Source organism: Methylorubrum rhodinum, assembly GCF_014199935.1.
Taxonomy (GTDB): domain Bacteria; phylum Pseudomonadota; class Alphaproteobacteria; order Rhizobiales; family Beijerinckiaceae; genus Methylobacterium; species Methylobacterium rhodinum.
Genome location: NZ_JACHOP010000024.1, coordinates 1 through 55690, shown reverse-complemented (window position 1 = coordinate 55690; position 55690 = coordinate 1). Strand labels below are relative to the sequence as shown.

The window sequence follows — 55690 nt, the reverse complement described above, 5'->3', positions numbered from 1 at the left end:
CCTCTCGCTGATCCAGGACTACTTTTTGGCCCGCGAGAGCGCGCTGAAGACCCCGCAATCCGGGGTCGCGCCCTACAAGCCGCTGCCGCCGCGCGCGCTCTACCTCACGCCGAACGAGTGGAAGGCCAAGGTCGAGGCCGCCGCGGTCGCGCGCCTGACCCCGTTCGCCCAGCCCGACTCGGATGAGCGCGCGGTGATCGATTGCGGCGCCAAGCCCGGCCGCAACTTCGCCCCCGAGCGGGCGGATGAAGCCGCCAGCGTGTTCGACGCCGCGGTCGCCCACATCCGCGATCTGCAAGGATCCGGGCATCACGTGATCCTGGGCTCCTGGTCCGACGGCTCGCGCGACCGGCTCTGCGGCGTGCTCTCCGACCACGGCCTCAAGAAGCCGATGGAGATCAACACGCTCACCGCCGTCAACGCGCTCAAGCGCGGCACCGACGTGGCGATGGCGGTCTGGGGCCTGGAATCCGGCTTCACCATCGACCGGCTCGCCGTCATCGCCGAGGGCGACATCCTCGGCGACCGGCTGGTGCGTCAGAAGCGCAAGTCGAAGCGGCCCCAGGACATCATCCTCGAAGTCCAGGCGCTCCAGCCCGGCGACCTCGTGGTGCATTCCGATCACGGCATCGGCCGCTTCGTCGGCCTCAAAACCGTGACGGCGGCCGGCGCCCCGCACGATTGCCTGGAGCTGCAATATACCGGCGGCCTGCTGCTGCTGCCGGTGGAGAACATCGAACTCCTGACCCGCTACGGCTCGGAGGATTCGGAGGTGGCGCTCGACCGCCTCGGCGGCGGGGCGTGGCAGGCCCGCAAGGCCAAGATGAAGCGCCGCATCCTCGAGATGGCGGCCGAACTCATCAAGGTCGCCGCCGCCCGCTTCGTGAAGCCCGCCCCCTCGCTCAAGGCGCCGGAGGGGATGTACGAGGAATTCGCCGCCCGCTTCGCCTTCCAGGAGACCGAGGACCAGGCCAACGCCATCGACGCGGTGCTGGACGACCTCAATGCCGGCCGGCCGATGGATCGCCTCGTCTGCGGCGATGTCGGCTTCGGCAAGACCGAGGTGGCGCTGCGCGCGGCCTTCGCCGCCGCCATCTCCGGCAAGCAGGTCGCCGTGGTGGTGCCGACCACGCTTCTGGCGCGCCAGCATTACCGGACCTTCGTGGAGCGCTTCAAAGGGCTGCCGATCCACATCGCTCAGCTCTCGCGCTTCGTCTCGGCCGGCGATCAGCGCCAGAACCGGGCGGGGCTCGCCGAGGGCACGGTCGACATCGTGGTGGGCACCCACGCGCTGCTCGCCAAGAACGTCGCGTTCAAGGATCTCGGCCTGATCATCGTCGACGAGGAGCAGCATTTCGGCGTCGCCCACAAGGAGCGGCTCAAGGCGCTCCAGGCCGACGTCCACGTGCTGACGCTTTCGGCCACCCCGATCCCGCGCACGCTGCAGCTCGCCATGACGGGGGTGCGCGAACTCTCGATCATCGCCACGCCGCCGATGGACCGCTTGGCGGTGCGCACCTTCGTCACCCCGTTCGATCCGCTGCTGATCCGCGAGGCGCTGCTGCGCGAGCGCTACCGCGGCGGCCAGTCGTTCTACGTCGTTCCCCGGATCGAAGACCTCGCAGAAGTCAAAAAATTCCTCGATCAGGAGATGCCCGAGACCACGGTGGCGGTCGCCCACGGCCAGATGGCGGCGGGGCAGTTGGAGGACGTCATGACGGCGTTCTACGAGGGCAAGTACGACGTGCTGCTCTCGACCACAATCGTCGAATCCGGCCTCGACATCCCGACCGCCAACACGCTGATCGTCCACCGCGCCGACATGTTCGGGCTCGCCGCGCTCTACCAGCTCCGGGGCCGCGTCGGCCGCTCCAAGGCGCGGGCCTACGCCCTGTTCACGACGCCTCCCAACCGCCAGCTCACCGCCCAGGCCGAGCAGCGCCTCAAGGTGCTCCAGAGCCTCGACACGCTCGGCGCCGGCTTCCAGCTGGCCTCGCACGACCTCGACATCCGCGGCGCCGGCAATCTGCTCGGCGACGCCCAGTCCGGCCACATCAAGGAGGTGGGCTACGAACTCTACCAGCAGATGCTGGAGGACGCCGTCACCGCGCTCAAAGCCGGCATCACCGAGCCGGAAGCGGAGGCGTGGTCGCCCACCATCGCGCTGGGCGCCCCCGTCACCATCCCCGAGGACTACGTCGAGGATCTCACCGTGCGGCTCGGCCTCTACCGCCGCCTCTCGACCCTCGAGAACGACGCCGAAATGGAGAGCTTCGGCGCCGAGCTGATCGACCGCTTCGGCCCGCTGCCGCCGGAGGTGGAACAGCTCCTCAAGATCGTGACGATCAAGATCCTGTGCCGCGACGCCAACGTCGAGAAGGTGGAAGCCGGCCCGAAGGGCGTCGTCGTCCACTTCCGCGAAAAGTCCTTCGCCAACCCGCAGGGGCTGGCCGCCATGGTGGTGGAACAGGGCTCCTTCGCAAAAGTCCGCCCCGACATGAGCGTGGTCTTCATCCGCGAACTCGACACCATCCCCGAGCGCCTGAAGGTGACGACGCAGATCCTGCGCGGGCTGGTGACGATCGCCGGGCGGGGGAAGAAGAAGGCGGCGTGAGGCGGCTTCGTCCGGCATCCCGGCGCCTCGTCAGCGCCGGGCCGCACGGTACGTTGAGGCCTTTGCCGCCGGGAGGAGGACTCGCATGACGCGCGAAGCATTCTACCATTTCCGTCAGGCCGCGCCGCTCGACACGTTCCGCGAACTCGACCGCGTGATGCTGACGGCCGATATCGCGACCGATGACGGCGCGACGATGCCGGCGGGCAGCGAGGGCGTCGTGCTCAGCGTCTACCGGGACGGCGTGGCCTGCGTGGTCGAGTTCGCCGAGCCGGTCAGTGCGCTGGCGACCGTCCCGAGTGCCGCCCTCCGCCTCGTCGCGCGTGCCGCCGCTTGAGCGCACGGCCTCGGTCGAGCCTGTGAAAGGTCGCGCGCCGCGCGTGCGCACCGTGTGCAAAGTCGCACCCGACGATACAGCCCGCTTCCTCACGGCCTCCCCATGCCGCTGACGATGATCATCCTCAAAAATCGCCCAATAAAAATCCTGCCTTGCTAAATTTTCATTTGGGGCGCATGGTCCGCGTCATCGATACGAGGCCGGATTCTCTGGGCCGTGACGCCTCCGCAGGGCGGTTCTCTTTTTCCTTCGTCATCGATGATCTGTATGGGCTCGGCGCCAAGTGGCGCGGAGGCTCTCGACACGTACCCTGCGGAGAACAAGGAACTTACATGCAGACCGGCACCGTCAAGTGGTTCAACGATCAGAAGGGCTTCGGCTTCATCCAGCCCGAGGACGGCTCGAAGGACGTGTTCGTCCACATCTCCGCCGTCGAGCGCGCCGGCCTGCGCGGCCTCGCCGAGGGCCAGAAGGTCTCCTACGTGATGGAGACGGATCGCCGCTCCGGCAAGCAGTCGGCGGGCCAGCTTCAGGTCGCGTGATCCGCGCGCCGAACGCTTGACATTCGAAGCCGCTCCGACCGGGGCGGCTTCTCGCATTTGTGCCGCGGCCCACCCCGAGCCCGGCCCGACCAAGGATCTTACGTGAGCTTCACCAAGCAGAACTCGTTCGACGACCGTCGCCAGACTTCGGCCTCCGCCCGCGAGGCGATGCTGGCCCGCTTCCGCGCCCGCCCCACCGGTGACGATCCGGCCGTGCTGGCCCGCCAGGAGGAGCGCCGCGCCATCGCCGCCGCCCGCGAGGAGCGTGCCCTGGAGCGCGAGACCCAGCGGCGCCTGGAAGCCGAGCGCGTCGAAGCGCTGGCCGCCGCCGAACGCGCCGCCGAGGCCGAGCGCAAGGCCGCCGAGATCGAGGCCGCGGCCGAGCGCGCCCGCCTCGCCCAGGCCAAGCAGAAGGAAGAGCGCGACGCCCGCTACGCCGCCCGCAAGGCCAAGATCAAGCTGCGGCGCTGAGCGGCTCTCGTCCCGCGGGTCGCAAGCCGGCCCGCGGACGCTCGTCCCCACGACCCCTTTCGGAGGATCCGATGTCCCACAAGTTCAAGATCGGCCAGCGCGTCCGCCGCACGCCCACCCACCAGACCGATACGCGCCTCGGCTTCGGCGAGGTCGGCGAGATCGTCCGCCTGATGCCCGACGACACCACCGGCGAGCCGTCCTACCGCATGCGCTCCGGCATGGCCGAGCGGGCGGTGCGCGAGAGCGAGATCAGTCTCGCGCCCTGACGGGCAAGCCGGCACGAAAAAGGCGGACCTTTCGGCCCGCCCGTCACCGTCCCGCAATGAAACGCCGTTAAAGCTCCGGCTCGTTGAGCACGTAGGGGCCGATCCGGCTCTTGAGATCGACCGGCGCGCCGGGGCGGGGCCCCGCATCGTCCATGTCGATCACCGGGATGCCGCCGGCGCGCATCCGTTCGCGCAGGCGCGCGGCCAGCGCGGCGATCTCCGGGCTGGCGCGGCCGGAGAGCTGGAGCAGGATGGCGGCGGGGCGGGCGATCACGGCCAGCACGTCGTCGGCGGCCTCGATCGAGGCGGTGACGCTCGCGTAGCCGAGCCCCGCGAGGTCGGCGGCGAGAGAGCGGTCGACGGCGCGGCGGCCATCGTCGACGACAAGCACTTGTTGCAGCGCACCCATAAGCTTCAGCGTTATCCCATGTGGCACCCCGTGTGAAGGGGCACCGACGATAACCCACACGGTCACGATTGGTTCGCCGACCATGGAGACGGGGGAAGCATGGGCGCCGCGGGATGAAACGGCGATGAACTGCGCCGCACCATCGGCCGGCGCGGTCGAGGGGCCGCCAGGATAACCCGGCAAATGCCTGCATGCGAACGGGTTTTCCGGCCGCCGTGCCGACGCCCCGCATCGGGCCGTGCCGCCCGGCCGGCGGCCTTCACGCGGGCGCGAAAAAAACCGATTCCGGTGGATCGGCCTCCACCCGGAGCGCCGCCACGTCGATTCCGGTGGCCAGCCCCGCGAACAGGATCGTGGCGTAGGGGGACGCGCGCCACGCCCCCGGATCTGCGGTGCGGGGCGCGCCCCGCTGCAGTGCCGCGGAGGCGCAGGCCTGACCGCGGAAGGCGAGTCGCCCGTCCGCCTCGTGGCGGATCTCCATCAGGCCCGCGGGCAGGGCGAGCCGCTCGGGCCGGCCGAGCACGACCGAGACGTCGCCGGGACCGCCGCGCCGGCCCGAGACCAGCGCGGTCTCGTCGAAGGCGACCGCGTCGATCACCGTTTCGAGGCGCAGGGCCTGGTGACCGCCCGGCGCCCGGTTGCGGGCGGGCAGGCGCGCGGGTGCCCGGTGCACGAAGGTGGCCGAGCGCAGGTCCGGCGGCAGCTCGCGGCCGGCGAGGTTCTTTTCCAGGAAGGCCGGGGCGACGAGGTGGGTCGGGCCGGCGCGGCGTAGAGCCGCCGCGAAGGCGGCCCCGTCGAACAGCGGCAGCACTTCGAGGGTGGCGCCGGCGACGATCGCCGCGGCGAGCCCGGTGGCGAGGCCGCGCAGGTCGTGCGGGCCGATCAGGCTGAGGATGCGCTCGCCCGGCGCCACGCGGGCGGCGACGAGATGAGCGGCGGCCGCCGCGACCAGCGCCTCGCCCCCGCGGAAGACCGGCCGGTCGGGATCGCCGCCCGCGAAGCTGACGACGCCCGCCGGCGCGGGCGGATGGTTCGGGGCGGGCCCGGCCGGACCGTCGAGCACGAAGCGGTCGAGGTTGATCACGCCGTCCGGCACGTCGGGGCCGAAGGCCGCGAGGTAGCGCAGGCCGAAATAGCGCATCGCCACCGTGCAGAGCCGCTCGGCCGGGGCCGCGGCCCCGAGGCGCGCCTGGGTGAGCACGGCGGCGAGCCCCACGTTCTGCGCGGCGGCGAGAAGGCGCTCCTCGTCCCAGGAGACCGGCAGCATCACGGCGACGTGGCCCGCCGCCTCCACCGCCAGGATCGCCAGCACGCTCTCGGCCGAGCCCGGCAGGCACAGGCCGATGCGGCTGCCCGCGGGCAGGCGCCAGCCGCGCAGGCCACGGGCGAGGCGCTCGACAATCTCGGCGGCGGCCGCGTAGGTCCAAGTGATGGCGGGCCGTCCGCTCCAGGCCGGCTTGTCGGCGGGATCGATCACCGCGATCCGGTCGGGATGGTGCCGGGCGGTGGCCGCGAGCAGGGTGCCGAGGCCGAGGCGGCGGAGCGGCGTGTGAGCCGGCGTGCCTGCGGGCGCCGGCTGGACGGCGTCCCCGGTTGGTGGCTCCTGCGTGATCGCCCGATGCGCCGACACCGCGCTTGACCCTCGATTCCCGTCCGGTGTGGGGCCGGTATGGTTAAGCAACCCTTAATCGCGGACGGAAAGGCGCGTCCCGCCCGGATCCTCGCGCCGTTCGGGGCGACGGCCTCCGGCGGCCGCACGGCCCCAAAAAAGTCGGGACGATCGCGTCAAGCCGGCGCCCTGAGGGGGGACGGGCCCGGACCGTCGTGGGATCTCTGCGGGATTGCCAAGGGCTCCCGGGCGCGGCACCAATGGTCTGCGCGGTTCCGGCCGGGGGAGGGGGATCGATGCTCGACGGTCTGCGGCGTCTGTGGGAGGTCGAGAACCTCTCGCCCCACGGCATCTGCCTCTTGTGGCGGCCGGAGCTGATCTGGACCCACATCGTCACCGACACGCTGATCGCCCTCGCCTATTTCTCGATCCCGATCGCGCTGGCCACCTTCGTCTCCCGCCGCCGCGACGTGGTGTTCGGCTGGGTGTTCTGGTCCTTCGCGGTGTTCATCACCGCCTGCGGCGCCACCCACCTGATGGCGATCTGGACGCTCTACGTGCCGGATTACGGGCTGGAGGCGATGGTCAAGATCGTCACCGCCGCGGCCTCCATCGGCACGGCGCTCGCCCTGTGGCACCTGATGCCGCGCGCGCTCAGCCTGCCCTCGCCGACGCAGCTGCGCCGGGCCAACGAGGCGCTGCGCGCCCGCATCAGGGAGCGCGACCAAGCGCTGGCGGCGCTCAAGCAGGCCAACGACGAGCGCCAGCGCGCCGAGGCGCTGCTGCGCCAGTCGCAGAAGATGGAGGCGGTCGGCCAGCTCACGGGGGGCGTCGCCCACGACTTCAACAACCTGCTCAGCGTGGTGCTGGTCAATCTCGACCGGGTCGAGCGCGGCCTGCCCGGCGACAGCCGGCTGCTCGCCCCCCTGCGCGACGCCATGCAGGGCGCGGAGCGGGCGGCCTCCGTGACGCACAAGCTGCTGGCGTTCGCGCGCAAGCACCCGCTCTCGCCGGTGAGCACCGACGTGAACGCCCGGATCGGCTCGTTCGCCGAACTCCTGCGCGGCACCATCGGCGCCAAGATCCGGCTGGTGACCGACTTCGCGCCGGGACTGGCCCCGCTCGACATCGATCCGAACCAACTCGAGAACGCGATCCTCAACCTCGCGGTGAACGCCCGCGACGCGATGATGCCGGAGGGCGGCACGCTCACCATCCGCACCCGCCCGCTGGACGGGGGGGCGGGGGCAGGAGAGGGCGCGGGAGAGGGTGTCTGCGTCGAGGTGTCGGATACCGGCGCCGGCATGCCGCCGGAGGTGGCGGCGCGGGCCTTCGAGCCGTTCTTCACGACCAAGCCGCTCGGCCAGGGCACCGGGCTCGGCCTGTCCCAGGTGCTCGGCTTCGCCGAGCAATCGGGCGGGTCCGCCGCCATCCTGGCGGGGCGCGCGTCGGGGCGGGAGCGGGGCACGACGGTGCGCCTGTCCTTCCCCGCCGCGCCCCGGTCCGCGCCGGCCGCCGCCGTCGCCGAGCCCGCCGCGCCCTCGGGCCTCGATTTCGGACCGGGCTTCGCGGTCGCGGGGTAGAGCATCGGCCCGAAAGCCGGGAACCGGCTTTCGGAAAAATGCCGATGCGGCACAAAAGCTTAGAGGGCCGTCCTGGCTACCCTATCCAGGACGGCCCTCTAGGAAATCGCCCCGGACACGGAATCAGGAGCGATTCTCCGGGCTCCCGGGCCGCATCGGCTTTTCCCGAAAGCCGGTATCCACCTTTCGGGCCGATGCTCTAGACCTGTCCGGCGGCGGGGTGCACGAAGACGAGAGGCCAGGGAGCGAAAGAAGGATGTCCGACAAGCGGACCGTGCTCGTCGTCGAGGACGAGGAGATGCTGCTCAGCGCCGTGTCGATGGAGTTCGAGGACGCCGGGTTCGACGTGCTGCGCGCCGGCACCGCGGAGGAGGCCTACGACCTCCTGCAGGGCAAGGCTCAGGTCGACCTCCTGTTCACCGACATCCGCCTGCCGGGCCAGCTCGACGGCTGGGACCTGGCCGAGCGCGCCCGCGCGATGCAGCCCGACCTGCCGGTGATCTACGTGACCGGCTACAGCACCGAGGAGCCGCGCCAGGTCGCCGAGAGCGTGCTGATGATGAAGCCCTACCGCATGACCGCGATCATCGGCGCGGCCCGCCGCCTCGGGGTCGGCTGAGGCCGCTCCGCGCTCGGGCCCCTGGCATCCGGGCTCCGCTCGACCGGATCCGCGCGCGAATTCCTGCACGCTTGCCTGCGACGCGTCGGGATCCGCGCCGCAGGGAGGCCCGTCACGCCGTCACGCGGCCCAGGCCACTGCGCTGCAACGCCTTCTCGATGACCTCCTCGTCGCAGACGACGTCGTTCGGTTCGTTGGAAAACGATACGAGCGAGGGGGCGTCGTCGCGCCGCTCGTCGGGCCGTATCGCGTCGGACTGTATGAAGTGATGCTCGAAGACGCGCATCACGTGATCGACGCCGATCCTGTTGACCTGCCTCAAGTCGTCATCGTAGTAGCGCCCGCAAGAGGCCGCGGACGTGATGATCTCGAAGCTCGGGAAATAGATCACGTCCTCGAATGTCTGCTGCGCCTCCTCGGCGGCGACGCGCAGTATCGATTTACTCAACACCGTCGAGGTGAGCACGTGGCGACGCTCGAACGTCGCGGCGAGGGCGACGGGTGATACGGTCAGGAGGATCTTGACCGTCGGATTGATGTTTCTGAGCTTCTCGATCAACGCGTGCAGGTCCCGGCGCACGTCATCGATCCCGAAATTCACGAATTCGTGCCGCGCCTCATCGAAGCGTCCGCCGGCAACGCCGGGGGCGGTCGGATAGACGCTGCCGTCGAGCGTCGACCGCCATGCCTCGGTCAAACCGAGCGTGAAGACGAGCCAGTTGCTGCCGGTGAACATGTCGCGCACCGCCCGCAGATGGCGGGCCCGGTCCTCGCGCAGATCCTCGACGGTCGCGAAGGGGGACGGGCTGATCTGAGGCCGGAAGGGATCGACATACCCGCCATCGGGATGCTCCCACGCATCCTCCGTCGGCGTGAAGGCATCGAAGGCCCGGTCGAACAGCTGAAGGCACTGCCTGACGGTGTAGACGTTGCCGTATCGAGCCGAGAACACGCCGTAATTCTCTTTGAGGCGATCGGCAGGACTCGCATCGGCCGGCCCGGGCTCGACGACGTAGTAGTTCAGGCCGAGTTCGGAGATCTTTCGGCTGATGTGCTGCGCGAAGCAGCTGCCGATGGTCGCGACCTTGTCGGACGCGGTGATGAAATCCGATCTCGTGACCGGATCGATGCGACCGGGATGCAGGCTCGGCATCGATCGGGACCAGAAGCAATAGTCGGGGAGGTCGCGATAGGGATGCATCGGATCGCTCTTACTTGCCGCGCAGGGCGTCGATGGTGATGGCCGGGCCTTGCAGGGAGCCGTTTTCCTTCGTGAGTCCCTGCTCCTCGTATGTCTGGTAATGAAAATCGATGAATTCTTCTAGATTATTGAATCTGACTTTGTTTTTTTCAATCCAAACGTAGCTCGAAGGAACCGCATAGTAATCACCGATGGCAGGATAGATCGGCCACAAGGTGCCGGACAACGTGTCGATCGTGTTCAGCTCGGCCTGCAGGAACGACTTTTGGCCCGTCAGCTTGACGGCCACGATCCTGGCGATCTGGTCGAGGACGAACCCTTTCGGATGGTTGATCGTATACATGAAGACGCCCTGCCTCTGAATCTTGGGGAAGAACGAGGCATAGTCGAGTTCGCTCTTCATGAAGGCGCGCTCGATCGCCGATTTCTGCGACCGATAATAATCGAAATAATTCAATCGCGAAAAGACATCCCGATTGAAGAACGACGCCGTCTCGTCCCGTGAAATGCCGTGCATGTAGCAGAGGGCAACGATCCGAGAGTGGTAGGCCGGCTCGAATCTCTTGCCGTTGAGTGGGCCGCCGCCGCGTCGAATGAGATAGGTCGAGTCCGGATGAAAGCCGCGAAAGGACATCGATGCGAAGGAGATGAGCTGCGGCCGCCATCCGCCCTCGTTCAACGCATCGATGTTCGGAAAGCCCTCGCTCGAAATCCAGACATCGGCCTCGGCGACGGTCGGGTTGTTCCTGTTGAAGAAGGCCGGGTTGCGCGCCTGCGTCGTATGGACGGGTGAGATCTTATGCTCCGGGAAAAGCTGAGTCAGTGCACCTGCAATACCGCCCGTCTGGCAATTGCTCGTCACTATGATGTTTTTCTTCATTCGAAGCCTCGTAACTTTATCCCGATACCCTCAATCCGGCACCGTTGCCATCGATGTTGCGACGAGGCAAGCGCGGGCGGGTCATGCTGCGAATGACCGGTCAGATCGCCGGAGTCGTGACAGATCACGTCGGGTCACGCAACGCGGCCGTCGGCAACCGTCCCTCGTCGAAGGGCGGCCCGTGGGGGATCAGGTCTTGCGGGCCGGTGCCGCCGATCCTGCCGGACGCAGGGACGCGGCCCGCCGCCTCGGCGTGGGGTGAGGCCGCCGCCCGGCGTCAGTCGAGGCAGAGGGAGAAGAAGAGCTGGCGGATCCGCTCCTTCTCGGCGAACCCCTCCGCCCGCGGGTTGAGCAGTTCCGGCCCGTCGGGCACCCGGCCGAAGAAGCGGCGGCCCACATCGACCACGAAGCCGCGCTCGCCGAGATACAGCCCGTCCTGGTTCTTCACGTTGACCGCGCCGCAGATCCACGCCTCTGTTCCTTGCCCTGTCCCTTGCGCCCGCCGCAGGGTCGTGACCTTCGGATCGAGCGCGGCGAAGCGCTCGGCGATCAGCGCGAGGACGATCGCCGCGTTCTCCTGGCCGATGGCGGCCTCCGACCCGTCCTCCACGGTCTGGGCCCGCGCCGGCAGGGCGAGGACGAGGCTGAGCGCGGCCGAGAGGGCGAGGAGGGTGCGGGGCATGCGGCGGTCGGCGGGATCGGAAGGGCAGCGGCGGCGGCTATCCTACGGGCTGGAAGCGGGGCCGCCGAGGGCCGGAGGCCGACCTTCGATAAAACTAAGCAAGTGGACGGATCGAGGACTTCGAGAGCGATGCCGAAGAAAGCCCACTGCCATCGTTTGATGCGGATTTGAGCCTGCGCTTGCGACAACCTTGGCGAGCGGTATCATCGAGCCGTTCGTAGGCGGCGGCGATGGACTGGCTCGGAAAGCTCCTCGATATGGTGACCGGCGGCCTGCCCTCGGCCGCCGCCGGCCTGTGCCCGGATCATCTGAAGCGGCGATGGCTCGCGCGGCTCGGCGACGCCAATCCCTTCGCGTCGATCTCGGCCAACCACGACCTCGTGCGGGCGACGCGGCTCGCGTGGATCGAGGCCGCGCTGGAGGTTCTCGACGAGGCGCGCCAGCGGGCCTGGGATCCGGAATGGCGCGGAGCCGCCGCCGACATCGAGCGTTTCGAGACCGAGGCCCGCGAGCGGCTGCTCGATGCCCGCGACCTCGCGCTCGACCGGCGCCGGGAACCCGTCGCCTCGCCCATCGACGCGCACGTGGACGCGATCGTCAACGGCGTGCCGGAATTCGTCGCGCCGGGCCGCGACCCCGGCCTCGGCGACGCGGTCACGGCGGCCTTCCCCGGCGTGCTGGCGGCGCTGGCCGGTTGGCCGCCGGAGAGCGTGCCGGCCGTGTTCGGTCGGATTGCGGCGGCGGGGCTGCCGATGCCGGGGCAGGGCCCGAACCGGGCGTTCGGCGAACTCGTCTTCGCCGCCTTCGCGGAAATCCTCAAGGATCCCAAGAGCTACCCGCAGGCGCGGGAGGCCTTCTACATCGCCATGGACAAGTTGGCCCGCGACCTCGGCGAGGCCACGCTCGCTTCCGTCCGGGGGCTCGACGCGCGCTTCGAGGCGACCCTTACGCGTCTCGACGCGCTGTCGCTGATGCGCGAGGGCGCGGCGCGCCACCTCGCCCTGCTGCCGGGCATCGACGCCAAGCTCGACGAGGTCCTCCGCCGCGTCGCCCACTTGGAGAGCGTGCCGCTCGACGCGCTGCGCGGGATCCTCGCCGAGATGGGCGAGGGAGGGCAGGGCGCCGACGCGGCGGAGATCGAGCGGCGCCTGCGCGCCAAGGCCGCGGAGTTCAAGGCGCTCACCGACCGGCTGAACCGCCTCTCGAACGACGACCCGGAGGTGGCGCGCCTGCGCACGCGCGCCGCCGCCGCGCTGCAGGCCGGCCGCTTCGTGGAGGCCGACGGGCATCTCGCCTCGGCCGAAGCGCGCGACCTCGCCGGGCTCGACGACCTCGAAGAACTGGCGCGGCGCAAGCGCCTCTCGGCGGCCGAGAGCCGGGCGGAGCGCGCCGCGGCGGCGATGCTGCGCCCCAATCCGGACGCCTACCGCGAGGCCGCCGCGCATTACGCGGAAGCCAGCCGCATCGCCGCTCCGGCGGACGCGGCGATCGCCCGGGGTTATGCGCACCGGCAGGGTCTGGCGCTTCGGATGCTCGGCGAGGAGTTCGGCCGCAATACGGCCCTCCGTGAAGCCATCGAGCAGTTTCGATCGCTTGTCGGATCGTCCGACAGGGCCACAGATTCTCTCGACTGGGCCGCGATTCAGAACAACCTCGGCAACGCGCTCCAGACGCTCGGCCAGCGCGAGAGCGGCACCGAACGCCTGCAGCAGGCCGTGGACGCCTACCGGGCCGCCCTGGAGGAGCGAACCCGCGAGCGCGTGCCCCTCAGCTGGGCCGCGACCCAGAACAACCTCGCCACCGCGCTCCAGACGCTCGGTCAGCGCGAGAGCGGCACCGAACGCCTGCAGCAGGCCGTGGACGCCTACCGGGCCGCCCTGGAGGAATACACCCGCGAGCGCGTGCCCCTCGACTGGGCCGCGACCCAGAACAACCTCGGCAACGCGCTCTCGACGCTCGGTCAGCGCGAGAGCGGCACCGAACGCCTGCAGCAGGCCGCGGACGCCTACCGGGCCGCCCTGGAGGAATACACCCGCGAGCGCGTGCCCCTCGGCTGGGCCGCGACCCAGAACAACCTCGGCAACGCGCTCTGGAAGCTCGGCCAGCGCGAGAGCGGCACCGAACGCCTGCAGCAGGCCGTGGACGCCTACCGGGCCGCCCTGCAGGAGCGAACCCGCGAGCGCGTGCCCCTCGACTGGGCGATGAGTCTCGGCAACCAGGGAGGCGCGCTTGCCACTTTGGCGGAAGGTCGCGGCGATCCCGCCCTCGCGCAGTCCGCGCTCGATCAGATCCGAACGGCCTGGGAGACGTTCGAGGCGGCCGGTCACGAGCCGTATGCCGCATTCTACGCGGCGGAGGTCGAACGGGTGAGCGCGATCCTGCAACGTCTGCAACCGGCGTGACGCGCCGTCTCACCCCTCCCGCGCCTTCTCCCTGAGCACGAACTTCTGCACCTTCCCCGTCGAGGTCTTCGGCAACTCCCCGAACACCACGTGGCGCGGCAGCTTGTAGGGGGCCAGCCGCTCGCGGCACCACGCGATCAGGTCCTCGGCCGAGACCTCCTGCCCCTCCTTCAGCTCGACGAAGGCGCACGGCGTCTCGCCCCATTTGTCGTCGGGCTTGGCCACCACGGCGGCGGCCGCGACCGCCGGGTGCTTGAACAGGGCGTCCTCGACCTCGATCGAGGAGATGTTCTCGCCGCCCGAGATGATGATGTCCTTCGAGCGGTCCTTGAGCTGGATGTAGCCGTCGGGGTGTTTCACCCCGAGATCGCCGGAGCGGAACCAGCCGCCCTCGAACGCCTCGCGGGTCGATTTCGGGTTCTTCAGGTAGCCGCGCATCACCACGTTGCCGCGGAACATCACCTCGCCGATGGTCTGCCCGTCGGCGGGCAGGGAGTCCATGCTCTCGGGGTCGCGCACGTCGAGGCCCTCCAGCACGGGGTAGCGCACGCCCTGGCGGGCCTTCTTCCGCGCGCGCTCGTCGGAGGGCAGGTCGCTCCATTCCTCGTGCCACGCGTTGACCACCGCCGGGCCGTAGGTCTCAGTCAGCCCGTAGAGATGGGTCACGTCGAAGCCGGCCTCTCCCATGGCGGCGAGCACCGCCTCGGGCGGGGGCGCGGCCGCCGTGAGGAAGTGGACCCGTTGGGGCAGCGGGCGCTTCTGGTCGTCGGGGGCGTTGAGCAGCGTCGACATCACGATCGGCGCGCCCGAGAGATGCGTCACGCCGTGCTCGGCCAGAGCAGCGTACATCGCCGGCGCCCGGACCTGTCGCAGGCAGACATGGGTGCCGGCCACCACGGAGAGCGACCACGGAAAACACCAGCCATTGCAGTGGAACATCGGCAGGGTCCAGAGATAGACCGCGTGCTGGCCCATCCCCGCCGTGATGACGTTGCCGAGCGCGAGAAGCGCCGCGCCGCGGTGGTGGTAGACCACGCCCTTCGGATCGCCCGTGGTGCCCGAGGTGTAGTTGAGCGAGATCGCGTCCCACTCGTCGTCGGGCATCGCCCAGTCGTGGTCGGGATCGCCGGAGGCCAGGAATGTTTCGTAATCCGTCTCGCCGAGGGCGGAGCCTTCGCCCGTGAACTCGGGGTCGTCGTAGTCGATGACGAACGGCGTCACGCCCGCCTTCTCCAGGGCGCCGCGGGCGAGCTTCGAGAACTCGCGGTCGACGATGAAGACCTTGGCCTCGCCGTGATCGAGGCAGAAGCCGATGGCCTCCGCATCGAGGCGGGTGTTGAGGGTGTTGAGCACCGCCCCCGTCATCGGCACGCCGTAGTGGCACTCGATCATCGCGGGCGTGTTGGCGAGGAGCACCGCCACCGTGTCGCCCCGGCCGATGCCGCGGGCGGCCAGCGCCGAGGCCAGCCGCCGGGTGCGCGCGTAGAGTTCGCCATAGGGGCGCCGCAGGCTGCCGTGGACGACGGCGATGCTGTCCGGAAAGGTCCGGGCGGCGCGGTCGAGATAGGTCAGCGGCGTCAGCGGCTGGTAATTGGCCGGGTTCTTGTCGAGGTCCCGGTCATAGATCGTCTCTCGGATCGTCTCGCGCGCCACGGCGTCGCCTCCCATTTTTCATGAGATTAGACGAGCCTGAGAGGCGATCAACGACGGAAAAGGCCCCACGGGGGTCGGACCCGGGAGCCTTTTCGCGGTTCGTCATGGATTTTAGGTGGAGCGCGGTGGGCCGCTCGTCGCGGCCGACCGGATCAGCGCTCGCGGCCGCTCAGGAGCTTCTCCAGGGCGGCCAGTCCGCTGCGCTCGGCCGCCTCTTCCGTGGTCTGGACCCGGTCGGCGCGCTGGAACAGCTTGCCGTTTCGGCGGATCGCCCAGGTGAAGTGTCCCGCCGGGCGCTCGCAGGCTTCGATTTCGAGGGTGTAGGGGTTTGCGCTGTTGTTTGCCATGCGCGGGATATAGGGGCCTCCTCCCGATCCGGCTACCCGCCCGGCGCATGTTTGCCTTGCCCTGGGTTCGACCCTCGTGTGCGCGAGCGCACGAGCGGCAGGGGCCCGCGAGGCATTTGACAATCCCGGCGGGATCACCGACACGGCGCCCGGCCGGGCCGGGGCCATCCGTCGGCCGCGACGAAGGTCCGCCCCCGAGCCCGCCGATGCCCGTCCCCTCCCGCCCGCCCCGGACGCCGCCCCATCCCGGCGCGGGCGCCGCCCGTTCATGACGGCGGCCTTCGCCTCCGGCCCGCTCGCGCGCCTGCTGCGGACGGCGGACGGCCTGCTCGCCGCGGGTGCTGCGAGCGACAGACGCGCCTGCGCGCTGCTTCTCGTCCTCGGCCTCGTCTGCTTCCTGCCCGGGATCGGTTCGCTCCAGCCGATGGACCGGGACGAGCCGCGCTTCGCGCAAGCGTCCAAGCAGATGCTGGAGACGGGCGATCTCGTCGACATCCGCTTCCAGGCGGAGGCGCGCCACAAGAAGCCGGTCGGCCTCTACTGGGCCCAGGCCGCCACCGTCGCGGCGGCCGAGGCGCTCGGCGTGCCGGACGCCCGCACCGCCATCGGCCTCTACCGCATCCCCTCGCTGATCGGGGCGCTGGCGGCGATCCTGCTGACCTACTGGGCCGCGCTCGCCTTCCTACCGCGGCGCGGAGCGCTGCTCGCCGCCGCGCTGTTTTCCGCCTGCCTGATGCTCTCGGCCGAGGCGCGGCTCGCCAAGACCGACGCGCTGCTCGCGGCCTGCGCCACCGCGAGCTTCGGCGCGCTCGCCCGCGCGTGGCTCGGCCGCGCGACGCTGGAGCGGCGGCGCGGGCCGCCGGGCCTCGGGACCGTTGCGATCTTCTGGCTCGCCGTCGCCCTCGGCATCCTGATCAAGGGGCCGATGGTGCCGTTCTTCGCCGGCCTCGCGGCGCTCGTGCTGTCGCTGCGCGAGGGCTCGGCCCGCTGGCTCACCGACCTGCGCCCGCGGCTCGGCCTCGCGCTGGTGCTCCTCGTCGTGGCGCCGTGGTTCGCGGCCATCGCCTGGAAGAGCGGCGGCGCCTTCTTCGGCGAGGCGGTGGGACGTGACATGCTCGGCAAGGTCGGCGGCGCGGCCGAGAAGCATTGGGGCCCGCCCGGCGCCTACGCGCTCGCCTTCTTCGCCACCTTCTGGCCCGGCGCCGCCTTCGCCTTCCTCGCCGTCCCCTTCGCGTGGCGGCAGCGCGGCGAGGACGCGGTCGCACTGCTGCTGGCCTGGATCGTGCCGGCATGGCTGATCTTCGAGGCCTTGCCGACGAAGCTCCCGCACTACGTCCTGCCCTTGATGCCGGCGGTGGCGATCCTGACCGTGCTCGCTTTGTATCGCGGCGCCCTCGATCCGCGCCGGCCGGGGGCCGCGTGGGTCGCCGGCCTCGTCGTGCTGATCCCGGTGGGGCTGACCGTGGGCCTGAGCCTCGCCGCGTGGCGCCTCGACGGCGTGCTGCCGCTGGCCGCCCTGCCGTTCCTCCTCGCCGCCTGCGCACTCGCAGCAGCGGCGCTCGCCGCCTTCCGCCGCGGCGCGGGGGAGGGGGCGCTGGTGCTGGCGATCCTCGCCTCGCTGATCGTCTCGCCCGCGGTGTTTGGCCTGACCCAGCCGGTGCTGCAGAGCCTCAAGCTCGCCCCGCGGCTCGCCGCGCTCCGCGATGCCCTGCCCTGCGCGGGCGCCCGCACGGCGTCCTTGGGCCTGCGCGAGCCGAGCCTCGTCTTCACGCTGGGCACCGATCTCGCCATGCTGAACTCCGGCGCCGAGGCGCGCGATTTCCTTCGGGCCGGCGGCTGCCGCCTCGTCCTGGTCGAGGACCGCTTCGCCGACGACTTCGCCGCGACCGGCGATGTCCGAAAAAATCCGGTCGGGCGCGTCACCGGCTTCAACATCAACGGCGGCAAGCCGGTCGGGGTCTCGGCCTGGGCCGTGCTGCCGGGCGCGACCCCATGAGCGACACCCAGACCCCCTTGCGCCTCTCGGTCGTCGTGCCGGTCAAGAACGAGGCCGGCAACATCGCCGCGCTGGTCGCCGAGATCGGCCGCGCCTGCGAGCCCTTGAGCCCGTTCGAGGTTCTCTACGTCGACGACGGCTCGACCGACGGGACGCAGGCCGCCCTGGTGCTGGCGCGGCAGACCCACCCGTGGCTGCGGATCGTCCGGCACGATCGCAGCGGCGGCCAGAGCGCGGCGGTGCGCAGCGGCGTGCTGCGCGCCCGCGCGCCCGTGATCGCGACGCTGGACGGCGACGGCCAGAACGATCCGGCCTTCATCCCGGCGCTGTACGGCGCCCTCGTCGAGGGCGGCGCGCGCGTCGGCCTCGCCCAGGGCCAGCGCGTCGGGCGGAAAGGGCGCTGGAAGCGGTTCCAGTCCAAGGTCGCCAACGGCGTGCGCGGAAAAATCCTGAAGGACGCCACCCGCGACACCGGCTGCGGCCTCAAGGTGTTTCGCCGCGAGGTCTATCTCGGCCTGCCGTATTTCGATGCGCTGCACCGCTTCATGCCCGCGCTGGTCACCCGCGAGGGGTTTGCCGTCGTCCACCGCGACGTGATCGACCGGCCGCGCTTCACCGGCCGCTCGAAGTACGGGATGTTCGACCGGCTCTGGGTCGGGCTCCTCGACATGGCCGGCGTGTGGTGGCTGATCCGGCGGCGGCGCCCGGCGCCGCCGGCCTCAGAGGAAGAGCGCGAAGGCTCGAGTCCATGCTGATCCAGCTCGCCGAGGATCTCCCGGCCTATTTCTACGACGTGTTCGTCACCCGCTTCGATTTCTGGCTGGTGTTCGGCGTCGGCGCGCAGCTCGTGTTCGGCTCGCGCTTCATCCTGCAATGGTGGGCGAGCGAGCGGGCGGGCAAGAGTGTGATGCCGCTCTCGTTCTGGTTCCTGTCGATCGTCGGCGGGATCATGACCCTGGTCTACGGCTTCGTCCGGCGCGAGCCCGTCATCATCATCGGCCAGGGCCTCTCGACGGTGATCTACGTGCGCAACCTCGTCCTGATCTTTCGCGAACGACGCCGTGCCAAAGCCGCCAAGATGGGCGTGAAGGCCTGAGGGCCGTGTTCCCGCTCCCGCCCGAGGCGGGCAACCCCGACACCATCGCCCACATCATCCAGGTGGCGCTCGCCCCCGCCTTCCTGCTCTCGGCGCTGGCGACCCTCCTCAACGTGTTCTCGACCCGCCTCGGCCGCGTGGCCGACAAGGTGGACAAGCTCCGCGCCGACCTGATCGGCGCCGGCCCCGACGAGGCCGCCGCCCTCACCCGCCGCCTCGCCCATCTCCGCCGCCGCTCGCTCCTCCTCGACCTCGCCGTGATCCTGGCGAGCCTCGGCGGCGTGCTGACCGGCATCGCGGTGCTGACCCTGTTCGTGGGGGCGCTGCGCGAGGGCTCGGCGGCGTCGGTGCTGTTCGTGTGTTTTGGGTTGGCGCTGGGGTGTACGATCGGGGCGATTCTGGCGTTCTTGGGGGAGATTTTGTTGGCGGGGCGGGGGGTGCGGATGGCAGCGGGGTCGAGTGGGCGGGTACAATAGCGTCGGAGATTCGCCCCAGCTACTTTAGGCTTAACTTCGCGATCTTCGAAATTTCCCTTGGGTGTTTAGTTTCAGTCGATAAGGCGCACCAAACCGTCGCAACGCATTGCACCCGACTACCATCGGGCAAGGCTGGCATGTTATTCTACGAAAATGTTTCTTCGTCGCCTCTTTCGATCGCCAACCGTTGGCAACATCGCCGACTGGACATCGCTAGTTACGGTTGCTGTTCCTCTCATTGGGGGAGGCGCTTTCCTCACATGGGCAGCCTCATCAATCGATTTAGTGATGCAGCATGGTTGGGGGGCGGTCGTCTTTGTAAGCATCGGAACTATATGCCTCGTCGCACTAGCTTCCAGCGCTGCTGCATTCGCTTACAGGGCTATTAGACCTTTTAAATATACCAATCCTATATTAATAAATTCTTCTACTAATCACCAAAATAGCGACACATACATTCAAGCGGCAGAGAATTTCAAAAATCTACAACATAACATTGACTACTTAGCACTAGAAAAGATGAATCAGCTTGACCACGACATAAGTCGTATAGAAACTCACATGCTACTAATAGCAAAATCTCTTGGATACAACACGTCGGATTTGATATCTGCGGCGACGACATCAGAAAGCTTGAATCATAACATCACTGAAAAAATTACTATGTTAAGCAATAAAATAAAGGCAACTCATGATGATTTAATCAAAACTCACAAGGAATTAAATGTCAACATATCAGTGCTTCGCTCCGATGTGGTGACCCTAAATGAAGATCATGTAAAACTCAAGAAAGATATAATGTATATTTTGAGAGCAAAAGATGATCTGAAATATTTTGATGCGGGCGTAGAAGAAATTGATAGAATTGCAGAGCGCCTTACAGACCCTTTAAGCAAGTCAGAAATTTATGGTCAATGGCAAGATTGGGCTTCTGAGTTTGATAGATTGAAATCACGCATCAATCTAAACTGTCGCCACGCTGGATATTATGGTGGCGCCAAAAGCCAGATATTTGGCATAAATCCAGACTTATACAAAAGTCAAAACTGGAAATTTAATTTTGATGGAATGAGCGACGATCAAAAGCACGATTATAAAACATTTCGTATAATCATGAGCAACTTCGAGCGCGAAAAATCAGCAATGCGTTCCGTGATTTACGAAGCGGCACACGGCTCAGTGTGAGAAAAATTATACTTTAAGTTAAACAAAATTTACGAAGTGTTGAGCCAAATTTACTACATACAAAGCAACGCTACTACAAAGCTTGAAACAGACAGCCAAATCTTCAAACGGCAAAACTGCGCATTGCCAAGTTACTGGTCATTCGGTGTGCTGCTTCGAAATCATAATCTTGCGAAAGATTCTTGACAAAATTCCTATAATGTGCCAACTCTCCCAGCACCCACCACCCGCACGGGGGAGCGCTCCGGTGACCGACCGGGGCGTTCAAGTCGGGGGGTGGGGGCGGTGCCTGCGGTGGGGATTCGGTCTCCTCGCTCCGGGCGTCGGGCTCGGCGACACGCCGGACTCGGAGCGGGGCGCGCAAGACGTGCCAGGGTGCGCGGTTCGGGAGGAAATGCCCGCTTCGTGACCTCGGTCTGGGTTCGGAGGCGTGATCTGCGGCGGCGTCCACTACGAGGCGGTCCGTCCATGACAAGGGGGAGTGGGCAACCCGGGGGTCACCACCGACCCGGAAACGCCCCTCCGCAGGGTCGAGCCCCGTCGTACCACCGCGACGAAAAATCGGCTCGGGACGCGAAAGCGACACCCGTCCGCGGGATGCCGGGAAACCGGATCTTTTGAAGACACAAGCGCTTGGTCTGCCGGGGTTTCCCGGCATCCCGCGTCACCCCTTCCGGGCCATGGGCGGCCCCACCCGACGCGCGCCGCGCCGGGGTTTCGGCGCGGGCGCAGCGGCGGAGCGGCGAGGGGAGGGGGGCTCCCTGCGCCTGCGGCATCCTTGCAGGATGTGCGGATTGGCCGGTCCCGGCGCATCATCCCGGTTGAGCGCCGCCGCGATCCCGCTACACTGGACCTCGGCGGTGCGGTCGCCCGCGCCGCCGGCCCCGAGGGCGAGCCTTTCCAGCGTGACCAGCCACCCCCGCGACACCCCGCAATTCTACCTCACGGCCCCGTCCCCCTGCCCCTACCTGCCGGGCCAGGAGGAGCGGAAGGTGTTCACCCACCTCGTCGGGCGCCGCGCCCGCGACCTCAACGAGATCCTGACCCAGGGCGGCTTCCGCCGCTCGCAGACAATCGCCTACCGCCCGGCCTGCGAGACCTGCCGGGCCTGCGTCTCGGTGCGGGTGGTGGTGGCGGATTTCGCCATCACCGGCAGCCAGCGCCGGGTGATGCAGCGCAACGCCGGGCTGATCGGCACGCCCGAGCCCAACCGCCCGGCCTCGGAGCAATACGCCCTGTTCCGCCGCTACCTCGACGCCCGCCACGGCGACGGCGGCATGGTCGACATGACCGTGCTCGACTACGCCATGATGATCGAGGACAGCCACGTCGACACCCATCTCGTGGTCTACCGCGAGCGCGGCCCCGACAGCGCGATCCACGGCCGCGGCATCGGCGCGCCGGTCGCCGTCTGCCTCACCGACGTGCTCGCCGACGGCCTGTCGATGGTCTACTCGTTCTACGATCCCCAGGCCGCCGACCGGTCGCTGGGCACCTACATGATCCTCGACCACATCCGCCGCGCCCGCGCGCTCGGCCTGCCGTATCTCTATCTCGGCTACTGGGTCGATGGCTCCCGCAAGATGGACTACAAGGCCAAGTTCCGGCCGCAGGAACGGCTGATGCCGCAGGGGTGGATGCGGGTGGAGTAGGGCTGTTCGCGGGACATCGCCGAACCAGCGCGGGTGAGATGACCCTGACCCGCAGCCCCAAGGAGACCGTGACGGCGCGGGCGCAGCGCGACCCCGCATTCTGCGACGCGCTGCTCGCCGAGGCGGTCGATCGGTTCCTGGCGGGCGAGATCGAGACCGGCAAGGCGGTCCTGCACGATTCCATCGACGCCACGATCGGCTTCGAACGGCGTGATGCGCAGGCTCGGCCCCGACGGCGATCCGAGCGCGACCCACCTGTTCGGCATCCTGCGCACGGCGCAGAAGGCCTCAGGCGTTCGATCGGGAGCGGTCGTGACCCGATGCCCTTCCTATCGGTCAATCACGCACTTCGAACCTGACGCGGATCGAACCACTCTCGTCCTGCTTGCGGAGCTTGACGGTGCTGGCGCGCATGACCGTCGTCTGGATGGAAAAGCTGATCAGGAGCCCGTCTGACGACATCCACTCGACCCTCGGTGACGCCTCCACCCGGGCACCGGATGGCGAGAAGTTGTCGCAAGGACCCTCGAAGACGACGGCATCACCCGATCGATCTTGCTCCGGTGAGACGTCGGCTGCGAGAACGACGACACTTCTGTAGCAATACCGTGAGAGCCAACCGTCTCCCTCGTGCGAGATCACGATCGCCTTGTGCGTTCCCGCAGGTGAAACGATGGGCGGCCCGAAATGGCTTTCATCCGGTATGACGGGCCAGCCACGCGACAGGACGAAGAAGACGCCGACGAGCGACAACCCGCAGAGCCCGACGATGGCGAGCGCCCGTACCAGCCACGGCAGGACAGCTTTCATGCCCAGGGACCCATGGGTGGAATGTGGGCATCCGTCAGTCTTGCCAACGTCGCGGCCGGCCGTCGATCTTCGGAGCGCATCTCGCCCACTTCACCGTCATCGCGGTATACCCCGAGCCTGGGCGTCGAGCTGCGCTCCGGCCCAAGCTCTGTTCACGGAGTCCCGTGGCTTGCCGCAGGAGGCCGATGCTCAGGGGTATCCCTCCTCCGAGAATCCGAAAAAACTCAGTTCCGCGCCGCCCGGAACGTGTCGCAGGACTTGGTCTGTCCGCTCTTGTAGCCGGTCATGAACCAGCGCATCCGCTGCTCGGAGGAGCCGTGGGTGAAGCTGTCGGGCACGGCGTAGCCCTGCGCCTTCTCCTGCAGCTTGTCGTCGCCGATGGCGCTCGCCGCGTTCAGGGCCTCCTGGATGTCGCCCTGGTCGAGGGAGTTCCAGCGGTCGTTGGAGTTCTTGGCCCAGACGCCCGCGAGGCAATCGGCCATCAGCTCGACGCGCACGGAGAGTTGGTTGGCCTCGCGCTCGCTGCCCGCCGACTGCTTGCGGCTGTCGACCTTGCCGAGGATGCCGAGCACGTCCTGCACGTGGTGGCCGACCTCATGGGCGATGACGTAGGCGTAGGCGAAGTCGCCCTTCACGCCGAACTTCTGCTGCATCTCCTTGAAGAAGCTCGTGTCGAGATAGACCTTCTTGTCGAGCGGGCAGTAGAACGGCCCCATCGCGGCCTGGGCCTGGCCGCAGCCAGAACGGGTGCCGCCCTGGTAGAGCACCATCGTGGTGGGCGTGTATTGCCGCCCGGTCTGGTTCGGCAAAATCTCCTTCCAGACGTCCTCGGTGTTGCCGAGGATCTTGGCCGCGAACTGGCCGGTCTGGTCGGTCGGCGCCTGACGGCGCTTGGCCTGCGTCTCGGGATCGACGCGCTCCTCGCGCTGGCGCCCGCCGCCGGTGATCTGCTCGGCGCCGCCCATCAGGATCGCCGGGTTGATGCCGGTGACCCAGGAGATCAGCAGCACGATGACGATGGCGCCGATGCCGAGCCCCCCCGCGCCGCCGCCGGGGAAGCCGAAGCCGCCGCCTCCGCCGCCCTCGCCGCGCCGGTCCTCGACGTTGTCGGAGGCGCGAAAGTCATCCCAGCGCATGGCGCTCCCCTAACCCTCTTCGCCCGCGGGCGCGGCTGCCCTGTAGAATGAATCCGCGGACGGGACGGTTCCGCTTAACCGGCTCTACCGGCCCGCGTCGAGGGCTGCCTTGAGCATGCGGAAGTCGCGCCACGCGAGGCGCTTCTGCACCGGCTGGCGCAGCAGGTAGGCCGGGTGGAGGGTGGCGAGCGCCCGGATCTCGCGCCCGTCGCGCAAGGTGTAGGGGTAGAACCGCCCGCGTGCCTTGAGGATGCCGTCCTTGGTGCCGGTGAGCGTCTGCGTCGCCGGGGCGCCGAGGCAGACGAGGAGTTCGGGGTTGGCGAGTTCGATCTGCCGCTCGATGAACGGCCGGCAGATCGAGATCTCCTGCGGGGTCGGATTGCGGTTGCCCGGCGGGCGCCAGGGCACGACGTTGGTGATGTAGGCCCTCGTCCGGTCGAGGCCGATCGCCGCCATCATCCGGTCGAGGAGCTGGCCCGAGCGGCCCATGAACGGCTTGCCGATCCGGTCCTCGTCGGCGCCGGGCGCCTCGCCGACGAACATCACCCGCGCCCCCGGATTGCCGTCGGCGAAGACGAGGTTCTTGGCGGTGAAGCGCAGGCCGCAGCCCTCGAAGCCGCGCAGCAGCGCCTCCAACTCGTCCAGGCTCTGCATCTGCGCGGCCCGCGCCCGCGCGTCGTCGGCGGCCTCATTGGGCTTGGCGGAGGCGGCGTTGCCGTAGGTGCGCGGCGGTTCCTTGGGCGGGGCCTCACGGCTCGGCAGCTCGCGCCGGAAGCGGTCGTCCCCCGGCGCCTCGTCCCGTGCGGGCGCGGGCGCCGCGGCGCGGCGCGGGGCCGGCTCCCGCTGCGGAGTGGCCTCGGCCTCGCCGAAGCGGTCGTGCGGCGCCTCGTCCAGGGCCGCGTCGACGCCCGCCTCGACGTGGAAGTCGAGATAGGAGATCAGGTCGGCCCTGGAATCGGGCTCCGGGTGGCTCGGATTCATCCGTCCCATGTGGCGCGCCGCCGCCCCAGGGGCAACGGCAGCGGGGCTCGCGGAACGCCGCAGGAGCGCTCCATGTATATCGTATTCAGGAAGATGCGCGCGACCTTTGGTCTTGGCTCTCCGCGAGCGCCGTCGGGCCTGCTTTATGGCGATGCTTCATCATCGCGCAGAGCTGCCGCTACCCGGACGGCCTTGCCTTCCTACCTTGGAATCGATTGAGAGAAATCTAGACCGTTGGAGCGGGCCGTAAGAGCGCGTCGGCGCCCCGGCACACCGCAGGAGGAGACAGGATGGCGCTGCCCGAACGCGAAGGCATGGATTTCGACGTGGTGATCGTGGGCGCCGGGCCCGCGGGGCTCGCCGCCGCGATCCGCCTCAAGCAGCTCTCGGCGGAGAAGGGCGAGGAGGTCTCCGTCGTCGTCGTCGAGAAGGGCGGCGAGGTCGGCGCGCACATCCTCTCCGGCGCGGTGGTCGATCCCATCGGCCTCGACACGCTGCTGCCCGAATGGCGCGACGATCCCGACCGCCCGCTCAAGACCGCGGTGGAACGCGACGAGTTCCTGTTCCTCACCAAGAACAGCGGCCTGACGCTGCCGAACGTGTTCTTTCCCAAGCTGCTGTCGAACCACGGCAACTTCGTCGGCTCGCTGTCGAACACCGTGAAGTGGCTCGGCGCCAAGGCGGAAGAACTCGGCGTCGAGATCTATCCGGGCTTCCCGGCGTCCGAGGTGCTCACTGACGACCGCGGCACGGTCCAGGGCGTGGCCACGGGCGACCTCGGCATCGCCCGCTCGGGCGAGGCCCGCGACGACTTCACCCGCGGCATGGAATTGCGCGCCAAGTACACGGTGTTCGGCGAAGGTGCCCGCGGCTCGCTCACCAAGACGCTCATCGACAAGTTCGGGCTGAACCGGAACAGCGACCACCAGAAGTACGGACTGGGGGTCAAGGAACTCTGGCAGCTCTCTCCGGAAAAATTCCAGCCGGGTCTCGTCCAGCACACCATGGGCTGGCCGCTGCCGAACAAGGCCGGCGGCGGCTCGTGGCTCTACCACTTCGACGACCACCTGCTCTCGGTCGGCTTCGTCACGCACCTGAACTACGAGAACCCGACCCTGTCGCCGTTCGAGGAGTTCCAGCGCTTCAAGACCCATCCGATGATCGCCGAGACCTTTGAGGGGGCCAAGCGCATCGGCTACGGCGCGCGGGCCATCATGGAGGGCGGCTGGCAATCGGTGCCCAAGCTCGTCTTTCCCGGCGGCTGTCTGGTGGGCGACTCGGCGGGCTTCGTGAACGTGCCGCGCATCAAGGGCTCGCACAACGCGATCCTGTCGGGGATTCAGGCGGCCGACGCCATCTTCGATGCGCTGGCGCAGGGGCGCCAGGGCGACGAGCTGACGGCCTACGAGGAGGGCTGGCGCGACAGCCCGATCGGGCGCGACCTGAAGCCGGTGCGCAACGTCAAGCCGCTTTGGTCGAAGTACGGCACGCTGGTCGGCGTGGGCCTCGGCGGTCTCGACATGTGGACCAACACCATCGCCGACGCGTCGCTGTTCGGCACGCTCGGCCACGGCAAGCCGGACCATGCCTGTCTCAAGCCGCTCTCGGAGGTGACGCCGATCGTCTACCCGAAGCCCGACGGCAAGCTGACTTTCGATCGTCTCTCCTCGGTCTACCTGTCGAACACCAACCACGAGGAGGACCAGCCGGTCCATCTCAAGGTGAAGGACATGGAGTTGCAGAAGACGTCCGAGCACGACGTCTACGGCGGGCCTTCCGGCCGCTACTGCCCGGCCGGCGTCTACGAGTGGGTCGAGGACAAGGCGGCGAGCGACGGCGTGCGCTTCCAGATCAACGCGCAGAACTGCGTCCACTGCAAGACGTGCGATATCAAGGACCCGAACCAGAACATCAACTGGGTCACGCCGGAAGGGCCGGGCGGCCCGAACTACACGAACCTATAGGGCCCACGCCCAAGTCCAGGTTTCGAAAGGACAAGTCCTTTCGCGGGTCCAGGGCAGAGCCCTGGTTTGGAAGGAAACCGGGGCTCTGCCCCGGTGCCCCGCCAAAGGACACGTCCTTTGGGATCCCGGACTACAGCTCGCGCCAAGCCGGGAGGTCGAGGCTCGGCAGGCGCGTTGCTTCGTAGACGCCGATCGCCACGGCGCGGGCCAGGGTGTCGGCGGCGGCCGACGCAAGGCGGGCCATGTCGGCGACCGGTCGGCGTCCGGTCGAGACCGCGAACACCATGTCGCCGTCGAGCGGGGTGTGGACCGGGTGGATGGCGCGGGCCAACCCGTCATGGGCGGCCATGGCGAGGCGCTTGGCCTGCGCCTTGGTGAGCGCCGCATCGGTGGCAACGACCGCGAGCGTCGTGCTCGCCCCCGGCGGGGTCTCCCGCGGCCATGTCAGGAGGTCCGGCGGCAGCGGGGCAGGTAGCCCGAGGCCGCCGAATTCGCCGTCCCGCTCGAACGGCGCGGCCCAGAAATGCGGCCCCCGCCCCATCGTCACCCGGCCGAAGGCGTTGACGGCGACCAAGGCGCCGACCTGCACGCCGTCGAGGCCGACCACTTCGGAAGAGGCCGAGCCGAGGCCGCCCTTGAGGTTGGCGGTGCGCGCCCCGTAGCCCGCCCCGACCGAGCCCAGCGCGAAGGCGCCGTCGCGGGCACTCTCCGCCGCCGCGTAACCAAGGTCGCGATAGGGCGGGAAGCGGCCCCAGTGCTTGTCGCCGCCGTTGAGGAGATCGAACAGGATCGCGCCCGGCACGATCGGCACCCGCACGTCGCCGACCGGAAAGCCCCGGCCCTGCCCGGCGAGCCACGCCACGGCACCCGCCGCGGCATCGAGCCCGAAGGCCGAGCCGCCCGACAGCACCAGCCCGTCGACGGCGGGCACGGTCGCGGCGGGGTCGAGCAGGTCGGTCTCCCGCGTGCCGGGCCCGCCGCCGCGGACATCGACCGCGGTGACGAAGGGGGAATCGAAGACCAAGGCGGTGACGCCGCTCGCCACCCGCTCGTCCTCGGCGTGGCCGACGCGGATTCCCGAAATGTCGGTGATGCGGTTGAGCCGGGTCATCGCATGCGCCTTTGGCGGTTCTGCCGAAGCGCGTCGGTGGCGTAGAGCACCAGCGCGATCCAGATCAGGGCGAACAGCACGATCCGATCCTCGCTCAGGGTCTCGCCGTAGGCCAGCGTGCTGAGCAGCATGAGGCAGGTGGGGGCGAGGTACTGCATCAGCCCGAGCGTCGCGAGCGTCAGGCGGGTGGCCGCCGCCGCGAACCAGATCAGCGGCAGGGCGGTGGTCACGCCGGTGAGCGCGAGCAGCGACCACGTGCGCGCATCGCTCGGCACCGGCGGGGCCGCGAGCAGCAGGTAACCCAAAGCCGCGGGCAGCAGCAAAAAGGTCTCGGCGCAGAAGCCGACCGTGCCGTCGACGCCGACGATCTTCCGGGTCAGCCCGTAGAGCGCGAAGCTGACCGCGAGCCCGAGCGAGAGCAGCGGCAGGCGCCCGGCCATCACGACCGCGATGACGACCCCGAGCACCGCGATCCCGACTGCCACCGCCTGGAGCGGGCGCAAGCGTTCGCCGAAGACGAGGGCGCCGAGCGCCACCGAGACCAACGGGTTGATGTAGTAGCCCAGGCTCGCATCGAGCATGTGCCCGGTCTCGACCGCACGCAGGTAGAGCAGCCAGTTGAAGGCGATCAGCCCGGCCGAGACGACGAGCAGGGCGTGGCGGGGCTTGAGCGGGAACGGATTGGCCAGCCGTCGGCGCAGCAGCGCGATCAATGCGGTGACGAACAGCGCCGACCACGCGATGCGCTGGGCCAGGATCGTCTCGGCGGGGATGCCGGCGAGCAGCCGGAAATGCACCGGGACGACGAGGCCCCAGCTCAGATAGGCGGCGAGCGCGTAGAGGAGGCCCAACGGTGACGTCCCGGCGGTGGCGGGCGCCGCTTGTAGCCTGATCGAACCCGCTGGTCAGCGTGGTCGCGCGGCAGCTCCGTATCGCCCGGCGCGAAGAGCGCCGCGCGCAGCGGCCTCGGCGCCAGCCGAGGCGTCTAGCGGAGCGAGCAGCCTAAGGCCGCGGACGCAGCCGCCGGCGCTTGAGGCCCAAGCAACAGAATCAGCGCTTCTTGGCGCTGACCAGGGTTTCGCCGCGCATCAGGGCGTTGAGGCGCTCGGTGTCGAAGCCGGTCATCGCCCGCGCCTTGGGCGGCTCGACCGCCGGCCCCTGGGTGACGGTGCCGGTGGTGGCGGGCTCCGGCAGGGCGGGGACGGCCCGCGCCATCACCGGCGGCGCCGTGGCGGCGATGGCCGGATGGGCGAGGCGGTCGGCGGCGACGAAGACGACGCTCAGGCTGCCGAGGCCGGTGATCGTCCCGAAGGCGATGACGCGCGACAGACTCACTGGAGACACTTCCCGAAGACACAACGCAGGGAACGGAAACACCCTAGCGCCGCCCCCGTTAACGAACCGAAGCCTGGGGCGGGCGCCACGCCGGCCCCTTTCAGGACATTTCGGAGCCTCCGCCATGAACGAGCAGGCGACAGCCAGCGACAGCCCCTTCATCCAAGGGCGCAACGCCCGGCTCTACGGCCAGAGCGCGGATTCCTGCCCCTACCCGGAAGGCTCGCAGGACCGGGCCGCCTGGCTCCAGGCCTACGAGGAGGCCGCGACCGACGACCCGGAGGGGGAGAAGGGCTGAGTCCTCCAGGGCACGGAGCGGCCTCCGCTTTCCGGCGGAGGCGTGCTACGGTTGTGCCGTCTCGATCCGGACGTTCGCGATGGACACGCAATCGATCGATGTGAGCTATCAGGCCGAGCCCGGTTACGACCGACTCAGCGACAGCGAGAAGGCCGAGGTGGCTGACCGGCTCGGCAATCCGGCGGCCCACCCCGAACTGCACCGCCACGTCGCCGACGACCGGGTGCTGACCCGGATCGGGCGGACCAAGCGCGTCCTCTGGACTCGATCCGAGGACGGGCGCGCCCGCATCCTCAGCGTCGTCGACCGCGCCGGCCTCTGACGCTTGCCGCTCGGGCGGATTGCCTTCGATCCGCGACGGGCGGAGCGCGAACTGGCCACGTTCAAGGACTGGCTGGCCGCCCACGTCTCGTTCAAGGAGCGGGCGGTTCTGGCGGAAATCCGCGCCCGCCCGCACATGGCCTGCCTCCTGGCCTACGGCTTCGTGCCGACGCCGAACCTGATCCAGTTCGAATTCGGCGTGAAGGGCCTGTTCCGGGCCGACCTCGCCATCGGCAACAACGGCGCCCGCAGCTTCGTCCTGATCGAGTTCGAGGGGGGCGAGGCGACGAGCCTGTTCAGCGGCGGCACCCGGCACTACCGCCACTGGTCGCGTCAGATCGAGCACGGCTTCGGGCAGGTCGTCGATTGGGGCTGGGCCAAGCATGACCATCCCCACGACACCGCCTTCACCAATGCCTTCGGCGGGAAGGTCGTCGATGACAGCTACATCGTGATCTGCGGACGCGATCCGGCGCCGGGCAGCATCGAGGAGCGCCGGTTCGATTTCCGGCGATCGCGTCTGGCGCTCAACGGCGTGACGGTGCGGTTCTTCACCTACGACGGCATGGTGCGGGCGATGAGTGACAACCTGGACTCGATCCGCTGGTGACGCGCTTGACGCTCCCCACCGGGCAAGGCTGAAAGGGCATCAACCCCGCTCTCTCGCCCGCCCCGAGGCCCATGACCAAGTCCCCGCCCCAAGACCGCGCCCGCTTCGGGGCCGACACCCGCCTCGTGCTCGCCGGGCGCGATCCGTCCGAGCAGCACGGCTTCGTCAACACGCCGATCTATCGCGGATCGACGGTCCTCTATCCGACCTACGATGACATCAAGCACCGCCGCGGCCGCTACAATTACGGCACGTCGGGCACGCCGACGATGGACGCCCTGTGCGAAGCCTGGACCGACGTCGCGGGCGCGGCCGGCACGGTGCTGGCGCCGTCGGGCCTCTCGGCCCTGACGCTGGCACTGATGTCCTGCGTCAGCGCGGGCGACCACCTGCTCGTGACCGATTCCGCCTACCGCCCGACCCGCATCTTCTGCGACGGCGTGCTCAAGCGCTACGGCGTCGAGGTCGAGTATTACGATCCCCTGGTCGGCGCCGGCATCGCGGCGCTGATGCGCGACGACACGCGGGCCGTGCTGGTCGAGGCGCCGGGCTCGCAGACCTTCGAGATGCAGGACGTGCCGGCCATCGCGGACGCCATGCACGCCCGCGGCGGCACGGTGGTGATGGACAACACCTGGGCGACGCCGCTTCTGTTCCCGCCGCACGAGCGCGGCGTCGATCTCGCGGTGGAGGCCGGCACCAAGTATCTCAGCGGCGGCTCGGATCTGCTGCTCGGTCTCGTCTCGGCCAACGCCAAGCATTATCCGGCACTCAAGCGCACCTACGAGCACTTCGCCAACTGCCCCGGCCCCGAAGACATCTTCTTGGGACTCAGAGGGTTGCGGACCATGGGCCTGCGCCTGCGCGAGCACGGCGCGCGCGGGCTCGACATGGCCCAGTGGTTTCAAGGTCGGCCCGAGGTGCTGCGGGTACTCCATCCGGGCCTGCCGGACGATCCCGGCCACGCCCTCTGGAAGCGCGATTTTTCCGGCGCCTCGGGCCTGTTCGGCGTGATCCTCAAACCCGTCCCGGAAGAGGCGCTCGCCGCTTTCCTCGACGGGCTGGAGCTGTTCGGGATGGGCTTCTCCTGGGGCGGCTTCGAGAGTCTCGTCATCCCCTTCGACCCGACCCTCTACCGCACGGCGACGCGCTGGCAGCCGGGCGGGCCGTGCCTGCGCTTCCATATCGGCCTGGAGGACATGGCGGATCTGAAGGCCGATCTGGAGGCCGGGTTCGCGCGGATGCGGGGCGTGGGTTAAGGCGCCACCCACGCCCCTCGCCATCCCTCCCCCTCCTGCGAAAAAACCGCCCGGCGGTGCCCGCGGCGGTCGAGGTAGAGCAGGTCGAGGCGCTCGGCCCGCACCACCACCGCGCAGAAGTTCTCGCGGCCGATCCGGGCCTGCGGGTCCTCGTCCGGCAGGGCGTAGGCGCCGCCCTCCGTAAGCGGCGTGCCGGGGGCCGGGTCGATGCCGTAGCAGACCCGGCTCATCGCCCGCGCGCCGGCCCAGGCGGCCTGCGCCACCGCGTCGTCCCGATGCAGCCGCGCGCTGCCCTCGATCCGCACCTGCAGCTTGGCCCCCGCATCGTAGATGTGGAGCGCCACCCCCGAGCCGGCGGCGATCGCGCGGGCCTTGTCCGAGCGGGCGTCGCAGTGGAAGCGCAGGGTGCCGGTCTCGCCGTCGGCGTCGCGCAGCACCACCGTGCGCAGCCGCGGGCGCCCCGCTTCGTCGACGGTGGCGAGCGCCGGCAGGTGGAACGGGCTGCGGCCCGTCACCGCCCCCTCGGCCAGCCGCCGCCACGCCTCCGCGCGGAAGGCGGCGAGGTCGTCGTAGAACGGGGGCAGCGGGTCCAAGCGGGGCTCCGGGCGAAGGCGGGCCGATGCTGGGCGCTCCGGCGGCGGCGCGCAAGCCGAACCGCGCCGGTCCCTTCCCCCGTGCAACCCGATCGGCGAGGCAGGGGCGAGGGGCAGCAAAACATGCGCGCGGAGCAGGGCACGGCGGCCCTCCTCGTGCGTTGAAGACCCCGAGCGCGCCGTCAAGCTCGTCCCCGCCAGCCCCCGCCCCAGGCAAACCCGTCCCGTTGTCCGCTTTCCCCGCCGTCCCCTCGCTCGCCAGCGCCGCCCCGGCGCCCCACCGCCGGGTCCCTCGCCGTGGGTGAGGCCCCCGCCTTCCTCGCGGGCGGCGGCGCGTCCGGGGCGCTGATGCGTGGGCTCGACTGGGCCGCGACCCCGCTCGGGCCTTCCGAGAGCTGGCCCGCCCCGCTCAAGACGCTGGTGGGCGTGATGCTGGCCTCGCACCAGCCGATGCTGATCGTCTGGGGCGAGGCCCACACCACCCTCTACAACGACGGCTACGCCGCGATGTGCGGCGCCCGTCATCCCTACGCGATGGGGCGCGCCTTCGACGCGCTGTGGCACGACATCTGGGATCAGGTGGAGCCGATCCTGTCGCGCGCCTATGCCGGCGAGGCGACCCATATGGACGACATCGCCTTCGTCATGCACCGCAACGGCTATCCGGAGGAGACGCATTTCTCCTTCGGCTACACCCCCGTGCGGGACGAAGACGGGCGGGTCGCCGGCATGTTCTGCGCCTGCGCCGAGACCACCTCCGCGGTGAAGTCCGGCCGGCAGATGGCGGCCGAGCGCGAGCGGCTGCACCGGCTGTTCGAGCAGTCGCCGAGCTTCGTCGCGGTGCTGTCCGGGCCCGGCCACGTGTTCGAATTCGCCAACCCGGCCTATCGCCAGCTCGTCGCCCACCGCGACGTGGTGGGGAAGTCGGTGCGCGAGGCCCTGCCGGAGATCGAGGGCCAGGGATTTTTCGAGCTTCTCGACGAAGTGTTTCGCAGCGGGCAGGGCTACAGCGCGCACACTGCGCCGCTCACCATCCTGCGCGCGCCCGGCGGCCAGCCGGAGCAGCGCTACCTCGATTTCGTCTACCAGCCGATGCGGGACGCGACCGGTGCCGTCACCGGCGTGTTCGTCGAGGGCTCCGACGTCACCGAGCGGGTCCAGGGCAACGCGGCGCTGGCCGAGAGCGAGGCGCGCTTCCGCACCATGGCGGACGATGCGCCCGTCATGATGTGGGTGACGGACGCCGCGGGCGCCTGCCTCTACCTCAACCGGCGCTGGTACGAGTTCACCGGGCAGGTCGAGGCACAAGCGCTCGGCTTCGGCTGGCTCGACGCGGTCCATCCCGACGACCGCGGCTGGTCCGGCGAGACCTTTCTGGCGGCCAACGCCCGGCACGAGGGTTTTCGGCTCGAATACCGCCTGCGCCACGCCGATGGCGGCTACCGCTGGGCGATCGACTCGGCGAGCCCGCGCTTCGCCGCCGACGGGACCTATCTCGGCTATGTCGGCTCGGTCGTCGACATCCACGAGCGCCGCGCCGCCGAGATCGCGCTCGCCGAGGGCGAGGAGCGGGTGCGGCTCGCCACCGAAAACGCCGAGGTCGGCCTGTGGGATGTCGATCCGATCGCCGATTCCCTGTTCTGGCCGGCGCGGGTCAAGGCAATGTTCGGCATCTCCCCCGACGTGCCGGTCTCGATGGCCGACTTCCATGCCGGGCTCCACCCGGAGGACCGCGCGGCGGCCGGCGCCGCCTTCGCCGCCGCGACCGACCCGGTCCGGCGCGCCCTCTACGACGTCGAGTACCGCACGATCGGCCGGGAAGACGGGCTGATCCGCTGGGTCGCCGCCAAGGGGCGCGGCGTGTTCGACCCGCAGGGGCGCTGCGTGCGCGTGCTCGGCACGGCGGTCGACATCACCGAGCGCAAGCGCACCGAGGCGCGCCTCGTGGAGACCACGCGCCGGCTCGACGCCGTGCTCGACAACGCGACCCAGGCCGTCTTCATGATGGATGAGCAGCAGCACTGCGCCTACATGAACCGCGCCGCCGAGCGGCTGACCGGCTACGCCCTGGAGGAGACGCAAGGCCGGCCCCTGCACGACGTCGTCCACCACACCCGGCCCGACGGCAGCCCCTACCCGCTGCACGAATGCCCGATCGACCAGGCCTTCCCGGAGAACAACCAGGAGCAGGGCCAGGAGATCTTCGTCCACCGCGACGGCTCGTTCTATCCCGTCGCCTTCACGGCGAGCCCGATCCGCGACGAGCGCGGCAAGGCCGTCGGCACCGTGATCGAGGCGCGCAACATCGAGGCGGAGCTGCGCGCCAAGGCGCAGCTGGAGGCCTTCAACGCCAGCCTCGAACAGCAGGTCGCCGAGCGCACCGCCGAGCTGATGCGGACGGAAGAGGCGCTGCGCCAATCGCAGAAGATGGAGGCGGTGGGCCAACTCACCGGCGGGCTGGCACACGACTTCAACAACCTGCTCACCGGCATCACCGGCTCGCTCGAACTGTTGCAGACGCGCCTCGCGCAGGGGCGGCTCGGCGAGATCGACCGCTACGTCAACGCCGCACAGGGCGCCGCCAAGCGCGCCGCCGCCCTGACCCACCGGCTGCTCGCCTTCTCCCGCCGCCAGACGCTCGACCCGAAGCCGACCGACGTGAACCGGCTGGTCGCCGGCATGGAGGAACTGATCCGGCGCACCATCGGCCCCTCGATCACCCTGGAGGTGGTGACGGCGGGCGGGCTCTGGGCGACCTTGATCGATCCGGGCCAGCTCGAGAACGCGTTGCTGAACCTCTGCATCAACGCCCGCGACGCCATACCGGGCAACGGGCGCATCACCATCGAGACCGCCAACAAGTGGCTCGACGCCCACGCCGCCCGCGAGCGCGACCTGGAGCCGGGGCAGTACCTCTCGCTGTGCGTCACGGACACCGGCACCGGCATGAGCCCGGATGTGATCGCCAAGGCCTTCGACCCGTTCTTCACCACGAAGCCGCTCGGCCAGGGCACGGGCCTCGGCCTCTCGATGATCTACGGCTTCGTGCGCCAGTCGGGCGGGCAGGTGCGGATCTATTCGGAGGTCGGCCAGGGCACGACGATGTGCCTCTACCTACCGCGCCACTACGGCGCCGCCGAGGACGAGCGCCTGCCGGAGCTGACCGCCGCGCCGCGCGCCGAGCAGGGGGAGACCGTGCTGATCGTCGACGACGAGCCGACGGTGCGCATGCTCGTCACCGAGGTGCTGCAGGATCTCGGCTACACCGCCGTCGAGGCGGCGGACGGGCCGGCGGGCCTCAAGGTGCTGCAATCGGACGTGCGGATCGACCTGCTGGTCACCGATGTCGGGCTGCCCGGCGGCATGAACGGGCGGCAGGTGGCCGATGCCGGCCGTGTCCTGCGGCCGGGCCTGCGGGTGCTGTTCATCACCGGCTACGCCGAGAACGCCGTCGTCGGCAACGGCCATCTGGAGCCCGGCATGGCGGTCATCACCAAGCCGTTCGTGATGGAGACGCTCGCCGCGCGCATCAAGGAGATGATCGACGCGCGGTGAGCGGCCTCGCAGGCGCGCGTCAGACCCGCACCACCGCGAGCCCGAGCAGCACGTCGTGGCCGAGCCGCCGGTCGGCGCGCACGAGGCCGAACAGGATGTCGAGGCACCACAGCAGGAAGGTCGAGATCGCCACGTAGAACAGCAGCGCGTGGACGGCCGCCGTCAGCATGTCGACCGGGCGCCCGCTCTCGGGGGCGACCACACGCAGGCCCATCATCCGCATGCCGATGGTGCTCTGCTTGGAGCCGCCCACGGTGATCGCGCTGTAGAGGATGCCGCTGACGCCGAGGATCGGAAACAGCGTCCAGCCGAGGCCGAAGGTGACGATGCCGACGAAGAAGATCGCCGTTCCGAGGATCGCCGTGAAGACGAGGATGAACAGCAGGTCGAGCAGGTAGGCGACCGCCCGCCCGCCGAGGCTCGCCCGGATATAGGGCACCGGCACGCCGCCGTAGGGCGGATAGCCGGCAGGGTCGGTGTAGCCCGGCCGGGGGTCGAAAGTGGGGTTCGTCATGCCGGGGCTCCGCAGTGATGGAGAAACATACCCATGAGGTGGGGGCCGCGGCCGGCGCTGCAAGGGAGCCCCAGAAGTGAGCCCCGCCGTCAGCGTTTCGCCGCGCCGTCGGAGGATTTGCCCGGGTCGGCCGCCTCGGCGTCCGGCGTCTCCAGGTAGTAGCGCCGCAGCAGGTAGAGCGAGGCGCCGTTGACCGGCCCGCGCTCGGTGGTCAGCGCCGTCATCTCGGTGCCGGGGCCGAAGGCGCAGGCGAGGAAGCGCAGGCGGGCCTCCTCGCCCTTCAGCAGGACGCCGTCGGCGTCGGCCAGCCGGTAATCGACCCGCACGCTGCGGGGCCCCGAGCCGGGGCCGACCCGCAGCAGCCGCGCGGTCGTGCCCTCGGGCGCGAGCGCGGGCAGGGCGCGGCGGCACAGGGCCTCGCGCTGCCGATCCGTGGCGGTGTCGCAGCCGAGGCCCGCGGCGAGCCAGCCCAGCGCGAGGCCGAGGGCGAGAAGCGCCCGCCGGGCGGCGGGGCTCAAGGGGAGGCGCCCCGTCAGAGGCCCGCGCGCAGACGCTCGGCGACGCGCGGGGCGTAGTAGGTCAGCACCCCGTCGGCGCCCGCGCGCTTGAAGGCGAGCAGGCTCTCGGTCATGGCGCGGTCGCCGTCGAGCCAGCCGTTGCGGGCGGCGGCCTCGATCATCGCGTACTCGCCCGACACCTGATAGGCGAAGGTCGGCACGCCGAACTCGGTCTTCACCCGGGTGATGATGTCGAGATAGGGGAGCCCCGGCTTCACCATCACGGAATCGGCGCCCTCGGCCACGTCGAGGGCGACCTCGCGCAGCGCCTCGGCCGCGTTGCCGGGGTCCATCTGGTAGGTGCGCTTGTCGCCGACCAGCGCCGCCTTGGTGCCGATGGCGTCGCGGAACGGCCCGTAGAAGGCGGATGCGTACTTGGCCGCATAGGCCATGATCTGCACGTCGCGAAAACCTGCGCGGTCGAGCCCGGTGCGGATCGCGCCGACGCGCCCGTCCATCATGTCGGAAGGCGCGATGATGTCGGTGCCGGCCTCGGCCTGGATCAGGCTCTGCTCGACCAGCACCGCGACCGTCTCGTCGTTGAGGATGGCGCCGTCCTCGATCAGCCCGTCATGGCCGTGGCTGGTGTACGGGTCCAGCGCCACGTCGGTCATCACGCCGATCTCGGGCACCGCCCGCTTCACCGCCCGCACCGCCCGGCAGACGAGGTTTTCGCGATTGAGGGCCTCGGAGCCGGTCGCGTCGCGCAAGCCCGGCTCGGTGTAGGGGAAGAACGAGATCGCCGGGATGCCGAGCCGGGCCGCGGCTTCGGCCGCGCGCACCGCCTCGTCGACGCTGAGGCGCTCGACGCCCGGCATGGAGGCGATCGGCTCGCGCCGGCCCGTGCCCTCGATCACGAAGAGCGGCCAGATCAGGTCGTCGACGGTCAGCGTATGCTCGCGCACGAGGCGACGCGACCATTCGGCCTTGCGGTTGCGGCGCGGGCGCTGGGTGAGGCTCAAGGCCCCCGCGGGCCCGGCGCCGGGCGCGGCCTCCCGCGCGGTCTCGACGGCGAGCGGGCGCGGTTCGTTCGACATGGGAGGCTCCGAAACCTTCGGGTGAGCGGGGAGGGGCCTAGCACATCCCGAATCGCCCCCGAAAGCCGTCATCGCCGCAGGACGGGGGAGGCCCTTGGTGCTCGCGGGTCTCGCCGATTGACGCCTTCACCCGGACTTCGTCTAAGAACGCGTCAAACGGACCCGATCGCCTCATCGACGGAGCGCGCACGCGATCCCACCCTCCCCCTCATCCTGAGGGGCCGCAGCGAAGCGGAGGCCGCGAAGGAGGGCTCCAGGGATCGGGCGGCAGGCTGGAGCCCTCCTTCGAGGCTGCTTCGCAGCACCTCAGGATGAGGGGGCTGGCTGGGATCAGGGGTTGGGCGGGATGGTCGAAACCGAGCGGGCGGGGTGAGAAAGATCGGCATGGCGGACGCGGCGGAGCCCGAGATCACGTTCGAGCGGCGCGGGGCGGCGGGGATCGTCACCCTGGCGCGGCCGAAGGCGCTCAACGCCCTCACCCTGCCGATGGTCGAGGCGATGCACCGGCAACTCCGCGCCTGGGCGGACGAGCCGGCGGTCACCCGCGTCGCGGTGCGGGGATCGGGCGGGCGCGCCTTCTGCGCGGGCGGCGACATCCGCCGCATCCACGCGCTCGGTCAGACCGGGCGGCTTACCGAGGTGATGGCGTTCTGGCAGGCCGAGTATCTGCTCGACGCGTACGTAAAAACCTACCCGAAGCCCTACGTCGCGCTGATCGAGGGCATCGTCATGGGCGGCGGCGTCGGCATCTCGCTGCACGGTGACGTGCGGGTCGCCGCTGAGACTTACAGCTTCGCCATGCCCGAGACCGGCATCGGCTTCTTCCCCGATGTCGGCGCGACCTACGCCCTGCCGCGCCTGCCCGGCCGCACGGGCGCCTATCTCGCGCTCACCGGCAACCGGATCGGGGCGGGCGACGCGCTTCACGTCGGGCTCGCGACCCATTCGGTCCGGGCGGCGGATTTTGAGGCGGTGCTCGACGGGCTGGCGCGGGGCGACGACATCGCCGACACGCTGAGCCGCTTCGCGGCGCCGACGCCGGAGACCGGCCCGCTGACGAGCGAGCACACGACCATCGACGCGTGCTTCTGCGCCGACACCGTCGCCGACATCCTCGATCGCCTCGACATGGCGGCGCGGGACGGTTCCACCTTCGCGGAAAAGACGGCGGCGACGCTCCGCACCCGCTCGCCCACCAGCCTCGCCATCGCGCTGACGCAGATGCAGCGGGGGCTATCCTTGAGCTTCGCGCAAGCCATGCGGGTCGAGTACCGGCTGTGCGGGCAGGTGATGCGCGGCCCCGACTTCTACGAGGGCGTGCGCGCCGTCATCGTCGACAAGGACAACCGGCCCGCCTGGAACCCGCCGACGCTGGAGGCGGTCGATACCGCGGCGATCGAGGCCGCCTTCGCCGGCGAGGACGGCGCGACGCCCCGCTTCGACGGCAGCGAGGGGCCGCGGCCATGAGGGCGCTCGCCAAGGTCGGCACGACGCGGGACGGGCGCGGGCGCCCGAGCGCGGGCTCCGGGCCGGTCGATCGCATCGAGGAGGCGGCGCCGCGCCAGCAGACCCGCTGGGACGTGGTGCTGGTCTGGTTCATGCGGATCACCGCGCTCGCCTGGGTCGCCAAGGGCCTCGCCACCTGGGCGCAGATCCTCGACCTGTGGCCGGGCGCGACGCCGTTCGCCGACCTGTCCCCCGGGCGGCAGGCCGCGATCGTCTATTTCGCGGTGATCGACTTCGTGGCCGCGGTCGGCCTGTGGCTGACGAGCGCCTGGGGCGGGGTGGTCTGGCTGCTCGCCGCCACCTCGGCGCTGACGCTGGCCGCGCTCACGCCGCAGCTCCTGCCGATGTCGACGCCGATCATCGCAGTGCAGGCAAGCATCGTCGCGATTTACTTCGTGTTATCCTGGCTCGCCGCACGCGATGTTGGCTGAACGAGCGGTAAAAACGACCGCTTCATTTTGCATTTACCGACAGAAGTAAATCGGAAGTTCATCCTGTCGCTTAAATCGGCTTTCATTCGAGGCACCTAGGTTCAAGTCCATAAGCGATGCCGGACGACGCAGCCGGCACGATCCGACAGAGAGGCTTGAACCGATGAGCACGAAGGCCGCCAACACCGCCCGCAAGCCCGCCGAGACCGCCGTCCCCGACCTCGGCGCCGCCGGCTCCTACCTCGAGGCCCTGCACCTCGTGGAGCGCCTGCACCGCCGCCTGCTCGACGTGATCAAGGACGAGTTCGACCGCCGCGGCCGCGAGGACGTCAACAGCGTCCAGGCGCTGCTGCTCTACAACATCGGCGACAAGGAGCTGACCGCCAGCGAGCTGCGCTCCAAGGGCTACTATCTCGGCTCGAACGTCTCCTACAACGTCAAGAAGCTGGTCGAGGCGGGCTTCCTCCACCACGCCCGCTCCAAGACCGACCGCCGCTCGGTGCGCATCAGCCTCACCACCAAGGGCCGCGAGATCCACGACGTGATCCAGGGCCTCTACGACAAGCATTCCCGCACGATCCAGCCGATCGGCGGCATCTCCGAGGACGATTTCGGCCGCCTCAACCAGGCGCTGACCCGCCTGGAGCGTTTCTGGACCGACCAGATCCGCTATCGTCTCTGATCAGCGACCTGAGATAACGGGAATCCATCCCGGCAGGCGACGGAGGCCGGTGGCCTTCGTCGATGGGATGAGCGCTTCTCGCAGGCGCCGCCCCGAGCCAGCCGTCGGTTCCGGAGGAGGGCTGTCGCCTGCCCGACGCCCTCCGGGTGTTCCGGGCCATCACGAGCGGGGTGCAGCACCACCCCGTCCTCAAGGCGTTCCACACCCGGCTCAAGAAGCAGGGAAGGCTCGCCGAGGCGGCGCTCGTCGCCACCACGCGAAAGCGCTGGACAGCCTCAACGCCATGCCGCCGAACGACCAGGCTCGGGCGCCGAAAACGGCCCGAACCTGATCACGATGGCTCCTTCGAGGCTTCGCGCCCCAGGACACGATGCGCGCGACGCGATCCGCAACGGTGCTCGGGGCTCGTCGAGAGGCCGTCCGGGACGTCGGCCCGTCAATTCTCGCGGGTCGAGCGGTAGCGGGCGGAGAGATGGTCGAGGGGGTTGGTGCGGGTGGCGCTGCCGTCGGGCATGACCGAGGTCGAGGGGCGGATCGCGCTCGGGGCGCGCACGTCGCCGGTCGAGCGGTCGGCCGCGGAATTCTGGCGGGGGAGGGTGCTCGTATCCGCGGGCAGGGTGCCGGCGGTGGGCTGGTCGTTGGGGTTGGCCACGCTCTGAGCCAGAACGGCGCCGGGCAGAACGGTCACGGCGAGGAGAGCCACCGCGAGGGGGCGTCGAAGGATGGGGCGCATCGGGGGCTCCGTCGTGCGGTGACCGCGGCCGACGCGAAGGCGGCCCACGGCAGGCAGGGTCTGACAAGCCAATCCGGGTCTGCGGCCGAGGTTCCGCCCCCGCGCGCCGGTCTGCGGTCGCCTCAGCCCCGCTTGCGCCCGCCGCCGCCCTTGTAGCGGGGCTTCTGGCCGCCCAACCCTTGCGTCGAGCGCGCCTTCGGCCGCTCCTGCCAGGGCACGGCGCCGGCGGGCAATTCGCGGTCGGTGCCGGGGCCCATGTTGTCCAGCGTCGGCTTGGCGATGCGGCTGCCCTTCTGCCCGTAGCGGCCGGCCTCGCGCTCGATGTCGCCCTGGCGGGCCATGGGGTCGTCGGAGACCAGCAGTTCGGTCGCCTGAAGCCGCTTCAGCTCGTCGCGCAGGCGCGCGGCCTCCTCGAAATCGAGGTCGGCGGCGGCTGCGCGCATCCGCTTCTCGAGGTCGGCCATGACGGCCTTGAGGTTGTGGCCGACGGTGATCGCGTCCTTGGCCAGCCCCGTGTCGACGCGGACGTGGTCGCGCTCGTACACGCTCTCCAAAATGTCGCTGATGCCGCGCTTGACCGATTGCGGCGTGATGCCGTGCTCCTCGTTGTAGGCAAGCTGCTTCACGCGGCGGCGCTCGGTCTCGGCCATCGCCCGCTCCATCGAGCCGGTGATGTGGTCGGCGTAGAGGATGCAGCGGGCATCCGCGTTGCGCGCCGCGCGGCCGATGGTCTGGATCAGCGAGGTCTCGGAGCGCAGGAAGCCCTCCTTGTCGGCATCCAGGATGGCGACCAGCGCGCATTCCGGGATGTCGAGGCCCTCGCGCAGGAGGTTGATGCCGATGAGGACATCGAAGGCGCCCAGTCGCAGGTCGCGGATGATCTCGATGCGCTCCAGGGTGTCGATGTCCGAGTGCATGTAGCGCACCCGCACGGAGTTCTCGTGCAGGTACTCGGTGAGATCCTCGGCCATGCGCTTCGTGAGGGTGGTGACGAGGGTGCGGTAGCCGGCCTGGGCGACGGCGCGGACTTCCCCCAAAAGATCGTCCACCTGGGAGCGGGCCGGGCGGATCTCGATCACCGGATCGACCAGACCGGTCGGGCGGATCACTTGCTCGGCGAAGACGCCTTGGGTGCGCTCCATCTCCCACTTGCCGGGCGTGGCCGAGACGTGGACCGACTGGGGCCGCATCGCGTCCCATTCCTCGAAGCGCAGCGGGCGGTTGTCGAGGCAGGAGGGCAGGCGGAAGCCGTATTCGGCCAGCGTCGCCTTGCGCCGGAAGTCGCCCCGGTACATGCCGCCAATCTGCGGCACGGTGACGTGGCTCTCGTCGGTGAAGACCAGCGCGTTGTCCGGCAGGTACTCGAACAGGGTCGGCGGCGGCTCGCCGGGTTTGCGGCCCGTGAGGTAGCGCGAATAGTTCTCGATGCCGTTGCAGGCGCCGGTGGCCTCGATCATCTCGATGTCGAAGGTGCAGCGCTGCTCCAGGCGCTGCGCCTCGATCAGCCGGCCCATCTTCGTCAGCTCCTCGACGCGGAGCTTCAGCTCGGTCTTGATGCCCTTGATCGCCTGCTGCAGCGTCGGTCGCGGCGTGACGTAGTGCGAGTTGGCGTAGACTTTTACGAATTTCAGTTCGTTGATCTTCTTCCCCGTCAGCGGGTCGAACTCGACGATCGACTCGATCTCGTCGCCGAACAGGCCGATGCGCCAGCCGCGATCCTCCAAGTGGGCCGGCCACAGCTCGATCACGTCGCCGCGCACGCGAAACGTGCCGCGGGCGAAGTCCGACTGGATGCGCTTGTACTGGAGCGCCACGAGGTCGGCGATGAGCTGGCGCTGCTCGATCTTCTCGCCGAGCGAGACCGTGAACGACATCGCCGTATAGGTCTCGACCGAGCCGATGCCGTAGATGCAGGACACCGAGGCGACGATGATGACGTCGTCCCGCTCCAGCAGGGCGCGGGTGGCCGAGTGGCGCATCCGGTCGATCTGCTCGTTGATCGAGCTTTCTTTTTCGATGAACGTATCGGAGCGCGGGACGTAGGCCTCGGGCTGGTAGTAGTCGTAGTACGAGACGAAATACTCGACGGCGTTGTCCGGGAAAAAGCTCTTGAACTCGCCGTAGAGCTGCGCGGCGAGCGTCTTGTTCGGCGCCAGGATCAGGGCGGGGCGCTGGGTCTCCTCGATGACCTTAGCCATCGTGAAAGTCTTGCCGGAGCCCGTGACGCCGAGCAGCACCTGATCGCGCTCGGTCCCCTTCACGCCCTCGACCAGCGCCGCGATGGCAGTCGGCTGGTCGCCCGCGGGGGTGAACTCGGATTTCAGCGTGAACCTGTAGCCGCCCTCGGATTTCGCCGGCCGCTCGGGCCGGTGCGGCACCCAGGCCTCGCCGTTCTTGAACAGCGGGTTGCCCTCGGTGAGCAGCCGTTCCAGCGCCTCGACGGTGGCCGAGACGCCTTCCGTCGCCAGCGAGGGCGCCTCTTCGGGCGTGTTGCCGGGGGCCGGGCCGTCGTCGGGCGGGGTCAGGCCGAGCGCCTGCGCCAGACGCGGATCGACCTCCGCCGCGTCGCCCAGGGCGAAGCCCGCCTGCGGCGCCTCGGCGAAGCCGTCCTGCGCGATTCTCTTGTAGGCGATCGCCTCACCCTTGGCTTCGCCTTTGCGCCCGCGCCCCTTTCGCGGCGGCTCCGGCACCGGCTCGGCCGGGCGGATGCGCTCGCGGTTGAGCGCCGGGCTGAGCAGGGCGGCCAGATGCTCGTCGAGCGGCTTCAGCTCGGGCTTGTCGGCCCGCGCCTGGGCGGCGCGCGGTTTCTTCGGTGCGGGCATGGGGCCAATATGGGCCGTATCGGCGGCAGGCGGAAGACGCGCGCGGGTTCGGTGTTGCCGCGCCCTGTGGGCTCGAACGTCCCGCTCGACAGAGTTGCGAGCAGCGCCTCCAGATACGGGCTTCCGAAGGGCGAGCCCTTCGGCGGGTCGCCAGGGCGGAGCCCTGGCCAATCGAAGGCGCTTGACGGCTCTGCATCCGCGTGTACTTTGCAATGCAAAGTATGGCTGGCCTCGGAGGGGGCGCCCCATGCGGGATCTGGACAGGGCCTTGGCCGACATCGTCGCGATCCGGATGCAGATCGCGCGCGACACCGCCTTCCGCGGCCTCGGGGCGGCGACCTTGGCCGCGACCGGCGCACTGGCGCTCGTCGTGGCGGCCGGGCAGGCGCTCGTCCTCGACGATCCGACCGGGCAACCGGTCGCCTTCTTCGGCCTGTGGATCGCGACGGCGATCGCCGCCTGCGCGCTGATCGGCTTCGAGGCGGTGCGGCGCTCGCGGCGGGTCCATTCGGGGCTCGCCGACGCCATGGTGTTCAACGCCATCGAGGGGTTTCTGCCCGCGGGCGGGGCGGGGCTCTGCCTCGGGCTGGTCTTCGCCCGCTTCGTGCCCGAGGGCCTGTGGATGCTGCCGGGGCTGTGGCAGGTGCTGGTCGGGCTCGGGCTGTTCGCCTCCGCCCGCATCCTGCCGCGCCCGGTCCAGCTCGTCGGCGCGTGGTACCTGCTCGCGGGGCTCACCGTGCTGGCGCTGGCGAGCGAGGGCCGCCAGCTCTCGCCCTGGCTGATGGGCCTGCCCTTCGCGGTCGGCCAGGGGCTGCTCGCGATCATCGTCCACCGCCAGCCGGGCCAGAGCGAGGGAGGCCTCGATGCCTGACGCGACGGAAGCGCGCTTCTCCTACGAGGGGCTCGACCGGGTCATCCACGAGCGGGCGCGGCTCTCGGTGCTGACCTCGCTGGCCTCGCATCCCCGCGGCCTCGCCTTCCCCGACCTCAAGCGCCTGTGCGGGCTCACCGACGGCAATCTGAGCCGCCACCTCGCGGTGCTGCAGGAGGCCGACCTCGTCGCCCTGGAGAAGGGCTACGACCAGAACCGCCCGCAGACCCTGTGCCGGCTGACGCCGTCCGGCCGCGCCCGCTTCCTCGATTACCTCGCGGTGCTGGAGCAGGTGGTGCGCGACGCGCAGGCCGCCGGAGGCAAGGACACCGCCGCGGGTCGTAAGAGCGCCGCCGGCTTCGCCGAACCGGCCTGACCGGCGCGCTTCGATCGAATCTTAACGAAATTCCTCTCTGATCGGCCGTCATCCGCCCGGGAGCTTTACGATGCAAAGCAGTTTCGAGCGCAGACCCCAAAAACTTCACGCGGCGATCATCATGGACGGCAACGGCCGCTGGGCGAGCGCCCGCGGCCTGCCGCGCGGGGCCGGGCACCGGGCCGGCGTCAAGACGATCCAGCGGGTGGCGGAGGCCGCCCCCGATCTCGGCGTGGGCACGCTGACGCTCTACGCCTTCTCCTCCGACAACTGGCGCCGCCCGGCCGACGAGGTCGGCGGGCTGATGCGCCTGCTACGTGCCTATCTGCGCAGCGAGACCGACCGGCTGGCCCGCACCGGCACGCGGCTCACCGTGATCGGCCGCCGCGACCGCCTGCCCGACGGCATCCCGCAGGCGATTGAACGGGCCGAGGCCGCCACCGCCGCCGGCACCCGCCTGACCCTGCGCATCGCCGTCGATTACTCCTCCCGCGACGCGATCCTTTCGGCGGCCGCCCGGCTCGGCCCGGAGGGTTTTTCGCGGGAAGCGATGAGCGGCGCCCTGGGCGAGGCCGGCGACGTCGATCTCCTGATCCGCACCGGCGGCGAGAAGCGCCTGTCCGACTTCCTGCTGTGGGAGGCGGCCTATGCCGAGCTGCACTTCACCGACCGGATGTGGCCGGATTTCGGGGAGGCGGATTTGGCGGCGGCGGTGAGCGACTTCACCGCGCGGGATCGGCGGTTCGGGGGCTTGAACGCGCCCAAGGTGTCCGTGGCGGCGTGATCCGATCGTCTCGGAGATCGGCGGACTTCCCGTTCACGGACGGGTGCTCTCGGCTTCGGCGATTGCGCCAAGTCCTCTCAGGCCAGATAGGCCTGATCGGATTCACCGATGAAAATCGTCGCCTTCATCTTCTTCGGCCTGATCGGCCTTGCCGCCTGCGTCGTCATCTACCTTTCACAGCGAGCAATCGATTGCGATCGGTTCATCGCCGGCCCGGACGAGGCGGTCGCCCTTGGTAAACAGTATCTTTTGGACCGCAGTCATGTCTATAAAAAACATGGATATAGCAGTGGAAGCGAGTACATATCCGACATTGAAAAAACATCCGATTGCTGCTCGGCATACTACGGGAAGCTCGATCTGACGGAGTACTATTCAGGACAGGGCTGGATCGTGTCGATCAATGCCGCAAGAACTGCAACAAGATACGAGCACATTCTTGAGTTTTCACCTTGCTTCGGTCCACCGAAATATAATGGCGGATTGAGTGGATATTGAATCAATATGAAATACAAACTGTGATAAATAGGGCGATTTAATTTTAATAATACAGGAAATCAGAACGACTTTCTGCTGCCTCAGTGCCGATCAGCAAGCCGCGACCGCTCCACACGCCCTCCCATCGGGAGCCCCCCATGAAAATCCTGCTCGTGAACGTGCCGCATCCAGCGATCGGCAGCCGGATTCCCGACGATCACCTGCCGCCGCTCGGGCTGCTCGCCATCGGCGGGCCGCTGATCGACGACGGCCACACCGTCTCCCTGGTCGACGGCGAGTTCGGCCCCATGCCGCTCGCCGAGCTCGTCGCGCGGATCGTGGCGGCCGCGCCCGAGGCGGTGCTGTTCGGCCATTCCGGCTCCACCTCGGGCCATCCGGTCATCGCCGAGGTGTCGGCGCGCGTCGCCCAAGCGCTGCCGGGTGCAACAATCGTCTACGGCGGGGTCTTCCCGACCTACCATGCGCGCGACATCCTGGAGGCCGAGCCGCATGTCGGCGCCATCGTGCGCGGGGAGGGCGAGGAGACCGCCCGCCGGCTCATGGCCGCGCTCGCGGCGGGCCGGCCGCTCGGTGCCATCCCCGGCCTCGTCTTCCGCGACGGCGGCGCGATCCGGGAGACGCCGCCGGCTCCCCCGATCCGGGACCTCGATGCCTACCGGGTCGGCTGGGAGCTGATCGATCACGCCCGCTACAGTTACTGGGGCGGCCTGCGCGCGGTCGTCGTGCAGTTCTCCCGCGGCTGCCCGCACCCTTGCACCTATTGCGGCCAGCGCGGCTTCTGGACCCGCTGGCGCCATCGCGATCCGGTGCGCTTCGCGAGGGAACTCGCCCGGCTCCACCGCGAGCACGGGGTGCGGGTGATCAACTTCGCCGACGAGAACCCGACGGTCTCGAAGAAGGTCTGGCGCGCCTTCCTCGACGCGCTGATCGCGGAAGACGTCGACCTGATCCTCGTCGGATCGACACGGGCCGACGACATCGTGCGCGATGCCGACATCCTGCCGCTCTACAAGCGTGCCGGCTGGGAGCGCTTCCTGCTCGGGCTCGAGAGCACCGACGCGGCGACCCTCGCCCTGATCCGGAAGGGCGCCACCACCACGACCGACCGCGAGGCGATCCGCCTGCTGCGGCAGAACGGCATCCTTTCGATGGCGACCTGGGTGGTCGGCTTCGAGGAGGAGCGCGACCGCGATTACTGGCGCGGCCTGCGGCAGCTCCTCGCCTACGATCCCGACCAGATCCAGATGCTCTACGTCACGCCCCACCGCTGGACGCCGTATTTCCGCACCGTCGAGGAGCGCCAGGTGATCCAGACCGACCGGCGGCGTTGGGACTACAAGCATCAGGTGCTCGCCACCCGCCACATGCCGCCCTGGCGGGTGCTGCTCTGGTTCAAGCTGATCGAGGTGATCCTCCAGGCCCGGCCGAAGGCGCTCGCGCGCCTCTATCTCAACCGAGACCCGCGGCTCTCCCATGCCATGCGCTGGTACACCCGCATGGGCCGCCGGGTGTGGCGGCACGAGGTCGTCTCGTGGTTCCGCGACCCGCTGGTGCGCGAGGGCCCGAGCGTCGCGCGGTTCTGGGGCACTGGGCAGGCGGACGAGAACGCGCTGGCGGTCGGCGCCAAGCGCGGGGCCGCCTGACGCCACCGCACCCATACGCTTGAGCCAAGCCGAGCGGCCTCCGGAAAACCCGGGACGGTTCACTGACAAGCGAACCCGGAATCTACGACGGCATCGCTTGGTATGGCCCCGCATCACGGGTGGATTGCGCCCCTCCGGGTCCGGGTTCCGCTCCGCCTCCCGGAATGACCGCGAAGGCGGGTGAGGTGGGAGGCCAATCGCTTCGACCGGCTTCGAGGCCAAGGACGCGCGCCGCGCGCCGTTGCTTTCGAATCGCCCGTGGCTATAGTCCGCGCGCTTTTCGACAGGCCCGTCGTCTCGCGAAGGCCCGCCCCTCCGGCGCGCGGGCCCATCCCCGTTTCAGGAGTTCGACCGCGTGATCACCCCCGCCTTCGCGCAAGCAACTGGAGCCGCGAGCGGCGCGGATGTCGCGTTGCAGTTCGTCCCCTTCGTCCTGATCTTCGTGATCATGTACTTCCTGATCCTGCGCCCGCAGCAGCGCCGGCTCAAGGACCACCAGAGCATGGTCAAGAACCTGCGTCGCGAGGACACCGTCGTGACGACCGGCGGCCTCGTCGGCCGCGTCACCAAGGTGATGGACGACGCCAACGAGATCGAGGTCGAGATCGCCCCCAACGTCCGCGTGCGGGTGGTGCGCTCGATGGTCTCGGAGGTCCGCGTCAAGGGCGCGCCCGTCAAGGCGTCCTGAAGCATCGCGTGAAAGCGTCGGGTCAACGGCCCGACGCCAACGACAAAAAATTCGGAACGGGCGGATGCTGCGCTTCTCGAGATCCAAGATTTTCGCGACCCTGGCCATCATCCTGATCGGCCTGAGCCTCGCGGTTCCGAGCTTCTTCTCGAAGGAGCAGCGCGACGGCTTCGTCAACGCGCTGCCGAAGGCGATCCAGTGGATGGTGCCGACGCGGGCGATCGTGCTCGGCCTCGACCTCCAGGGCGGCTCGCAGCTCCTCCTGGAAGTCGACCAGAACGACCTCGTCGGCGGGATGGTGAAGGGTCTGCGCGACGAGGTCCGTGGCGTCCTCCAACGGGAGGGCGTGCGGTCCGAGGGCGGCATTCAGACGCTGAAGCGCGGCGTTCAGGTGCGCATTCCGGACGCGGCAGGACGCGCCAAGGTGCTGCCGAAGCTGCGCGAACTGTCCCAGCCGATCCAGAACGCGCTGGTCGGCCCCGGCGGCGGGAGCACGCTCGACATCGCCGAGCAGCCCGACGGGCTGATCCAGCTTTCCTTCACCGATGCCGGCCTCAACGAACGCACGCGCAAGGCCGTGACCCAGGGCATCGAGGTCATCCGCCGCCGCCTCGACTCCACCGGCACGCTGGAGCCCTCGATCCAGCAGCAGGGCGCCGACCGCATCCTGATCCAGGTGCCGGGCCTGCAGGACCCACAGCGTCTGGAGGCGCTGCTCGGCTCCACCGCCAAGCTCGAATTCCGCATGCTCGCGGACTCGCCGTCCGGCGACGTCGACCTCCTGCCCAACAAGGACGAGGGCGGCGCCAAGGTGCCGGTCGAGCGACGCGTGATGGCCGACGGCAGCGAGTTGACCGACGCGCAGCCCGCCTTCGACACGCAGACCAACGAGCCGATGGTGAGCTTCAAGTTCAACCTGAAGGGTGCCCAGAAATTCGGTCAGGCGACCTCGGAGAACGTCGGGCGGCGCATGGCGATCGTGCTCGACGGCGTGGTTCAGTCGGCCCCCGTGATCCGCTCGGCCATCACCGGCGGCTCGGGCCAGATCACCGGCAACTTCACGGTCCAGCAGGCCAACGACCTCTCGGTGCTGCTGCGGGCCGGCGCCCTGCCGGCCAAGTTCATCGTGGTCGAGCGCCGCGTGGTCGGCCCCGGCCTCGGCCGCGACTCGATCGAGGCCGGCAAGCTCGCCACCGGCGTGGCCGCGATCCTCGTGATCGCCTTCATGTTCCTGACCTACGGCACGTTCGGCTTCATCGCCAACATCGCGCTGATCGTCCACGTCGGCCTCATCCTCGGCCTGATGTCGGTGCTGGAGGCGACGATGACGCTGCCCGGCATCGCCGGCATCGTGCTCACCATCGGCACCGCGGTCGATTCCAACGTGCTGATCTACGAGCGCATGCGCGAGGAGGCCCGCGCCGGCCGCTCGCTGGTCTCGGCGCTCCAGGCGGGCTTCGACCGGGCCTTCGCCACCATCATCGATTCGAACTCGACCATGGCGATCGCCGCCATCATCCTGTTCTTCATGGGCTCCGGCCCGGTGAAGGGGTTCGCCGTGGTGTTCATCCTCGGCATCCTGACGACCGTCATCACGGCGGTGACGCTGACCCGCATGATGATCGCGCTGTGGTATCGTTGGGCCCGGCCCAAGGCCCTGCCGTTCTAAAACCCCGCTCGCCCGCCGCCCCCGCGGCGGGCCTTCGCGCTTCTTTCGAAGGAGCCCGCCCGCTCCTCACGCTTCGAGACCGACCATGCGCCTGCTTCGCCTCTGGCCCGACGAATCGCATTTCGACTTCATGCGGTTCCGGCGCTTCACCTTCCCGCTCTCGGCGATCGTCTCCGTGGCGACCGTGGTGCTGTTCCTCACCATGGGGCTCAACTACGGCATCGACTTCAAGGGCGGCACGCTGGTCGAGCTGCAGGCCAAGGCCGGCCAGAAGGCCGACGTCGCCGAGATCCGCGAGACCGCCAACGGCTTCGGCTTCGGCGAGACCGAGGTGCAGGAACTCGGCGGCGAGGGGCAGGTGCTGGTGCGCTTCCCCCTCCAGGCCGGCGAGCAGGGCCAGACCACGGTGATGCAGAAGGCGCACGCCGCCTTCGACGCGCATTACGAGTTCCGCCGCACCGAGACCGTGGGCCCACGCGTCTCGGGCGAGCTGGTGCAGTCCGGCACCGTCGGCGTCGTGCTCTCGGTGCTCGCGGTCTTGCTCTACCTGTGGTTCCGCTTCGAGCGGGAGCTCGCGCTCGGCGCCATCGTCGGCACGCTGCACGACATCGTGCTGACGGTGGGCGTCTTCATCATCACCCGGATCGAGTTCAACATGACCTCGATCGCCGCGATCCTGACCATCGTCGGCTACTCGCTCAACGAGACCGTGGTGGTGTTCGACCGCACCCGCGAGCTGATGCGCCGCTACAAGACCATTCCGGTGGTCGAGCTGCTCAACCTCTCGATCAACTCCACCATGTCGCGCACGGTGATGACCGGCACCTCGGCCTTCCTGTCGCTGCTGGCGCTGGTGCTGTTCGGCGGCGAGGCGATCAAGGGCTTCGCCGTGGTGATGCTCGCCGGCGTCGTGATCTGCACCTACTCGGCGATCTTCGTCTCGACGCCGTCGCTGATCTATATCGGCCTGACGCTGTCGGGCGCGAAGTCGGGCCAGCGCGAGACCGGGCTGGCGCGGCCGCAGGCCGCGGAGTGAGCGGAAGCCTAAGCCCCGGCGGCTTCCTGCCCGGCCGCCACGGGATCGACGCCTACGGCAACGGGGGTTTTCGCTTCGGCGACATGTCGCACCGGGGCTCGATCCTGATGCTGCCCTCGGGCGTCCACGCCTGGGCGGTGGAGCGGGCCGACGCCATCACGACATCGAGCCTCGCCGCCGTGCTCGCCGAGCGCGAGGCGATCGAACTCCTGCTGGTGGGCACCGGCGCCGACATCGTGTTCCTGCCCGACCCCCTGCGGCAGCGCCTGAAGGCCGCGGGCATCGGCCTCGACGCGATGCAGACGGGGGCGGCGGCGCGCACGTACAACATCCTGGCCGCGGAGAACCGCAAGGTCGCGGCCGCGCTCATCGCCGTGCCGTAATGTCTCCGAAAGCCGCGGCCTTGGGGAGAACCGGCCGCGCCGGGGCGTTTTCTCAAGGCACGCCGCTTGCGGCGCTTGATATCACCCGACGCCGCATGAGCCCCGCTCCATGACGCGCCCCGAGACCCGCACCGCGCCGAGCCCCGCCCCCGAGAGCGGCGGCCTCGCCTTCGCCTTCCGCCACTGCGAGGAGCTGGTGCGCGAGGGCGACCCCGACCGCTACTTCGCCACCCTGTTCGCCCCGGCCGCCTTCCGGCCGCACCTGTTCGCGCTCTCGGCCTTCAACCTCACGGTGGCCCGCGTGCGCGAGGCCGCGGGCAATCCGATGGCGGGCGAAATCCGCCTGCAATGGTGGCGCGACGCGCTCCAGGGCGAGGCGCGGGGCGACGTGCGCGCCAACCCCGTCGCGGCGGCTTTGGAGGACGCGATCGTCGCCCGCCGCCTCGGGCGCCAGCCCTTCGTCGACCTGATCGATGCCCGCGTGTTCGACCTCTACGACGATCCGATGCCGCGGGTGAACGATCTGGAGGGCTATTGCGGCGAGACCGCCGCCGCGCTGATCCGCCTCTCCGCCCTGGTGCTGGCCGACGGGGCCGAACCCGGCGGCGCGGCCGCCGCGGGCCATGCCGGCGTCGCCTACGGCATCACCGGGCTCTTGCGGGCGCTGCCATGGCACGCCCGCCAGGGACAGGTCTACCTGCCGGGCGACCTGCTGCGGCAGAACGGCGTCACCCGCGAGGACGTCGTCTCCGGCCGCGGCGGCCCCGGCCTCGTGCGCGCCTGCGCCGAGCTGCGTGCGCTCGCCCGCCGTCACCTCGCGTCCCACGAGGCGGCGCGCGCCACCATCGCGCCCGCCGCGCGGGCCGCCTTCCTGCCGACGGCCCTGGTCGAGCCCTATCTCGCCGCGATGGAGCGGCCGGGCTACGACCCGCTCAACACCTCGGTCGAGATCGCCCGCTGGCGCAAGATCTGGCGGCTGTGGCGCGCCGCCCGCCGCGCCTGACCGCGGACCGTCACGAACGAAACCGCCGGAATCATCCCGGCGCCCGACCAAGAAAGCGCGACCTTTACCGTCCGTTCACCCGAGTCCCGAATTATCCTAAGATAAATCGGGGGCTTAAGCCGTGAACGTCCGGATCAAACACACGCTCATCGGATTGGTGGGCGGCCTTTCCCTCGCGATCCTGGCGCAGGGGACCTTGGGTCTGACCCAGCTTCGCGCGGTCAACGCCAACGCGGTCGACCTCTCGGACAACTGGCTGCCGAGCGTGCGCGAACTCGGCGAGCTCAAGTACCGGATCACCCGCCTGCGGCTGATCGATGCCCGCTTCGCCACGGCGACCGAGCCCCATGCCGAACTGGTCAAGACCGGCGAAGGGCGCCTCGCCGAGGCCGAGGCGGTGGCCGCGCGCTACGTCCCGCTGATCGCGAGCGAGGAGGAGCGGGCCGCCTGGACCACCTTCCGCAAGAACTGGGGCGACTACCTCGCCGTCCGCAGCCAGCTCCTGGCGGCGTCGCTCGCGGGCGACGCGAAGCGGATGGGCGAGTTGTTCGCCGCGTCGCGGACCAGCTTCGAGGGATCGGTGAAGACCCTCGACCAGGGCACGGCGATCAACATCGAGGGCGGCGACCGCGCCCGGAAGGCCGCCGCCGGCACCTACGACACCGCCCTCTGGCTGACCGCGCTGCTCGGCGGCCTCGCCCTCGCGGTCGGACTCGCCGGGCTCGTCTTCGTGGTCGTCGGCCTCACCCGCCCGCTCGACCGCCTGATCGCGCGGATGCGGGCGCTGGCCTCCGGCGACGCGCAGGCGCCTGTACCGTTCACCGGCCTCACCAACGAGATCGGGTCGATCGCGGGCGCGGTCGAGGCGTCGCGGGACAACATCCTGCGCACCCGCCGGCTGGAGGAGGAGACGCAAGCGGCCCGCGCCTCGGCCGAGGAGCAGCGCAAGGCCGGCATGCGGCAGATGGCCGACGGGTTCGAGCGGGCGGTGGGCGGCATCGTCGGCATGGTGTCGTCCTCGGCGACCGAGCTTCAGGCCACGGCGCAGCAGATGACCGCCAGCGCCGGGCAGACCGCGTCCCGCTCGGCCTCCGTGGCGGCCTCGGCCGAGGAGGCGGCGACCAACGTCAACACCGTGGCGGCGGCGGCCGAGGAACTCGGCTCCTCCGTGCACGAGATCGGGCGACAGGTCGGCACCTCGGCGGCGCTCGCCCAGACCGCGGTCGCCGAGTCGGACCGGACGGCGGCCCTGGTCCAGGCGCTCAAGCTCAGCTCGGCGAAGATCGGCGACATGGTCGGGCTGATCTCCAACATCGCCGCCCAGACCAATCTCCTGGCGCTCAATGCCACGATCGAGGCGGCCCGCGCGGGCGAGGCCGGCCGGGGCTTCGCCGTGGTCGCCGCGGAGGTGAAGGAACTCGCCAGCCAGACCGCGCGGGCGACCGACGAGATCTCGGGCCAGATCGGCGCGATCCAGGGCGCGACCGATCAGGCGGTGATCGCCATCGGCGCGATCTCCGGCCGCATCCGCGAGATCGACACCATGAGCACCGGCATCGCAGCCGCGGTGGAAGAGCAGGGCGCCGCGACCCAGGAGATCGTCCGCAACGTCGCCCAGGCGGCGAGCGGCACGGCTTCCGTGACGGGCAGCATCGTCGAGGTGGCCCAGGCCTCCGAGGAGACGGGGACCGCCGCGGGCCACGTGCTGTCGGCCTCCGCCGCCCTGTCGCGGCAGGCCGAGCAACTCAACGCCGAGGTCGCCGGCTTCCTCGCCCGCGTGCGCGCCGCCTGACCGGGCTACGCCCTCTGCCGGTCCGCGAAGAAGGCCTTGTCGGTCAGGGCGGCGGCGATCACCGCCGCCAGCCCGGCATGGACGCCGATCGCGGCGAGCCCCGGATGGGCCAGCGACAGCATCAGCAGCCCGCCGCCCACCGAGAGCGGCGGGCCGGCGACGTAGGCGATGCCACGCCAGCCCTCGGCCGGCCGGGCGAGCCGCCACCACGAGACGCCCAGCGCACAGGCCGCGAAGGCGAGCTTGAGCGCGGCCATGAATTGCAGCACGCGGGCGAGATCGGCCTCGACCGAGGCCTTGGCCGCGCCGTCATCGATCGCCAGCACCGCCCCGGCGGCGAGAAAGGTCGCGGCGACGAGGAGGGCGCGGGGCCCGACGCGCAGCCGGGACGCGGTGACGGAAGCCTCGATTGCCGGCACGTGCATCGCCATGACCGCCTCCTCGCGTGAGGGTCGATCCTACGCCGGGGATCAGGACGTGTCGAACGTTCGGGCAAAGGGCCGAGAAGTGGATCGGTGCGATGTCATGGTCCGTCGTCACACCCTCCGCCGTCATTCCGGGGCGCTGATAAGCAAACCCGGAATCCATATGTGGACGGCCCCCTTCTCGCAAGGTTTGGAGCGGTGATCTGGTTGCGCTGACCTGCATCCATATGTCCGGCCTGTGATG

At 69.5% G+C, this 55690-nt stretch carries 55 protein-coding genes (1 of these 55 cut by a window edge); 35 read left to right on the top strand and 20 right to left on the bottom strand.

Translation table 11 applies throughout. From position 1 onward, the window contains the following. The 5 genes from mfd to HNR00_RS20890 all read left to right on the top strand — a co-directional run. Positions 1-2614: the 3' portion of a transcription-repair coupling factor gene (mfd, locus tag HNR00_RS20910; RefSeq protein WP_183572663.1), read on the top strand. The gene continues 986 nt to the left of window position 1, outside the view; 2614 of the gene's 3600 nt are visible here — the last part of the coding sequence; the start codon falls outside the window, past its left edge; it ends in the stop codon at positions 2612-2614. An 85-nt stretch (positions 2615-2699) separates the two neighbouring features. After that, entirely contained in the window at positions 2700-2951 is a 252-nt protein-coding gene (locus tag HNR00_RS20905) for a DUF4926 domain-containing protein (RefSeq protein ID WP_183572661.1), read from the top strand. Positions 2952-3283: 332 nt separating this feature from the next. After that, positions 3284-3493 (top strand): cold-shock protein, encoded by a 210-nt coding sequence (locus HNR00_RS20900; RefSeq protein WP_183572659.1) that lies wholly within the window; start codon positions 3284-3286, stop codon positions 3491-3493. 102 nt (positions 3494-3595) lie between these two features. Next, entirely contained in the window at positions 3596-3964 is a 369-nt protein-coding gene (locus HNR00_RS20895; RefSeq protein ID WP_183572658.1) for a DUF6481 family protein, read from the top strand. Between the two features lie 71 nt (positions 3965-4035). After that, positions 4036-4233, top strand: coding sequence for a hypothetical protein (locus HNR00_RS20890; protein ID WP_183572657.1), 198 nt, complete (start codon positions 4036-4038; stop codon positions 4231-4233). Positions 4234-4300: 67 nt separating this feature from the next. Here the strand turns inward: HNR00_RS20890 and HNR00_RS20885 are convergent, their stop codons facing one another. Both HNR00_RS20885 and HNR00_RS20880 read right to left on the bottom strand, forming a co-directional pair. Continuing rightward, positions 4301-4642, bottom strand: coding sequence for a hypothetical protein (locus HNR00_RS20885; RefSeq protein WP_183572656.1), 342 nt, complete (start codon positions 4640-4642; stop codon positions 4301-4303). A gap of 259 nt (positions 4643-4901) precedes the next feature. Beyond that, positions 4902-6272, bottom strand: a complete 1371-nt coding sequence (locus HNR00_RS20880) for an AMP-binding protein (RefSeq protein ID WP_376770402.1) — start codon at positions 6270-6272, stop codon at positions 4902-4904. Positions 6273-6547: 275 nt separating this feature from the next. On the opposite strand from HNR00_RS20880, the gene HNR00_RS20875 reads away from it, so the two are divergent. Further along, positions 6548-7834 (top strand): ATP-binding protein, encoded by a 1287-nt coding sequence (locus HNR00_RS20875; RefSeq protein WP_183572655.1) that lies wholly within the window; start codon positions 6548-6550, stop codon positions 7832-7834. A gap of 256 nt (positions 7835-8090) precedes the next feature. Continuing rightward, positions 8091-8453, top strand: a complete 363-nt coding sequence (locus tag HNR00_RS20870) for a response regulator (RefSeq protein WP_183572654.1) — start codon at positions 8091-8093, stop codon at positions 8451-8453. 112 nt (positions 8454-8565) lie between these two features. Here the strand turns inward: HNR00_RS20870 and HNR00_RS20865 are convergent, their stop codons facing one another. The 3 genes from HNR00_RS20865 to HNR00_RS20855 form a co-directional block, all read right to left on the bottom strand. Then, positions 8566-9654 (bottom strand): GSCFA domain-containing protein, encoded by a 1089-nt coding sequence (locus HNR00_RS20865; RefSeq protein WP_183572653.1) that lies wholly within the window; start codon positions 9652-9654, stop codon positions 8566-8568. Between the two features lie 10 nt (positions 9655-9664). Beyond that, a complete protein-coding gene (locus HNR00_RS20860) occupies positions 9665-10534 on the bottom strand; it encodes a WcbI family polysaccharide biosynthesis putative acetyltransferase (RefSeq protein WP_183572651.1) in 870 nt (289 codons plus the stop codon). A 277-nt stretch (positions 10535-10811) separates the two neighbouring features. Then, the gene (locus HNR00_RS20855; RefSeq protein ID WP_183572649.1) at positions 10812-11216 is read right to left on the bottom strand and encodes a hypothetical protein; all 405 of its coding nucleotides are present in this window, start codon (positions 11214-11216) and stop codon (positions 10812-10814) included. A gap of 230 nt (positions 11217-11446) precedes the next feature. On the opposite strand from HNR00_RS20855, the gene HNR00_RS20850 reads away from it, so the two are divergent. Further along, positions 11447-13618, top strand: a complete 2172-nt coding sequence (locus HNR00_RS20850) for a tetratricopeptide repeat protein (protein WP_246390867.1) — start codon at positions 11447-11449, stop codon at positions 13616-13618. Between the two features lie 9 nt (positions 13619-13627). Here the strand turns inward: HNR00_RS20850 and HNR00_RS20845 are convergent, their stop codons facing one another. Together HNR00_RS20845 and HNR00_RS20840 are read right to left on the bottom strand one after the other, a co-directional pair. Next, positions 13628-15271, bottom strand: coding sequence for an acyl-CoA synthetase (locus HNR00_RS20845; protein ID WP_312886091.1), 1644 nt, complete (start codon positions 15269-15271; stop codon positions 13628-13630). A 152-nt stretch (positions 15272-15423) separates the two neighbouring features. Then, entirely contained in the window at positions 15424-15618 is a 195-nt protein-coding gene (locus HNR00_RS20840; protein WP_003599068.1) for a hypothetical protein, read from the bottom strand. A 268-nt stretch (positions 15619-15886) separates the two neighbouring features. Here HNR00_RS20840 and HNR00_RS20835 point away from each other — a divergent pair, with 268 nt between their 5' ends. The 7 genes from HNR00_RS20835 to HNR00_RS20805 all read left to right on the top strand — a co-directional run bounded on the left by HNR00_RS20835 (position 15887) and on the right by HNR00_RS20805 (position 22382). Further along, the gene (locus HNR00_RS20835; RefSeq protein WP_183572645.1) at positions 15887-17614 is read left to right on the top strand and encodes an ArnT family glycosyltransferase; all 1728 of its coding nucleotides are present in this window, start codon (positions 15887-15889) and stop codon (positions 17612-17614) included. After that, the gene (locus tag HNR00_RS20830) at positions 17611-18369 is read left to right on the top strand and encodes a glycosyltransferase family 2 protein (RefSeq protein ID WP_183572643.1); all 759 of its coding nucleotides are present in this window, start codon (positions 17611-17613) and stop codon (positions 18367-18369) included. The genes HNR00_RS20835 and HNR00_RS20830 overlap by 4 nt, the downstream gene beginning before the upstream one ends. Next, a complete protein-coding gene (locus HNR00_RS20825) occupies positions 18363-18710 on the top strand; it encodes a lipid-A-disaccharide synthase N-terminal domain-containing protein (RefSeq protein ID WP_183572641.1) in 348 nt (115 codons plus the stop codon). The genes HNR00_RS20830 and HNR00_RS20825 overlap by 7 nt, the downstream gene beginning before the upstream one ends. A 5-nt stretch (positions 18711-18715) precedes the next feature. After that, entirely contained in the window at positions 18716-19186 is a 471-nt protein-coding gene (locus HNR00_RS20820; protein WP_183572639.1) for a DUF2721 domain-containing protein, read from the top strand. Between the two features lie 153 nt (positions 19187-19339). Then, positions 19340-20371 carry a hypothetical protein gene (locus HNR00_RS20815; protein WP_183572637.1) on the top strand — a complete coding sequence of 344 codons (1032 nt, stop codon included), beginning with the start codon at positions 19340-19342 and terminating at the stop codon, positions 20369-20371. Positions 20372-21276: 905 nt separating this feature from the next. Further along, entirely contained in the window at positions 21277-22023 is a 747-nt protein-coding gene (locus tag HNR00_RS20810; protein ID WP_183572635.1) for an arginyltransferase, read from the top strand. Positions 22024-22061: 38 nt separating this feature from the next. Next, positions 22062-22382 (top strand): hypothetical protein, encoded by a 321-nt coding sequence (locus tag HNR00_RS20805; RefSeq protein ID WP_376770401.1) that lies wholly within the window; start codon positions 22062-22064, stop codon positions 22380-22382. On the opposite strand, the gene HNR00_RS20800 is transcribed toward HNR00_RS20805, so the two are convergent. From HNR00_RS20800 to HNR00_RS20790, 3 genes are all read right to left on the bottom strand, one after another. Continuing rightward, positions 22360-22833 (bottom strand): hypothetical protein, encoded by a 474-nt coding sequence (locus HNR00_RS20800; protein ID WP_183572722.1) that lies wholly within the window; start codon positions 22831-22833, stop codon positions 22360-22362. The genes HNR00_RS20805 and HNR00_RS20800 overlap by 23 nt on opposite strands. 224 nt (positions 22834-23057) lie before the next feature. Further along, positions 23058-23969: a KPN_02809 family neutral zinc metallopeptidase gene (ypfJ, locus tag HNR00_RS20795; RefSeq protein WP_183572633.1), complete on the bottom strand. Its 912-nt coding sequence runs from the start codon at positions 23967-23969 to the stop codon at positions 23058-23060. Positions 23970-24053: 84 nt separating this feature from the next. Next, positions 24054-24959, bottom strand: a complete 906-nt coding sequence (locus HNR00_RS20790) for a uracil-DNA glycosylase (RefSeq protein WP_183572631.1) — start codon at positions 24957-24959, stop codon at positions 24054-24056. A 281-nt stretch (positions 24960-25240) separates the two neighbouring features. Here HNR00_RS20790 and HNR00_RS20785 point away from each other — a divergent pair, with 281 nt between their 5' ends. Next, the gene (locus HNR00_RS20785) at positions 25241-26914 is read left to right on the top strand and encodes an electron transfer flavoprotein-ubiquinone oxidoreductase (protein ID WP_183572629.1); all 1674 of its coding nucleotides are present in this window, start codon (positions 25241-25243) and stop codon (positions 26912-26914) included. A 130-nt stretch (positions 26915-27044) separates the two neighbouring features. Here HNR00_RS20785 and HNR00_RS20780 read toward each other — a convergent pair whose 3' ends face one another. The 3 genes from HNR00_RS20780 to HNR00_RS20770 all read right to left on the bottom strand — a co-directional run bounded on the left by HNR00_RS20780 (position 27045) and on the right by HNR00_RS20770 (position 29360). Beyond that, on the bottom strand, positions 27045-28025 hold the full coding sequence (locus tag HNR00_RS20780) for a P1 family peptidase (RefSeq protein WP_183572627.1): 981 nt from the start codon (positions 28023-28025) through the stop codon (positions 27045-27047). Beyond that, on the bottom strand, positions 28022-28876 hold the full coding sequence (gene rarD / locus HNR00_RS20775) for an EamA family transporter RarD (protein WP_183572626.1): 855 nt from the start codon (positions 28874-28876) through the stop codon (positions 28022-28024). The genes HNR00_RS20780 and rarD overlap by 4 nt, the downstream gene beginning before the upstream one ends. A 199-nt stretch (positions 28877-29075) precedes the next feature. After that, positions 29076-29360, bottom strand: a complete 285-nt coding sequence (locus tag HNR00_RS20770; RefSeq protein ID WP_183572625.1) for a hypothetical protein — start codon at positions 29358-29360, stop codon at positions 29076-29078. A 124-nt stretch (positions 29361-29484) separates the two neighbouring features. Between HNR00_RS20770 and HNR00_RS20765 the strand changes: the two genes are divergently transcribed. The 4 genes from HNR00_RS20765 to metC all read left to right on the top strand — a co-directional run bounded on the left by HNR00_RS20765 (position 29485) and on the right by metC (position 31848). Beyond that, complete coding sequence (locus HNR00_RS20765; protein WP_183572624.1) at positions 29485-29658, top strand: ribosome modulation factor; 174 nt, start codon at positions 29485-29487, stop codon at positions 29656-29658. Positions 29659-29737: 79 nt separating this feature from the next. Further along, positions 29738-29980, top strand: coding sequence for a hypothetical protein (locus tag HNR00_RS20760; protein WP_183572623.1), 243 nt, complete (start codon positions 29738-29740; stop codon positions 29978-29980). Between the two features lie 3 nt (positions 29981-29983). Then, positions 29984-30589, top strand: coding sequence for a Shedu anti-phage system protein SduA domain-containing protein (locus HNR00_RS20755; RefSeq protein ID WP_183572622.1), 606 nt, complete (start codon positions 29984-29986; stop codon positions 30587-30589). 71 nt (positions 30590-30660) lie between these two features. Next, the gene (gene metC, locus HNR00_RS20750) at positions 30661-31848 is read left to right on the top strand and encodes a cystathionine beta-lyase (RefSeq protein ID WP_183572621.1); all 1188 of its coding nucleotides are present in this window, start codon (positions 30661-30663) and stop codon (positions 31846-31848) included. Here metC and HNR00_RS20745 read toward each other — a convergent pair. Beyond that, positions 31845-32441 (bottom strand): pyridoxamine 5'-phosphate oxidase family protein, encoded by a 597-nt coding sequence (locus HNR00_RS20745; RefSeq protein ID WP_183572620.1) that lies wholly within the window; start codon positions 32439-32441, stop codon positions 31845-31847. The two genes, metC and HNR00_RS20745, sit on opposite strands and share 4 nt — an antisense overlap. A 348-nt stretch (positions 32442-32789) precedes the next feature. Here HNR00_RS20745 and HNR00_RS20740 point away from each other — a divergent pair, with 348 nt between their 5' ends. Then, positions 32790-35996: a PAS domain S-box protein gene (locus HNR00_RS20740; protein ID WP_210306607.1), complete on the top strand. Its 3207-nt coding sequence runs from the start codon at positions 32790-32792 to the stop codon at positions 35994-35996. A 19-nt stretch (positions 35997-36015) separates the two neighbouring features. Here the strand turns inward: HNR00_RS20740 and HNR00_RS20735 are convergent, their stop codons facing one another. The 3 genes from HNR00_RS20735 to hemB form a co-directional block, all read right to left on the bottom strand. Next, on the bottom strand, positions 36016-36510 hold the full coding sequence (locus HNR00_RS20735; RefSeq protein WP_183572617.1) for an RDD family protein: 495 nt from the start codon (positions 36508-36510) through the stop codon (positions 36016-36018). An 89-nt stretch (positions 36511-36599) separates the two neighbouring features. Continuing rightward, a complete protein-coding gene (locus HNR00_RS20730; RefSeq protein WP_183572615.1) occupies positions 36600-37028 on the bottom strand; it encodes a hypothetical protein in 429 nt (142 codons plus the stop codon). Between the two features lie 14 nt (positions 37029-37042). Next, positions 37043-38104, bottom strand: coding sequence for a porphobilinogen synthase (gene hemB, locus HNR00_RS20725; protein WP_183572613.1), 1062 nt, complete (start codon positions 38102-38104; stop codon positions 37043-37045). Positions 38105-38488: 384 nt separating this feature from the next. Between hemB and HNR00_RS20720 the strand changes: the two genes are divergently transcribed. From HNR00_RS20720 to ldtR, 3 genes are all read left to right on the top strand, one after another. Continuing rightward, positions 38489-39571: an enoyl-CoA hydratase/isomerase family protein gene (locus HNR00_RS20720; RefSeq protein WP_183572710.1), complete on the top strand. Its 1083-nt coding sequence runs from the start codon at positions 38489-38491 to the stop codon at positions 39569-39571. Then, on the top strand, positions 39568-40041 hold the full coding sequence (locus tag HNR00_RS20715) for a DUF6163 family protein (RefSeq protein WP_183572611.1): 474 nt from the start codon (positions 39568-39570) through the stop codon (positions 40039-40041). The genes HNR00_RS20720 and HNR00_RS20715 overlap by 4 nt, the downstream gene beginning before the upstream one ends. A gap of 163 nt (positions 40042-40204) precedes the next feature. Then, entirely contained in the window at positions 40205-40723 is a 519-nt protein-coding gene (gene ldtR, locus HNR00_RS20710; RefSeq protein WP_183572609.1) for a transcriptional regulator LdtR, read from the top strand. A gap of 436 nt (positions 40724-41159) precedes the next feature. Here ldtR and HNR00_RS20705 read toward each other — a convergent pair whose 3' ends face one another. Beyond that, positions 41160-41456 (bottom strand): hypothetical protein, encoded by a 297-nt coding sequence (locus tag HNR00_RS20705; protein WP_183572606.1) that lies wholly within the window; start codon positions 41454-41456, stop codon positions 41160-41162. A gap of 122 nt (positions 41457-41578) precedes the next feature. Then, positions 41579-44278 carry an excinuclease ABC subunit UvrB gene (gene uvrB, locus HNR00_RS20700; RefSeq protein ID WP_183572604.1) on the bottom strand — a complete coding sequence of 900 codons (2700 nt, stop codon included), beginning with the start codon at positions 44276-44278 and terminating at the stop codon, positions 41579-41581. A gap of 247 nt (positions 44279-44525) precedes the next feature. Here uvrB and HNR00_RS20695 point away from each other — a divergent pair, with 247 nt between their 5' ends. The 11 genes from HNR00_RS20695 (at position 44526) to HNR00_RS20645 (ending at position 55021) form a co-directional block, all read left to right on the top strand. Beyond that, positions 44526-45149, top strand: a complete 624-nt coding sequence (locus tag HNR00_RS20695; protein WP_183572602.1) for a hypothetical protein — start codon at positions 44526-44528, stop codon at positions 45147-45149. Then, positions 45142-45525 carry a transcriptional regulator gene (locus HNR00_RS20690; protein WP_183572600.1) on the top strand — a complete coding sequence of 128 codons (384 nt, stop codon included), beginning with the start codon at positions 45142-45144 and terminating at the stop codon, positions 45523-45525. The genes HNR00_RS20695 and HNR00_RS20690 overlap by 8 nt, the downstream gene beginning before the upstream one ends. Before the next feature lie 70 nt (positions 45526-45595). After that, positions 45596-46309, top strand: a complete 714-nt coding sequence (locus HNR00_RS20685; RefSeq protein WP_183572597.1) for a di-trans,poly-cis-decaprenylcistransferase — start codon at positions 45596-45598, stop codon at positions 46307-46309. Between the two features lie 108 nt (positions 46310-46417). Beyond that, on the top strand, positions 46418-46807 hold the full coding sequence (locus tag HNR00_RS20680; protein ID WP_183572595.1) for a hypothetical protein: 390 nt from the start codon (positions 46418-46420) through the stop codon (positions 46805-46807). Between the two features lie 137 nt (positions 46808-46944). Continuing rightward, positions 46945-48450, top strand: coding sequence for a magnesium-protoporphyrin IX monomethyl ester anaerobic oxidative cyclase (gene bchE / locus HNR00_RS20675; protein ID WP_183572593.1), 1506 nt, complete (start codon positions 46945-46947; stop codon positions 48448-48450). Positions 48451-48805: 355 nt separating this feature from the next. Further along, positions 48806-49138, top strand: a complete 333-nt coding sequence (yajC, locus tag HNR00_RS20670) for a preprotein translocase subunit YajC (protein WP_183572591.1) — start codon at positions 48806-48808, stop codon at positions 49136-49138. A gap of 64 nt (positions 49139-49202) precedes the next feature. Continuing rightward, complete coding sequence (gene secD, locus HNR00_RS20665; protein ID WP_183572589.1) at positions 49203-50807, top strand: protein translocase subunit SecD; 1605 nt, start codon at positions 49203-49205, stop codon at positions 50805-50807. A gap of 85 nt (positions 50808-50892) precedes the next feature. Next, the gene (gene secF / locus HNR00_RS20660; RefSeq protein WP_183572587.1) at positions 50893-51843 is read left to right on the top strand and encodes a protein translocase subunit SecF; all 951 of its coding nucleotides are present in this window, start codon (positions 50893-50895) and stop codon (positions 51841-51843) included. Next, positions 51840-52226: an Mth938-like domain-containing protein gene (locus HNR00_RS20655; RefSeq protein WP_183572585.1), complete on the top strand. Its 387-nt coding sequence runs from the start codon at positions 51840-51842 to the stop codon at positions 52224-52226. Before secF ends, HNR00_RS20655 begins: the two co-directional genes overlap by 4 nt. A 109-nt stretch (positions 52227-52335) precedes the next feature. Next, entirely contained in the window at positions 52336-53229 is an 894-nt protein-coding gene (locus tag HNR00_RS20650; protein WP_183572583.1) for a phytoene/squalene synthase family protein, read from the top strand. Positions 53230-53350: 121 nt separating this feature from the next. After that, complete coding sequence (locus tag HNR00_RS20645; protein WP_183572581.1) at positions 53351-55021, top strand: methyl-accepting chemotaxis protein; 1671 nt, start codon at positions 53351-53353, stop codon at positions 55019-55021. Between the two features lie 5 nt (positions 55022-55026). Here HNR00_RS20645 and HNR00_RS20640 read toward each other — a convergent pair whose 3' ends face one another. Next, a complete protein-coding gene (locus HNR00_RS20640) occupies positions 55027-55452 on the bottom strand; it encodes a hypothetical protein (RefSeq protein WP_183572579.1) in 426 nt (141 codons plus the stop codon). Positions 55453-55690: the final 238 nt, after the last annotated feature.

What these genes read in the sequence shown, in the direction of transcription:
- HNR00_RS20860 (WP_183572651.1), bottom strand. Translation starts at nt 10,534, where the DNA reads ATGAAGAAAAACATCATAGTGACGAGCAATTGCCAGACGGGCGGTATT.
- HNR00_RS20855 (WP_183572649.1), bottom strand. Translation starts at nt 11,216, where the DNA reads ATGCCCCGCACCCTCCTCGCCCTCTCGGCCGCGCTCAGCCTCGTCCTC.
- HNR00_RS20840 (WP_003599068.1), bottom strand. Translation starts at nt 15,618, where the DNA reads ATGGCAAACAACAGCGCAAACCCCTACACCCTCGAAATCGAAGCCTGC.
- ypfJ (WP_183572633.1), bottom strand. Translation starts at nt 23,969, where the DNA reads ATGCGCTGGGATGACTTTCGCGCCTCCGACAACGTCGAGGACCGGCGC.
- HNR00_RS20685 (WP_183572597.1), top strand. Translation starts at nt 45,596, where the DNA reads ATGCAAAGCAGTTTCGAGCGCAGACCCCAAAAACTTCACGCGGCGATC.
- HNR00_RS20830 (WP_183572643.1), top strand. Translation starts at nt 17,611, where the DNA reads ATGAGCGACACCCAGACCCCCTTGCGCCTCTCGGTCGTCGTGCCGGTC.
- metC (WP_183572621.1), top strand. Translation starts at nt 30,661, where the DNA reads ATGACCAAGTCCCCGCCCCAAGACCGCGCCCGCTTCGGGGCCGACACC.
- HNR00_RS20865 (WP_183572653.1), bottom strand. Translation starts at nt 9,654, where the DNA reads ATGCATCCCTATCGCGACCTCCCCGACTATTGCTTCTGGTCCCGATCG.
- secF (WP_183572587.1), top strand. Translation starts at nt 50,893, where the DNA reads ATGCGCCTGCTTCGCCTCTGGCCCGACGAATCGCATTTCGACTTCATG.
- HNR00_RS20905 (WP_183572661.1), top strand. Translation starts at nt 2,700, where the DNA reads ATGACGCGCGAAGCATTCTACCATTTCCGTCAGGCCGCGCCGCTCGAC.
- HNR00_RS20900 (WP_183572659.1), top strand. Translation starts at nt 3,284, where the DNA reads ATGCAGACCGGCACCGTCAAGTGGTTCAACGATCAGAAGGGCTTCGGC.
- uvrB (WP_183572604.1), bottom strand. Translation starts at nt 44,278, where the DNA reads ATGCCCGCACCGAAGAAACCGCGCGCCGCCCAGGCGCGGGCCGACAAG.
- HNR00_RS20825 (WP_183572641.1), top strand. Translation starts at nt 18,363, where the DNA reads ATGCTGATCCAGCTCGCCGAGGATCTCCCGGCCTATTTCTACGACGTG.
- hemB (WP_183572613.1), bottom strand. Translation starts at nt 38,104, where the DNA reads ATGTCGAACGAACCGCGCCCGCTCGCCGTCGAGACCGCGCGGGAGGCC.
- HNR00_RS20800 (WP_183572722.1), bottom strand. Translation starts at nt 22,833, where the DNA reads ATGAAAGCTGTCCTGCCGTGGCTGGTACGGGCGCTCGCCATCGTCGGG.
- HNR00_RS20885 (WP_183572656.1), bottom strand. Translation starts at nt 4,642, where the DNA reads ATGGGTGCGCTGCAACAAGTGCTTGTCGTCGACGATGGCCGCCGCGCC.
- HNR00_RS20640 (WP_183572579.1), bottom strand. Translation starts at nt 55,452, where the DNA reads ATGGCGATGCACGTGCCGGCAATCGAGGCTTCCGTCACCGCGTCCCGG.
- bchE (WP_183572593.1), top strand. Translation starts at nt 46,945, where the DNA reads ATGAAAATCCTGCTCGTGAACGTGCCGCATCCAGCGATCGGCAGCCGG.
- HNR00_RS20815 (WP_183572637.1), top strand. Translation starts at nt 19,340, where the DNA reads ATGTTTCTTCGTCGCCTCTTTCGATCGCCAACCGTTGGCAACATCGCC.
- HNR00_RS20780 (WP_183572627.1), bottom strand. Translation starts at nt 28,025, where the DNA reads ATGACCCGGCTCAACCGCATCACCGACATTTCGGGAATCCGCGTCGGC.
- HNR00_RS20735 (WP_183572617.1), bottom strand. Translation starts at nt 36,510, where the DNA reads ATGACGAACCCCACTTTCGACCCCCGGCCGGGCTACACCGACCCTGCC.
- HNR00_RS20720 (WP_183572710.1), top strand. Translation starts at nt 38,489, where the DNA reads ATGGCGGACGCGGCGGAGCCCGAGATCACGTTCGAGCGGCGCGGGGCG.
- HNR00_RS20715 (WP_183572611.1), top strand. Translation starts at nt 39,568, where the DNA reads ATGAGGGCGCTCGCCAAGGTCGGCACGACGCGGGACGGGCGCGGGCGC.
- HNR00_RS20680 (WP_183572595.1), top strand. Translation starts at nt 46,418, where the DNA reads ATGAAAATCGTCGCCTTCATCTTCTTCGGCCTGATCGGCCTTGCCGCC.
- HNR00_RS20690 (WP_183572600.1), top strand. Translation starts at nt 45,142, where the DNA reads ATGCCTGACGCGACGGAAGCGCGCTTCTCCTACGAGGGGCTCGACCGG.
- HNR00_RS20705 (WP_183572606.1), bottom strand. Translation starts at nt 41,456, where the DNA reads ATGCGCCCCATCCTTCGACGCCCCCTCGCGGTGGCTCTCCTCGCCGTG.
- secD (WP_183572589.1), top strand. Translation starts at nt 49,203, where the DNA reads ATGCTGCGCTTCTCGAGATCCAAGATTTTCGCGACCCTGGCCATCATC.
- HNR00_RS20805 (WP_376770401.1), top strand. Translation starts at nt 22,062, where the DNA reads ATGACCCTGACCCGCAGCCCCAAGGAGACCGTGACGGCGCGGGCGCAG.
- HNR00_RS20765 (WP_183572624.1), top strand. Translation starts at nt 29,485, where the DNA reads ATGAACGAGCAGGCGACAGCCAGCGACAGCCCCTTCATCCAAGGGCGC.
- HNR00_RS20870 (WP_183572654.1), top strand. Translation starts at nt 8,091, where the DNA reads ATGTCCGACAAGCGGACCGTGCTCGTCGTCGAGGACGAGGAGATGCTG.
- HNR00_RS20790 (WP_183572631.1), bottom strand. Translation starts at nt 24,959, where the DNA reads ATGGGACGGATGAATCCGAGCCACCCGGAGCCCGATTCCAGGGCCGAC.
- HNR00_RS20875 (WP_183572655.1), top strand. Translation starts at nt 6,548, where the DNA reads ATGCTCGACGGTCTGCGGCGTCTGTGGGAGGTCGAGAACCTCTCGCCC.
- HNR00_RS20650 (WP_183572583.1), top strand. Translation starts at nt 52,336, where the DNA reads ATGACGCGCCCCGAGACCCGCACCGCGCCGAGCCCCGCCCCCGAGAGC.
- HNR00_RS20835 (WP_183572645.1), top strand. Translation starts at nt 15,887, where the DNA reads ATGACGGCGGCCTTCGCCTCCGGCCCGCTCGCGCGCCTGCTGCGGACG.
- HNR00_RS20785 (WP_183572629.1), top strand. Translation starts at nt 25,241, where the DNA reads ATGGCGCTGCCCGAACGCGAAGGCATGGATTTCGACGTGGTGATCGTG.
- HNR00_RS20760 (WP_183572623.1), top strand. Translation starts at nt 29,738, where the DNA reads ATGGACACGCAATCGATCGATGTGAGCTATCAGGCCGAGCCCGGTTAC.
- HNR00_RS20695 (WP_183572602.1), top strand. Translation starts at nt 44,526, where the DNA reads ATGCGGGATCTGGACAGGGCCTTGGCCGACATCGTCGCGATCCGGATG.
- HNR00_RS20890 (WP_183572657.1), top strand. Translation starts at nt 4,036, where the DNA reads ATGTCCCACAAGTTCAAGATCGGCCAGCGCGTCCGCCGCACGCCCACC.
- HNR00_RS20850 (WP_246390867.1), top strand. Translation starts at nt 11,447, where the DNA reads ATGGACTGGCTCGGAAAGCTCCTCGATATGGTGACCGGCGGCCTGCCC.
- ldtR (WP_183572609.1), top strand. Translation starts at nt 40,205, where the DNA reads ATGAGCACGAAGGCCGCCAACACCGCCCGCAAGCCCGCCGAGACCGCC.
- HNR00_RS20740 (WP_210306607.1), top strand. Translation starts at nt 32,790, where the DNA reads ATGCGTGGGCTCGACTGGGCCGCGACCCCGCTCGGGCCTTCCGAGAGC.